This is a genomic window from Deltaproteobacteria bacterium, assembly GCA_026388545.1.
Taxonomy (GTDB): Bacteria; Desulfobacterota; Syntrophia; order Syntrophales; family UBA2185; genus JAPLJS01.
Genome location: JAPLJS010000105.1, coordinates 1 through 57,671, shown reverse-complemented (window position 1 = coordinate 57,671; position 57,671 = coordinate 1). Strand labels below are relative to the sequence as shown.

Sequence of the window (57,671 nt, the reverse complement as noted above, 5' to 3'; positions counted from 1 at the left end):
ATATTTGAAATATCCGAAAATAAAATTAGACCTGCGTTCAGCCCTTTCAAAGACATCATCAAGGAAAGCGTCAAAACCATTGAAAAGTTATACGAGAGGAAAGAACTTGTCACGGGTGTCCCCACAGGTTATGAAAAAATCGACGATATAACCTCCGGATTGCAGAAATCCGATTTGATCATCATAGCAGGCCGTCCAAGCATGGGGAAAACCGCTTTTGCCCTGAATATTGCTCAATATGCAGCGCTCGAAGCGAATACACCCGTTGCAATTTTTTCTCTGGAAATGTCGAAAGAACAACTTGCCCTTCGCATGCTTTCCGCAGAGGCGAGGGTTGATTCTCAAAGAATTAGAAGGGGGTTCCTTGGAGAGGCGGATTGGCCGAGATTGATTGCCGCAGCCGGAAGGCTTTCCGAGGCACAGATATTTATTGACGATTCATCGGCAATCTCCGCTTTAGAAATGAAAGCAAAGGCACGGCGGCTGAAATCCGAGGTTGACCTTGGTTTGATCATCCTTGATTACCTGCAACTCATGAGAAGCGGCAGTTACAGGGAAACATCGAGAGAGCAGGAGATATCGGAAATCAGCCGGTCACTGAAGGCCCTCGCAAAGGAATTGAGGGTCCCGGTTATCGCACTTTCCCAGTTGAACCGGAAGTTGGAAGACAGGACCAACAAGCGTCCGCAAATGGCGGATCTGAGGGATTCAGGAGCCATCGAACAGGATGCAGACTTAATCGCCTTCATTTACAGGGATGAGGTCTACGACAAGTCGGAGGAAAATCCTGAGAAAGGTATGGCTGAGATCATTATCGGCAAGCAAAGAAACGGGCCGACGGGTATGGTTAAACTGGCGTTTCAGGACAAGTTCGCACGCTTTGAAAACCTCGCCAGAGGGATTGATATGGGTTCGTAGGTGCATTGGATAACATTAGTCGTGGGGTTCAAGATCGTCCTCTCGGATTTCTCCATGTATCCCCCATAGCCGTTAGCCTCCTCGATGTCTTCGAATTATAAGGATGAATACTGATAGTGAAGAAGGATTCTGTCCGATCGAATATGGACTATTAAAATTCATGCCTCCAGCAACGCCGGCTCTTTTCCTAAATACGGAATCGCCAGTCTCAGTTTTTTGAGGGCCTGCTTTTCTATCTGTCTGGCACGTTCCCGTGTAATGTTGTATTTGTTACCGATTTCCTGAAGGGTTATCGGAGCGTCCGTCATTATGCGATGCTTGACGATATAGCTCTCCCTTTCGTTAAGGTTGGTAAGCGCGCCGGCGATATTTCGCTTCACCAGATCCATCTCTTCTTTCTTGATCAGGGCCATTTCCTGATTCTCGCCTGCATAGGTCAGATGATCGAGATGAGCCGTCTCGCCTTCATCATTGATGTATGCGTCAAGTGAAAGATCACGGTGACTCATCCGGAGATCCATTTCTTCAATCTCGTGTTCCTTAACCCCCAGAGATTCTGCGATTTCCGCGAATTCAGGGTTCTTCTGGGAAAGGGTCTCAAGTCTCTTCTTGGCCTGACTCAGCTTGAAAAAGAGTTTCCTCTGCGCCTGCGTGGTCCCGATTTTTACAAGACTCCAGGATTTGATAATGAAATTCTGGATATATGCCCTGATCCACCATACTGCATAGGATATAAGCCTGTAGCCCTTATAGGGATCAAACTTTTTCACGGCATGCATGAGACCGATATTCCCCTCCTGAATCAGATCGGCCAGTTTCATCCCGTAATTTCTATATTCATGGGCAATCTTGACGACAAACCTTAAATTCGAAACGACCAGTTTCTCGGCTGCCGCTACATCGTTATACTTTTTAAACTTGACCGCTAATTTGAATTCTTCATCCGCGCTCAACAAGGGAAAGCGATTGATCTGTGCTATGTATATGTCAAGGGTACTGGTTACCGATGGCAGTTCCAATGAACACTCCTCCATGTTCGATAATTTATAATCTTTGTATACTATTATGATGTCAATCATCTAGTCAATATTTTTCACGTAAGTTATTAACGAACAGTCACATGCCTTGACATCCACCTAATCTATTGTTACTTTATGCAAAAATCTTATGATTGATGAAACCGGTACAGTTAAGAATTCCTGCAAGAGGGGTTGAACAAACAGCAGCAAGGAGATAAACTTCATGAAAGAAGCCAACAGGGTCATTCTCGAGCATGCCTGTCGCATTGCCACAGAAATCAAGGCAAAGGCCCTCATGCTCTATGCTGAGGCGGCTGCGGAACTGCCCATTGCGGAAAATGAAAAACCATGTTTTGATCTCATTCTGGTTACGAAAGGCGACGAAGAAATACCAGAAAAATTTAAACAGTTGGGAACAATCATTAACGTCCCCCGTGTAAACCTGTCGCGGGTTGGCCAAATAAAAATAGCCATCACCAAGGGTATTGCCACAGGCCTTTTCAAAAAAGATGACACGCTGGTCTGCCTGAGTGGTCTTCCTAGGCTTGGATATGTGGACAGCATCTTTATGATCGATGTCGGCAGGGAATTTGAAGTTTTAACATCTCAGAATATCACTGATCTCATCCAGGGGGTCTACCCGGAAGTATTCAGCGCGGCCCTCAATATAGCACTTGAACTGGCTGCCCAGGGAAGAGAAGGGAGAAAAGTTGGAACTATTTTTATTCTTGGGGACCACGAAAAGGTTCTCCAACTTTCCAGACAAATGGTCATCAACCCTTTCATGGGATACTCTGAAGAAGAGCGAAACATCCTTAATCCGGAATTATTAGAGACAATTAAAGAATTTTCAGCCATTGACGGTGCATTTATCGTAAAGGACAATGGGGCGATCATGACCGCGGGAAGGCACCTCAACGCGGCAATTGAAAGCAAGGATTTTCCCCAGGGATTGGGGAGCAGGCATATCGCCGCTGCAGGAATCACGAGCATCACCCATGCAATAGCCATTGTTATATCTGAATCCACGGGAAACGTCAGCGTCTTTAAAAGTGGAAACCTTTTCGTGAGTATCTTGAAGCCAATACCATAAAAGTGGGGGCGCTATGCGATTCGACAAATTTACATTAAAGGTTCAAGAGGCCATACAGGAAGCCCAGACCTTGGCAAATAAATACGGGCATCAGGCCGTCGACGTGGAGCATCTTCTTCTTTCATTCCTGAGTCAGCCGGAAGGCATTACGGGAGAAATACTGAAAAAACTGGGAGTGGAGCCCCGAGGTATTGAAGATGAACTCAAAAAGGCTCTGAAGGGATTGCCGAGGGTTGAAGGTTCAGGTGCCGGCCAGGCCTACATGACGCCCAGATTAAACAAAGTGCTGGATAACGCCCTCGTTGAAGCTGCCCGCCTGAATGATGAATATGTAAGCGCCGAGCATATGCTGGTCGTAATTGCCGATGAAAAGGAGGGAGCAGCCGGGAAGATACTTCGGGGCAAGGGCATCACAAAGGACAACATTTTCAAGGTTCTTGTGGAAATCAGAGGATGCCAGAGGATTACCGACCCGAATCCGGAGGAGAAGTATCAGGCACTGAAACGTTATGCCCGAGACTTCAATGAACTTGCCAGAAAGGGATCTTTTGACCCCGTCATTGGACGAGATGATGAGATCAGGAGGATTATGCAGGTACTCTCCCGGAGAACAAAAAACAATCCCGTGCTCATAGGAGAACCGGGAGTGGGTAAAACGGCCATTGTGGAGGGCCTTGCGCAGCGCATTGTGAATGGCGACGTACCGGAGACCTTGAAAAATAAACGTGTTATTGGCCTTGATATCGGCGCTCTGGTGGCAGGCGCAAAATACCGGGGAGAATTCGAAGACAGGCTTAAGGCAGTACTCAAAGAAATCACAAGCGCTCAGGGAGAGATTGTCCTTTTCATTGACGAAATTCACACGGTTGTCGGCGCCGGAGCCGCTGAGGGCGCCGTCGATGCATCTAATATGCTGAAACCCGCCCTTGCCAGAGGGGAGTTGCGATGCATAGGTGCAACCACTTTAAATGAATACCGGAAGCATATTGAAAAAGATCCCGCGTTGGAACGCAGGTTCCAGCCGATCATTGTAAGGGAACCCTCTGTTGAGGATACGATTGCTATCCTCCGGGGATTGAAAGAACGGTATGAGGTACACCACGGGGTGAGGATCAAAGATTCTGCGATTATCGCTGCGGCAACGCTTTCCAATCGCTATATAAGCGACAGGTTTTTACCGGATAAGGCAGTTGATCTTATTGATGAGGCTGCCTCACACCTGCGGATTGAACTGGACAGTATGCCGGCTGAGATTGACACAATAGAAAGAAAAGTAACACAACTTGAAATTGAGCGGCAGTCCCTGAAGAACGACTTGGAAAAAACGACTCGGGAAAGGCATGACAAAATTGATAAAGAACTGAGGGACCTCAGGGAATCCATGGAAAAAATGAAGACGCACTGGGCGAAGGAAAAAGAAATAATCCGGAAAATTCAGGGAGTCAAAAGTAAGATTGAGGAATATAAAACAGAAGAGCTAAGCGCCCAGAGGGAAGGAAACCTCGCGAGGGCAGCCGAGATTCGCTACGGAAAGCTCGTCGAACTGAACAAGGAGATGGATCAGGAAAACACCATGCTCTCCGAAATTCAGAAGGACAATAAGATGTTAAAAGAAGAGGTGGATGCAGAAGACGTGGCGGAGGTTGTCGCAAACTGGACAGGAATTCCGCTGTCACGTATGCTGGAGGGCGATATTCAGAAACTTATCCATATGGAGGAGAGACTTAAAAGAAGGGTTATCGGCCAGGATGAGGGTATTGCTGCCGTATCCAGCGCCCTAAGAAGAGCACGTTCAGGACTCCAGGATCCGAACAGGCCGATCGGTTCTTTTATCTTCCTGGGGCCGACCGGCGTCGGGAAGACAGAACTGGCGAGAGCTTTAGCCGAATTCATGTTTGACAATGAACAGGCTATGATCAGGATTGATATGTCCGAATATATGGAAAAACACTCCGTTGCAAGGCTGATCGGTGCACCTCCCGGATATGTGGGATACGACGAAGGCGGATACCTCACCGAGTCCGTCCGGAGGAGGCCATACACAGTAGTGCTCTTCGACGAGATTGAAAAGGCTCATACGGATGTGTTCAATATTCTCCTGCAAATACTTGATGATGGCAGATTGACCGATGGCCACGGCAGGACCGTTGATTTTAAAAACACCATTGTGATAATGACGTCCAACATTGGCGGGCAATGGATACAAGATCTGTCCATAAATGATGAAGAAAAAAGGACCAGGACGATGGAGACGCTCAGAGCCACCTTCAGACCGGAATTCCTGAATCGAATAGATGATATTATAACCTTCAGATCCTTGACCATAAGTGATATCGACAATATTATTGACATTCAGATCGATCTTATACGGAGAAGACTTAAAGAACGCAAATTAACACTTGAATTGACAGAAAATGCAAAAAATTATATAGCTAAAGCCGGATACAGCCCGGTTTACGGTGCACGGCCCCTCAAAAGGGCTCTCCAGAAACTGATCCTGGACAATCTGGCGATGAAGATTCTGGAGGGAACGTTTGCTGAAGGAGACCACATTATCGTTGATTCGAACGACAGCAGTGAGATGATTTTTGAGAAAAGGTAAAAAGTAAAAAAGGAGGTTTTAAATGAACACCATTAAGACAGGTTTATTACTTGGCGCCCTGACGGGCCTTTTAATGTTAATTGGAGGTTACTTTGGCGGCAAAGGCGGGATTGTTATAGCGTTTATATTTGCCATGGTGATTAACTTTGGAGCGTACTGGTTTTCGGACAAGTTGATTTTGAAAATGTATAGTGCACGGGAGGTCTCAGTAAATGAAGCCCCTCAACTGTACGCCATGGTAAAAGACCTTGCTTTGAGAGCGGGCCTTCCCATGCCGAAAGTCTACATTGTTCCCGGCGATTCCCCCAATGCCTTTGCCACAGGACGTGATGAAAACCACGCCGTTGTCGCAGTAACTGAGGGAATCATGCGGATGCTGAATAAAGATGAGTTAGAAGGAGTTCTCGCCCATGAATTGACACACATCAAAAATAAAGACATGCTTATCGGCTCTATCGCGGCAACGCTTGCCGGCGCCATCGTTATGCTGGCAAACATGGCCCAATGGGCGGCTATCTTTGGTGGAGCAAGCCGCAGTGACGATGAGGAAGGTGGCGGTATTTTCGGCCTCATTTTTATGGCAATTCTGGCGCCCATTGCCGCAACAATTATCCAGATGGCAATTTCCAGATCCCGGGAATACTTGGCAGATGCCGGGGGGGCAAAGGTATCCGGAAAGCCTTATGGTCTTGCAGGCGCCCTTGAAAAACTGGGACGGGCATCACAGGCAATCCCCATGAATGCAAATCCGTCGACGGCTCATATGTTTATTGTAAATCCCCTGACAGGGAAATCTCTCATGAATCTCTTCAGTACCCATCCTCCCATTGAGGAACGCATCGCACGATTGAGAAGCATGAAGCCATTACTATAAAGACCACTCTTTCATCCTCTTGCAGGAGTGATGAGGGGATGAATAACAAGCGGCTGGACGGGAAAGATTATACTGCGGAACGGGAAGCTTCTAGAATTGAGATAGTAACTTGTATGAATGTTCAACCAAGGTGATACATATGGAAGAAGAAAAAAAAGAAAAGGGATTTGTAATTAAAGATAAACGTATTTTTGATGAATCCGGGGAAGCCCGCACGGAAGAGTCAAAAAAAGAAGAAACAATTGCAGATGTAAAAACAGAGGAAAAACCCCCGGAAAAAGAGAGTCAGGAAAGAGCCCAAGAGGAATATTTACCTGACGTTACTTTTTCCAGTTTCGTTTTTTCACTAAGCACAACCGTCATGTATCATTTCGGCGATTTTCCGGACCCGGTAACAAAAAAGGCCCAAAGGAATCTTGCTGCAGCAAAACAAACTATTGACATATTGAACATGATAAAAAATAAGACGGTGGGTAATCTCGATAATAATGAAAAAGAGATGCTGGAGGGAATACTGTATGAACTGATGATGCGGTATGTTAAAGAAATGGCCAAGGGATGATCAAGAAAGTATCACCTGCGAAGGTTAATCTCTACCTTCGCGTCCTGAGAAAGCGGGAAGACGGATATCATGATATCGTAACACTCATGCAGGGGATAAGTCTTTATGATGAAATGATATTTTCCCCCGTTGGCCATGGCATCACGGTGAGCTGCCCGGGAAGCACACTGCCGGAAAATGAAAACAACATCGTTTACAGAGCAGCAGATGCTCTTCTTTCCCGATTGTCATACTCTCCCGGTATCCATATTACTATCAAAAAAAGGATTCCTGTAGCGGCAGGACTTGGAGGGGGGAGTTCTAATGCCGCCACCGCTCTCTTAACCATAAACGACATGTTGGGATTTCATTATACAACTGAGGATCTCATGAAAATAGGAACAAAACTCGGAGCAGATGTTCCTTTTTTTATTTTCAGGAAGACGGCATGGGCATTCGGCACCGGTGATCGACTTCAGGCTGCTGAGAACATTCCTCCATTATGGTTTGTCCTGATTAATCCCGGCTTTGAAATATCTACAAAAATGGTTTATGATAATCTCAATTTAAGATTGACAAAACAAGCGGTAAAGTATACATGTCCCAAGATTTATTCGGTTGATGACCTAATAAATGGACTCCGTAATGATCTGGAAAAGGTCACGCTGGTTCTTCATCCTATTCTGCAGCATTTAAAGAATCTTTTATTACAGAACGGCGCTCTTGGTGCGATAATGTCCGGCAGCGGGCCAACTGTTGCAGGATTATTCGCGAAGGAAAAAGAAGCAGTAAAAGCGGCAGAGGCTTTAGAAAAAATCGGAGAGAAGGAATGGTCTGTATACAGGGCATGTTCCCTATGATAAATAGTTTACCATGCCTATCTTCTCTGTTACCCTTACGCTCTTTTAATCCATATTAATAAATAATGGGGCGTCGTCAAGCGGTAAGACACAAGACTTTGGTTCTTGCATACGGAGGTTCGAATCCTCCCGCCCCAGCCAAATATATTGCTTTATATAAGGAATTCATATGCTTGATAGAATGAGAGTATTTTCCGGTAACGCGAACAGACCTCTTGCGCGTAATATCTGTGAAAAACTGGGGGTACCTGTTGGGAAGGCAAGTGTAACTACATTCAGTGACGGTGAGACGAGAGTGGAAATTAATGAGAATGTGCGAGGAATGGACGTCTTCATTATTCAATCAACATGTCCGCCGGTAAATAACACCTGTATGGAACTGCTGATAATGATCGATGCCATGAAGAGGGCGTCGGCAGACCGGATAACGGCTGTAATTCCTTATTATGGCTATGCACGGCAGGATAGAAAGGTAGCACCGAGGGCGCCGATTTCGGCAAAGCTAGTCGCGGACCTTATCACATCGGCAGGTGCCAACCGTGTCCTCGCGATCGATCTTCATGCCGGCCAGATCCAGGGATTCTTCAATATTCCCGTCGATAACCTTTTCGCCACCCCGGTTCTTATAGAATACATCAAGAAATATTATCAGGGCAATATTGTCATTGTTTCTCCCGATACAGGCGGTGTCGAAAGGGCACGGGCTTTCGGCAAGAGATTAGGGGTTAACATTGCCATTACCGATAAAAGAAGAGAAGGTCCGAATGAGTCAACTATCATGAATATTATAGGGGACGTAAAAGGAGCAAAGGTCATCTTACTTGACGATATGATTGATACTGCAGGAACGATAACGCAGGCAGCCGAAGCCCTCGAGGAAGCAGGGGCCGTAGAGGTTTCCGTCTGTTGTACCCACCCCGTACTTTCAGGACCTGCCATAGAGAGGATTGAGAACTCAAGGCTTAAGGAGATTATTGTAACAGACACTATCCCCTTGCACGAGAAAGCGGCAGCTTGCACCCGCATCAAAGTTCTGTCTGTCGCGGGACTTATAAGTGAAGCCGTTCGACGCATTTATTACAATGATTCTGTACATTCGCTATTTATATAGGAGGACTAGATGGAAATAAGTGAATTGAAAGCCCGTCTCCGTAAGGATACCGGTAAAGGGGTTGCCCGAAGATTGAGGAAAGACGGTATGGTACCGGCAATATTTTATGGACCGAAAACCGAGTCGGTTCTATTGGCGGTAAACTCTTCTGACTTGAAAAAGCTATTGAAGGGCAAAGAAGAAAATGTATTTATAAACCTGATTGTTGAAAATGGTAAAATAATTCAAAAATTTACCCTTATTAAGGAATTGCAGATAGAGCCTGTCAGCAGGAAATTCCTTCATGTTGATTTTTATGAAATCGACATGGAACAAACCATGACCCTCGACATACCCATTCATTTTACGGGTGAGGCCATGGGTGTCGAAACCGGAGGCGATCTGCATTATGTTAAAAGAGATATAAAGGTATCATGCCTCTTTGCCGTACTGCCCGAATTTATTGAGGTTGATGTGAGCGGTCTTCAAATCGGTGATTCAATAAAGGTGCAAGACATAAAATTACCTGACGGGATTACTGTCCTTGATACTGAAGATACAATTTTAGCATCAGTTTCGGCGCCAAAAACGGCCGTTAAAGCAGAACAGGGAGAGGAGCAGGAACCAGCAGCAGAGCCGCAGGAGCAAAGCTGATAAGGCGTTCACCTTTCAATGTTCGACGTTGGGAAGCTCTAACTTTGAACTTTGAACCTTCTTAGAGGTTACTGTTTGAAGCTTATAATCGGGCTTGGAAATCCAGGCATAAAGTACCAATTCAGCAGACACAATATAGGATTCTTGGCCCTTGATACAATCGCTTCCAGCCACAATATTGCCGTGAGTTTGAAAGGTTTTGATGCCTGTTTTGGAAAAGGTAAGATCGGTGACATTCCGGTCTTGCTTGCAAAGCCGCAGACCTTCATGAACATCAGCGGCTTCGCAGCAAAAAAGTTCGTAGACTACTTTAAAATTGACCATGCAGATATAATCGTCATTCATGATGACATTGATCTGCCGTTTGAAACGATCCGACTAAAGTCAGGCGGTGGTCATGCCGGTCACAAAGGGTTACTATCCATTATCGATTACCTCGGTGATTTGGAATTTATCAGGGTCAGACTTGGCATAGGTAAACCACTTAGGAAGACAATGGTTGAGGGGTATGTCCTTCAGCCCTTCAATGATGATGAGATGAAACTGCTGCCCCAAATTACTACAAGGGCAAGTGATGCAGTGACGATGACCATTTTGTCAGGGATTCAGGCAGCCATGAATCAGTACAATGACAGATCCACTAATTTACGAAACGGAGGAGATGATACGCTTTCTTGTTAATTTTCATTGACAGGATAAGCCGATAAGTGGAGATTATTTATCATATTTGAAAAATCGAACCTTGATTGAGGGTTCAGAGAACATTCTCTGGAGGAAAAAGGAAATTGGTCGGGCCGCCATTAGATTTAAAATCAGTTGGCGGCTTTTTTATTGATAATTTTTTAGCTTTAACACCCTTGCCTTGTTTTGAATATCAAGTAAGTAAAGACAAAGGTTTTGAATATCATGATTTATTGCATGGAGGCTCTATGAAAGCAAAAGATTTAATGGTGCCCGTTCAAGATTACCTCAGGCCTGATAACAATCTCAAGGAAGCTGTCAATCTTCTTAGGACTGCCATCCGGGGGGAGGAAAAATCAGGCGTTATGGGGTTGCCTGTCCTAGACGACAGTGGAAAACTCATAGGGATACTTTCGATGACGGACATTCTGAAGGCGGTCTACCCTTCGTACATGTCAATGATGAACCTGGGTGACTTCACTTGGGACGGGATGTTGGAGTCCCTTGCGTGCCAGGCGGGAGATAAAACGGTAGGGGATTTCATGACCAGAAAGGTAATAACAGTCCGGGAAGATGATCCTCTCATGGAGTGCGTGGACCACATGCTGAAGGGGCATGTCCGGAGAATGCCCGTTCTGGATAAAGGGGGAAAAGTGGTCGGTATGATGTACCTTCGGGACATTTTTTATGCTGTCACGCAATCAATGCTTGACGATAGTTGTAAGAGGTAAGAATGCTCCAGGAAGTTGCAGCAGTTTCACATCAGATTGTAATGGGACCGGCATTCTGGATTGCGACAGCGATTTTCCTTCTCTCCTATGCCCTTATTGTATCGGAGAAGATCCATAAAACTATCATTGCCATCTTCGGTGCGGCTCTGATGATCGTCCTTGGGATTGTAACCCAGGAGGATGCCTTTCATTCCATAGAACTGGGAGTTGAGTGGAATGTGATCTTCCTCCTGGTGAGCATGATGATCATTATCAACATCATGAAACCGACGGGTGTGTTCGAGTACATCGCCATCAGGAGCGCCAAGGCGGCGCAGGGAAAGCCCTTTATGATCATGGCGATATTTTCTATTGTGACAGCTGTTCTCTCGGCGCTTCTGGACAATATCACGACGGTGCTTCTCATTGCTCCCGTAACACTGCTTATCTGCCAAGCCCTTGAGCTTGACGTCGTACCCTTCCTCATCACAGAGGTTCTCGCATCAAACATCGGTGGGACGGCAACCCTCATCGGAGACCCGCCAAACATCATGATCGCCTCGAAGGCCCAGCTGGATTTTATGGCATTCATTTACCATCTGACGCCGGTCATTATCATTACCATGATCATATATATCATTACCCTGAAGCTGATATTCGGGAAAAGGCTGACAGTAAGAGAAGACTTGCGGCAGCGTGTCATGACCATGGACGAGAGGGTGGCAATCAAAGACCCCATACTCCTGAAGAAGTCTCTTGCCGTTCTTGCTGTAACGATGACGGGTTTCGTCCTCCATGGCATGCTCCATCTGCAGCCTGCTACCATTGCGCTGTTCGGCGCGGGACTTCTTCTCCTGGTTTCGGGAATCAAGGAACCATACCACGTCCTGGCGGAAGCGGAATGGGCGACCCTCTTCTTCTTTATAGGTCTCTTTATTATCATTGGTGCTGTCGTAAAAGTGGGTCTCATCAAGTGGATGTCGATCAAGGTGTTGGAGCTTACCCATGGGAATCTTTTGGGCACGAGCATGATTGTCTTGTGGTTTTCTGCCTTTGCATCGGCGTTTATCGATAATATCCCTTATGTCGCCACGATGAACCCGCTCATCATCGACATGGCGAAGCAGATGTGGCCAAATCTCTCCGGTGTTGAGCTTTTGCACCATCCGGACCTGATGCCCATGTGGTGGTCATTGGCTCTTGGGGCGTGTCTCGGCGGAAACGGGACGGCCATCGGTGCTTCTGCCAATGTCATCGTCGTCGGCATGGCGGAGAAGATGGGGCATCCCATATCGTTTAGAAAGTTCATGCTCTACGGAATGCCGTTTATGATCCAAACAGTTATTATCAGCATGATTTATGTTTGGCTGAGGTATTACGTATTATAGTGCCCTATCCCGCATAGCTTTTTTTCACACTATAGTTCCTCTGCAATTCCCATAAATACGGAACCAGAAGAAAAGGTATGGGTTCCTACATCTGCGGTACTTTCAGGTTATTTGCGGGACAGGACACTAATTCACCTCACTTCAACGTAACACTGGGATAGTGAGTACAGGACATGTGGCATGTCGTACAACTTTCTCTGCAACACAGCCGAAAATGTAGTGGTGCCCTCCACTTTCACCATGTGATGATATTACAATAAGATCTACTTTTCCCTCCTTAGTGAATCGAACGATTTCATCTCCAGCGTTTCCGGATACAACAATTACCTGCGTTTGTATTTCCTTTGGCACATTTTCCTCAACTACTTTGAGAAGTTTTTCTTTGGTATTTGACTCGAGATTCTCCTGGTACAGCGGAACATTAAACGACCTTGATGATGGTGTAAATGCTGTTACTGCGGGGACTACTGGAACTACATGAATTATATACAACTCAGCGGAAAACTGTTTTGCATACTCACATGCTACTTTGAGCGCTTCATACGATGGTTTACTAAAATCTGTCGGGTAAAGAATTTTTTTTAAAGGTAACATGTCTCTCCTCCTTTCCCTGGTTAGAATTCTCCCGTCTGCCGTAAAACTCTTCCGGGATATTCTGTTTTATCACTTCGTTACTTTTTCCCCGCCCATATATGGGCCGCTGCAACCTTTAACTGACTGGATACTCATAACTTTTGCTTAAATCTCTACAAAAAGATTTAGCATTTCCTCTTTATATTTATAATAGACATGATCCATTCGTTTGTCAACTAATTTCTGTACAAATATTTTGTATACATATTAAAAAGAAATGCAAATAAAATCGTCACAGAAAATGAATATTTATTAACTTTCCAGGTCCTTTTTCATCCTGTCAAAATCGTCCTTGCTGATTTCGCCTTTCGCATAGCGCTTCTTTAAGAGATCCAGAGCACTTTCACTCTGCGTTGGCATCTGGCCTTTTGTTTTCGTGGCCTGAATAATGAAATAGATCAACAATCCAGCGATGATTAAAAATATTATCCACATAAACATACCTCCACCGTATCCATAATGCATCATCGGTCCCCATCCCCAGGGTCCCTGCCCACCGTAGTAACCATCTCCTCCACATGACACTAACAAGCCAATGATTATCATGGAAAATATTACAAGTTTCTTTCCCATCTTTTCACCCTCCTACTTTACTGAATCGAAGACTTTCTTCAACTTCTCCTCAACTACCTCTGATATTTCTCGAAGTTCCGCATTATCAATCATCTGCATGGCAACCATCGGCCTTATAATGGAAAGCACTGTTTTGCTATTTTTTTCATACACAATCACATTGCAGGGAAGCATGAGTCCGATGTTTTCCTCGACAAGGATCGCTTTGTATGCATTCGGAGGATTGCAGGCACCCAGAATGATATATTTTCGCATATCAAGGCCCAGCTTTTCCTTCATTTTTTCCTTGACATCGATTTCTGTCAGTATCCCGAATCCTTCTTTTTTCAACGCATCTCTCACCTGCTCAATGACTGTCTCATAAGGAATATCCAACTCCTTGGTGAAGCCGTAATTGATCATACATATCCTCCTTCCGTAAATGTTTCCCTTCTCTTTTACCCGGAGGCAACGATTCGGCTCTGCCTCCAGGATAACATTGCCACCGTGAAACAAGGTTGAAAGACAACCCAGATATCTGCCCTCTTCCTAATAAGCCGATTTTATATAGCCCGTTGCCTTGTCAATGTGAACCCTGTCAACAAGGGCGTTCTTCTTCGTCAATATCTCTGCCTCAAAGGCGCTTCCCACGTCTTTTATCTTGCCCAGCTTCAGGTTGGGATTTCTTGAAGACTTCAAATAGTCTTTCATCATGACCTCGGCTTCCTTTGCATCAATGGATTTGCCAGTTGACTGGGATTGCCGTCCATAGCCACGACCCATGCCATAGCCGTAACCGCCCATCATGCCAGGTCCCATGCCGTAACCGTATCCGCCCATCATGCCCGATCCCCTGCTGTATCCATAGCCATGACCCATTCTCAAAGCGTGCTCAAACATTACCAGATGCCAGCGGCTTTGAATGAGGATGGCATTCAACACCTGAGCCGTATCGCGATCCTCAGCCTTTTTTACGAGCCATTCATAACGGGGCAACAAGTCGGTCTCCATCTTGACACTGAGTTCGTAAGCTTCAGTCAATGTCTTATTCTCCACGACCGGGGCTGCCTTGCCATCGGCAGGCAGACCATAAGCTTTAAATAGTTGCCCGATCCATTCAATGTGATTCTCCTCCTGAGGGATGACCATCATGTAAGGCATATAGGCGTTGAATTTTTCCTGATCCGCCTGATACTGTGTGAGCGATTGTTTCTCCAGCGTCAGAATATCTCTGAGTTTCTGAACCCATTCCGTGTTCTTGGGTGCCGGCAGCTGTGAAGGGATATCCACAGAATCCCATCCGCCCATCATTCCCGGCCCCATACCATAGCCGCCTCTGAAACTGCCGGGTTGGCTCTGTACTATACTCGGGTTAACAGTTAGCAGCATAACCAATACCAAGAGAATAACTAAAATGGTCTTTTTCATAAGTTCCTCCTATTATGTTAGCTTATGATGTTTGTTAAGTGTTTACTTTAAATGCATGCACGCTGTTAGTGCCTTATAAAAAAAGCATAACAAACTATAAACGTCGAAATAACATGAAAATCCAGTTTTCTCGAATCCAATCCATAATGTTTTCCTCTCTTTCCTATGTCGAAGCATTTAAATAAGCAGGAATCCGTTTTTTTCGACTATAATTGAAGCTCTCCGCAGCAAGCTACGGGGAATGCGCTCGCTTCCGGATTCAAATTAGTGTTTTCGCTGATAATCATAAAGAGCGAGAATTTTAACCTGTTATTCCAAATTTATTATAATTACTTATACTCTTATGAACAAAAGGCAATAAGTATTAAATGAGAGAATAATGGCAGGCATAAGCTACCAGTTATTATTCCAACCTTTCCTTGGTCCTTATTTTTATCATGTAATCTATCGGGCTCACGACAATAATCCCATCTCCAGCCATACCGCAACGGGCGCATTTCAGAATTACATCCTTAACCTCGTCAACTTTGTCATCGGGTACAATAATTTGTATCATCATATGAACAGCATACGGCTTAGATAATGTCACCTGTTCCCCGATCCCTTTGACCTCGGATATTGTCATATCGCGAACATTAATTTTTTCTAATTCTTTTACAGTCCCACCAAGACATGTTTCTCTAATGATACCAATAACCATCTTCATAACGTTCCCCCCTCTCCGGAACAGAATTTGTCAAATTCATTCGTTCCTATTCCCCTGTTACCCGATTTTTTGGACGACCCCTCTTGCACATCCTTGCAGGCCATTATTGACGTTGTTACGAGGTGAGATGATGTGCTTTAGGGATAATGGCCTTATTCATTCTCAATCATGTATCTTATCCTCAGGACGCTTATTCCTCTTAGGCAGGTTTACCTCTGTTGAGAGGATCAATTGAGGCGGCAACTCCTGAGCTCCCAGGATATGGACGAGTTCTTCCAGGGCTGTGGATATTTCATGTAGTTTCTTAATGGGTAATACCTCCAGACCGGTAACGAGCAAACCCTGCGCAACTTGCGGTGCTTTCGTTAAAATTTTTTTACCGTCATCCGTCAACTGAACTTTTACAACCCTCCTGTCATCTTTCGAACGCACCCGCTTAACAAGTCCCCGCAATTCAAGACGGTCAAGTATGCCGACTACGGTAGCAGGATGAAGGTACATTCGGCTCGCAAGATCAGATACCCTCACGGGGGCCAAGTCTCCGATAACCTTGATTGCCCACAGTTGAGGCCCTGTAATACCGGTTGCGTGTTCTGCTTTCTTCGACTGTTCGTTAACCGCTTTGAAAACCCTACGAATGTTATCAATGATCCCAGAGACTAACGTAGCCTTGTTTGCCATATTCACTCCTTTTTATGAATATTTACTATTGCACTTAACATATTTATTGTTTATATACAAATCATTTGTGTAATAATCAATTGACAAATATAGTACATAGCATATAATAAACAAGCGAATATTGATGCTCATAAAATAATGTAGGTTATTTTAGCGGTGGTTGTAATACGTATTTGCCTTCTATGAAAAGACGTCTCATCGAAGAATCTATTCTGTTTATCAGTATCCTCAAGTGGGTAGTAATTGCCACGGGAATAGGAATTATCGTGGGATTATCGACATCCCTGTTCCTGAAGTTACTCGACTGGAGTTTAGCATGTAGCACCAGTTATCCATATTATTTCCTGTTGCTGCCAGTCGGATTGTTAGTGAGTGCTCTGGTAATTCAATACTTGGAACCTGATGCAAAGGGATACGGGATAGAAAAGGTTGTTGAAGCTGTTCATAAACGAGGGGGTAAAATATACGCAGCCATCGTTCCTGTTAAACTTGTGACAACAATCATAACAATCGCCACAGGTGGCTCAGCGGGTCAAGTCGGGCCCTGCGGTCAAATAGGGGCATCTCTGTCATCCTTCGTTGCCGATCTGTTTAAATTAGACGATAATGACAGAAAAAAACTTGTCATATGCGGGCTCAGTGCAGGATTCGCATCCGTTCTGGGCGCACCATTTGCAGGAGCCATTTTTGGCGTTGAGGTTCTCTATGTGGGGAGCATTTTATATGAAGTCCTTCTTCCCTCTATCATAGCAGGTGTTACAAGCTATCATATTTCTTCATTGATCGGCATCCATTACCTGTATTATCCCGTCAGTTTTGTTCCGGTTATTACGCAAGCGTTTATCTTTAAGATAGTGCTGGCGGGAATTTTCTTTGGGATTTGTTCGATCATTTTAATCGAGGTATTAAAATCAGGAAGAAAAGTTGCTGAAATGTCCAGTAAATCATTGCTGTTAAGAGCCCTTATTGGTGGAATGATTCTCATTGGCTTAACCTTCATTTTTTCGAAACAATTTCTCGGCACCGGCCTTGAATCAATACAGTCTTCCCTCAAAGGGGAAAAAATCGTCCTGTATGCTTTTCTCTTAAAAGCCATCTTTACCAGCATCACCCTGAACTTCGGAGGAAGCGGTGGTCTCATAATGCCCATATTATTTATCGGGGCAACATCGGGAAGCCTATTCGGAGAAGTTTTTGGATTGGATAGAGCAACCTTCTCTGCGGTTGGTTTCGTGAGTCTCTTAGCGGGAGCGGCGAATACGCCTATTGCGGCCAGTATTTTGGCCATAGAATTTTTTGGGAGTGCCATCGCCCCCTATGCTGCAATCGCCTGTATCGTTAGTTTTCTCATGACAGGACACAGGAGCGTTTTCCCATCTCAGATACTGGCGTTAAAGAAATCTTCTTCTGTTGAGGTTGAAATTGGAACGGAATTGGAAAATGTTAAGACAACGTTTAAACATCGGGATAAAAGTTTAATAGGTTTAGGCTTGAAGGCGGCAGAAAAGATAATAAATTTTTATAGGAAAAGAGACAACACCGGTAAACCATAGAATTACCGAAAGAACTTGACATTACTTTTACTGTCTATATTATAATATCCACAGGAAGAATCAGCCAATAACAACCGGTTCTTAACAAAGGAGGATGTTATGGGTTTCAGGTGCGGTATTATCGGCCTTCCGAATGTAGGAAAATCCACCATCTTCAATGCCCTGACGGCCGCAGGAGCTGAAGTCGCCAATTATCCCTTCTGCACCATCGATCCTAACATCGGGATTGTCCCCGTTCCCGACGAAAGACTCGAAAAAATCGCTCAAATCATCAACCCCCCCAAATTAACACATACCGCAATGGAATTCTTGGATATTGCCGGTCTTGTGAAAGGTGCAAGCCAGGGAGAAGGCCTTGGGAACAAGTTTCTCGGGCACATCAGGGAAGTCGATGCCATTGTCCATATTGTACGATGTTTTGATCATCCCTCTGTTGCCCATATTTATGGTGATACTGATCCTGCACGCGATATAGAGATAATAAATACTGAATTGATCATTGCCGATTTGGAAACACTGGAAAAGAGGATTGCAAAAGGTGAAAGACTTGCAAAAACGGGAGATAAAACAGCTCGCAAAGAGTTTGAATTTTATAGTCATATACATGATGTAATGGGGAGAGGTACCCCTGCCCGGAACATCCGTTTTAACGAAAAAGATCTCGATATTTTTAGAGATATTCACCTTTTGACTGCTAAAAAGGTTTTGTATGTTGCTAATGTCAGTGAGGCAGTCCTCAAGGGTAATTATGACTATATCCGGCAAGTAGAATCTATTGCTACGCAAGAAGATTCAAAGGCTATTGTTATTTGTGGAGACCTGGAAGCGGAAATAACAGAGCTTTCGAAAGAGGAACAAAGAGAATTTCTTATTGATCTCGGACTTCAGGAATCAGGTCTTCAAAAACTCATCAGAGAAGGCTCTGATCTTTTAGGATTGATAACCTTTTACACTACCGCCGGTCCCGAACTCCGTGCTTGGACGATTCCACAGGGGACAAAAGCTTCAGCAGCTGCGGGGAAGATACACAGTGATATGGAAAAGGGATTCATTAAGGCAGAGATCATTCATTGTAATGATTTTATACGAATAGGCAGCTTATCTTCTGCAAAAGAAGGTGGTATTATCCGATATGAAGGGAAGGATTATATAATTTCTGATGGAGATATTGCCTATTTTAGATTTCATGTTTGATGACACCTTATTTCTTTACCAAAAGGTAATACCATCAGACAAAAAAAAGTGGATGGTTAAAAAAGGAGGGAAACACTTAACCATCCACCATATTGTATATTTTAATGATTTATGAATGCCGCCCCCTTGCCAGGTAACCTGTAAAGGGGGTCGGTGGATGGCAAAGGAGGGAAGGGAAACCATCCACCGATTTAAATAAGAAAGCTTTTATAATGACAGCTTAGCTAATCTTCATGTGAAAAAAAATCTGGAAGAAAAAATGTTTTACTTTGATCTGTAGCCCCATCTCCTCTTCTCTGTTTTCCTGGTTGATATCTGTTTGTCTTTTTTTCAGTATATCTGAAATTTTCGGTTATAAAAAAATCATACTCAATGCCATATTCACTACTATCAGATTCCGAACCGGAAAACTTATCTTCCTGATTTTTTTTTATCTCTTTGCGCTCTTTCTCCTCCCTTTTCATTTACTATATATTTAATTGAGTATTACTTTCGTGAGACCTCTGAGATCTACCTTTCATGATTGCTCTATCGGCTATTATTCCTAAAGGTTTCTTACGTTCTCGAGAGGTCTCTTTATTAAGTTGATTTATATTACCGCAAAATTGATGCCACATAAATAAATGCTTACACCTTTATTTATAAATAAAAGCGCATTTCTTTAACATTCTATAGAATACAACCAGTTACAAATATTATTTATGCTTCATTAAATGTGAAAAACACGAAGTCTTTAAAACTGTGATGTTTTTGCCAATCATTTTATAATTGATTAGTGCGATAATCGCACATTGTTTTTAACACATAATCTGCGAACTCTATCATACACGAAGGTTCATACAGAGTTTCTTGTTATGTGCGTTATTCGCACTCATTGTGCATTATTCGCACATTGATTTACCAATAATTAATTAACATGCTTCCCGATTTTCTTTTGTTCCCGGATAAATTTATATCGCGAAATGCTGAGATGCTTTGCCGCTATTGTTTTGTTTCCACCACTTATTTCCAGAGCATTTTCAAGGATTTTTTCTTTAATATCGTTCATGATATTTTGTGTTATTGATGAATAATTTATTTCACCGGAAGACAGAGGGGGGAGAAATTTTTCAATTTCAACCTTGAGATATTTCTGATTAGTGGCCACCTTTATTTCAGCAGGAAGCTCATCAGGTAAAATGGTAGTACCATATTTTTGTAAAATCAATACCCTTTCAATAATATTTTTCAACTCCCGTACATTTCCAGGCCAGGCATAGGTTTTCAAAACATGTTCTGCTTCTTTACTGAAGCCCTTGACTTTCTTCCCAAATTTCTTATTGAACTCTTCTATATAATGTCGCATCAAAAGGGGAATGTCTTCAGGTCTTTCCCGAAGCGGAGGGATAACAACAGGAACAACGCTTATCCTATAAAAAAAATCTTCGCGAAAAGAACCCTCGCTTACCATTTTAACGAGGTCTTTATTCGTTGAAAAAATGTACCTGACATCAACAGGTATATTTTCTGTTCCCCCTAATCTCCTTACATAACCATTTTCCAGTACTCTTAGGAATTTTACCTGTAGCTGGGTGCTCATATCCCCTACTTCATCTAAGAGTAACGTCCCACCATTGGCATATTCCAGGAGGCCGATTTTTCTTTTTCTTGCATCGGTAAATGCCCCTGCCTCATAACCAAACAGTTCACTTTCCAAAAGCGTTCCTGGAATGGCAGCACAATTAACATCAACGAACGGTTTTGAATATCTGTTGCTCTGTCGATGAATAGCACGTGCAATCAATTCCTTACCGGTGCCACTCTCACCCTGTATTAATATAGTTGTATTATGTGAGGCTACTTCCTCGATAACATGGAAAACACCTATCATCTTCTTTGATTTCCCGATAATGTTATGAAAACCTAAAAGGATGTCTTCTCTTTCCTTAAGTTTTTCAACTTCTGTTTTAAGGGATTCCGCTTCGAGGGAAAGCATGGAGTGCATTATTGCGTTGTCATATGAGGTCACCGCATTTTTAACGAGGATATCCAAAATATTAATTTGATCCTGGGAGTAGCCGCCTGACTGCTTAGCAAGATATAATGCTCCTTTAAACTTATCCTTTATATGAAGGGGAAAGGCTATTTCTGAACAATAACCATCGTAAACGGGATAGGTGCCGGAAGAACTATCGTCTGATTCACGACAAACGATAATAGTATCAGTATTCATCGCCTGTTCAATAATACTTTTCCCGATCTTGTCATCATAAACCTTTTTATCCTCGATAAACACATTTCCACCATCAGTGATGAGGCATCGATCCTTTTCAATGTCCAGGAAATATATGAGTACTTTATCGGCAGCTGCAATTTTAAGTGCACTCTTATTAAGAATGTCAAGTATACGATTATCAAGAACACGACTTACATTTATCTCAGACACGGCCTCCTGAAGGATCATCAATTGTCGAATTTTTTCCGCGTTTGTTTCAAACAGCCTTGTGCTATGAATAACAATACTTATCTGACTTGCAAATGTTAAGAAGAGGTTGATCTCCTCGAGGAAAAAGTTTGTTTCTTCTTTGCACCAGGCAGCAATAGTGCCGATAACCTCATCACCTATTTTCAGGGGTGCACAAATAATAGAGCCTCTGTTATAGATTTTTGTCAGCATACGATCGGTTTCGGTAATCCTTGGATCGGTTGCCGCATCTTCAATGGCTATCAGTTGACCTGATTTGGCCACCTTTGTTGATAGACAATCATGCTCGTTAATATTCAGGGCAACGGAAAAGGCAATCTTCGACTCTTCAGGATTGTAATTCTTTACGACCTTGGTTTCCAGATATTGCTTCGTTTCATCAAAAAGACGAATGATCCCCATGTCGAAGCCTATGGTATCGACAACCTCGTCTAATATTTTAGCCAGGATTTCACCTACATTGGATGGGGCGGTGAGAAAAGCACTTATGCGGAAAATACTTTTCAGCAGCTTGTCCTTATCGAGCAAAGGAGCAACTAATGCTCTGAAATGGAAATCATTTTCATCATTATTTACTGTCATAAATCAGTTCCCGCTTAAAATGACAATGTACTCGACATAATCTTTTGAGACTGCCACTATTATGCCTCATGCAATATTACACTGAGAGCTGTGGTAAGCTTAATCGTGTCTTCATCAGCTTTCCTCAATCTCGCACTTACGATTCGTGCCAGATTCAACAATATCCTGTAACCAAGTTCGTAATCTTCCTCAGCAAGCTTTAAGAAATCATCCTTTTTAATTTCGTATAAAACACAATTTGTGATTGCCTTAATTGTAGCAGTTCTTTTGAGTTCCTCCAAAAGGGCAATCTCGCCAAAAACAGCATGATGTTTGCCGTCCAGTCTCGTAAACACCTTATCTTTCTCATTGTATTCATCATCTATACCGCTAATGACAAGGCTCTTTGCAACCTCAACAGTTCCTTCCAGGATAATATACATCGTATCTCCGACATCGCCCTCTTTCAAAATGATATCGTTCTCTGAAAAGGTATGTTTACTAACAATATTTAAGACTTTCCGGATCTTATCCGTGGTCAGGTTTTTGAAAAGCGCAATTTCCTGCAATACAGATATTTCCTGATCCATTAATTATCTCCCAAGGTAATATCTCTAAACTTCTTTATAAATAACAAAATTTTAATAGTTGAAAACTTTACGCGTCTGACGTATTTTTTCGATCACTGCTTATAGGGTACATCCTCGGCCGCTTACTTGTGGCTGAATTTAGCCGGCATCACTTTCGAAAGTATAACGGCGAATTCCCCCTCGTTAATAATATATCCATCATCAGGATTTAAGATAAATTGTATTTCTTCTCTTTTATAAAGCAGGTCTTTTTTTGCTTCTTTTATTTTTTCCTTGATAAAGGTGTCAATTATGGATGTGTCATCCGAAAGAAGATCCTCTAATTTCATTGCCTTTTTTTCCATTAAGAGGCCTAACAGGATAGCATGCTGCTTTTCCCGGTAAAATGTTGATAATTCTTTAAACGTCCTTCCAATAAAACTTCGAGGAATTTCGACTCTCCACAATTTATTGGTATCCGTTAACGATAAAATACTTGAGAATATTTTCGGCAGACCGGGAGAATTTATTGCACTGGCTAAGAGAGATCCTACATGTTCGCCCCTGACTATGATCTCATCAACGTTAGCCCGCTTCAAGTGTTGCCTGTTTTCACCATCTAAAAGCTCGGCAATGGTTTTAACTTTGGGAGCTATAGACTTGATTGTCAGGGCTGCAAGAGTTGTCCTTTCGTCAATTCTATCAAGGGGATGGCTTCCGGATGTGTCTGCCATAATTAATGCAAATTTAGCCTTAGCAATATTTGCTCTTAAAAGAACATCTTCATGGACATAATTACCCCTGAGAAATTTCAGGTTGTATTTATTATACTTAAGTTTAAAAGAATCGATATCGTCGACAGTAAGTTCATTTATCAGGATGATGGGAGTATCATCAATAGTACCATATGTGGTCAGCACCTGGAGGACCTCTTCGGTATGCTGATTCCAGCCGCATATAACAATGTGATCTTTTTCTTTGACTGTTTCCAAGCCCCTCCCCTCCTTTAGCTTCTTTTCGACAAAAATAGAGGCGATGGTTGCCGTAAACAAAGACATCAAACCGACACCTGCAAAGATAAGTATCAATCCGACTATTCTTCCGCCGGTCGTTATGGGATATTTATCGCCATAACCAACCGTACCCATAGTTACTATAGCCCACCAGACGCCGTCCCATAGAGAACGAATATTAGAATCAACCCTTGCACGTTCAAAATAATACACACACAGAGAGCTGAAAAATATGACGCTCAGGATTACGATCGCAATCTGAACGAACCGCTCTCTATAGAGCCCTTTCATGAACCTCAAACCAATTGACATATGCTACCCAGACAAATACGCTATAAGAGAGTGTTTTATTTGCCTTTTCCTAAATATTGAAGTTCTTCTCCCGTTTAGTTGCAAGAAAGCCATCGAGAATTCAACTGAAAGCTTTCAGATGACAGCAGTCAGCTAATCCTGAAGATGCCCGCAACTTTCTCGGAAATGATCCACTATTGATTATGCTTCAGCCTGAGCACATTAACTTTTATCGTACGCGTAGAATTGCATGGAGAAGATTGCTCTCCCCTGAGTTGCAGAACGCAGGTCGGTTGAATATCCAAACATTGCCTTTAAAGGAACCTTTGCCTTGATTTCACTTATTGCTCCCTTTGTTGAGATGGCGTGAATTTCCCCGCGCCTTGCATTTATGTCTCCAATAACTTCACCCATATATTCTCCTGGTGCAATAATATCTACCATCATGATCGGCTCAAGCAATACAGGATCCGCTTGTAAACACCCGTTTTTTACTGCAGAAGATGCCGCTATTTTATACCCAAGTGTCGTGGATTCCCCTTCTCTATAAGATCCTCCTACTATTGATATCCTGACATCCACAATTGGATATCCACTAACTATTCCACTGAGGGTTGCTTCTTGTACACCCTCTTCAATAGCAGTAAAGAATTCTTCAGGTATTACGGTCCCTTCGATCTGCCTGACAAGCTCAATGCCTTCCCCTCTTCCCTTGGGTTCAAGTAATAACCGAACATGACCATAATGCTTTTTTTCACCCAGTTCCTTCTCAAAAATTCCTTCAATCTCTATTTTCTTTTGAATAGTTTCACGATAGACAACCCTGGGTTTACCCACATTAACACGTGCGTTAAATTCCCTTTTTAACCTGTCGATAAGGATTTCAAGATGAAGTTCCCCCATGCCTGAAATAATAGTCTGAGCAGTCTCCTCTTCGTACCTTACCTTAATCGTGGGATCTTCTTCCATCAGCTTGTTCAGCGCTACGGCCAGTTTTTCCTGATCTGCCGGTGTTTTGGCCTCGATAGCCTGACTTATGACAGGTTGACAAAATTCTATAGGTTCAAGAAGAATCGGATGAGACTGATCGCAAATAGTATTTCCGGTGGTTGTATCTTTGAGACCCATAATAGCAACGATACCCCCCGCACCACACTGATCAATCCTTTCCCGCTTATTAGCATGCATTTTCAAGAGTCTTGCAATTTTTTCTTTTTTCCCAATGCTGGCATTATATACATCACATCCAACCTTTAGCTGTCCCGAATAAACCCTCAGATAGGTTAATTTTCTTCCCTCATCCTGCATAATTTTGAATGCGAGGGCAGAAAGAGGTTCTTCGTCCCTGCAGTATCGTACCTCTTCTTGTTTGGTCAGAGGATTGACACCCTCAACCGGCGGGATATCTTCCGGTGACGGAAGAAAATTAACAATACCATCGAGTACAGGTTGAATTCCCTTGTTTCTCAGGGCAGTACCGCACATAATCGGCACCGCCTTTAAGGAAATAGTCGCCTGCCTTATGGCCCGTATGATCTCTCTCTCCGAAATTTCAGTTCCATCCAGATACTTCTCCGCAATATAATCATCCATTTCAGCGAGTGATTCTATCAGTTTCTCCCGATACTCTTTGACCTGTGGAAATATATCGGACGGAATATCCGATATTGTAAAAGACGACCCGAGTGTATTGTTATCCCAGATAATCGATTTCTGTTTGATCAGGTCTATGACCCCTTTAAAATGCTCTTCCTGGCCAAAAGGTATCTGTATGGGTAACGGTATTGAATTGAACCTTTCACCCATCGTCTTTATAGTGCCAAAATAATCGGCTCCAATTCTGTCCATCTTATTGATAAAAGCAATCTTGGGAACACCATATTTATCTGCCTGGTGCCAGACGGTTTCTGATTGTGGTTCAACGCCACCGACTGCACAAAACACAACTACCGCACCATCCAGAACTCTGAGGCACCGCTCGACCTCCATGGTAAAATCTACATGACCGGGTGTATCAATAATCTGGATTTCATTATTATCCCAGGTGCAGGCTGTAACGGCTGAAGTGATTGTTATCCCTCTTTCCTGTTCTTGAGGCATCCAGTCCATAACAGCTTCACCATCATGAACCTCACCCATCTTATATAATCTCCCCGTATAGAAGAGGATTCTCTCTGTCACGGTAGTTTTACCGGCATCTATATGGGCTACGATCCCAATATTTCTTGTTCTTGAAAGTTTTGTTTTTGAAGCCATAGACTTATTCCCGAGAGGAGTTTGCCCTTTCCCCGGCATTATCCTTCTTTTGAACCCGGCGCCAACAAATCCTTATTCATATTAAATGGTTGCCTTGTATCAATATGTCCTTTAATAGATTCCACATCCTTCCCGTCAACCAGGAATTTCACTCTTTTAATATCACTGATATTTCGTGTCAACGTGTTGGTCAGTGAATATATTGTTGCCATTTCGCTGGCACTGCCACCCGGATGGAACTTGATGAGATTTTTATCGAAACTGACATATGCTGTTTGCTTATCATCTATTTTAATACTTTCCAGGACTACCTTTTCAGGAAACGTATTTACCAACTTCGTTTTTGATCCCTCCAGCAAAGCCTTTACAAGTTCCCTCGCCTTGCCTTCGGTGCTTTCTTCCTTAGGAATAAACCTCTTCTCCGGAACTAAAAATCGTTCATTTGCATCGGAAAAATAGAGGACTACCTCATATTTTTCCTTTTTAGCAACGTTATTTTTAGTTGGCGGAAACACATATTCAAAAAGGATTACAAAGAAAAGAATGAGACATACAACAATGGTAGTAATAATCACAAAAAGAAGAGATTTTTTCATTCGTTTCTTTTTTTTCTTGCCCTTTATCTCTTCCGTTCTTCTCTTTCTCTTTGTAACCATCGTCAGTTCTCTCCTTAGCTGCTAAAAAGCGGCGATAATATAGGGTATTTTCGCAGTACTGTCAAGTAAGATGAATTCGTAAAAATCTAAATTAAAGAGAAGCTTGGAGATTCGTAAAATACTCCCGAGGCAAGGCGTGTGAATTGACGTAGCTCTTGCATTTTTCTGAGAGGAATCTATTCTATCAAATTGCGCCCTTGCTCTGTATGAGCGGTGGGTTCATATGATAATGAAGATGGATATATTTGTAAAATGATTAATGTATTACTTTCACATTACGTTCTAAGGTATACTTGACGAATCAGTTTCGTTTCTATTTCGTATTATTACTGCCTCCATTCACCCACCAGTCACTCTTATCCTTGAACCACCACTGTGATGAATCTGTCTTAATAATACTTTCAGCCAGCTTTTTTGCAGTTTCGGTACAGAGTCGCCTGCTCGCAAATTCAATCCAGTCATTGGTGTATTTATTTCCCAAATCTCCACATTCCTTCAGTTGGAGAATAAGAGCAAGCTGGTCTGCATCATGGGCAATAAGGGCTTCTCGTGTCTTCTTTTCATTAAATTCATCAATGGCAGATTTGATTTCATCACCGAAGAACAGTGTTTCAGTCAGCTCCTTGATGGCTTTCTCTTCATGCACGGTAACATATTTTTTATACATATAGTTCATATCACCGGTTCTTGCTTCGGGAAGATCATGAACAAGGCATATCTTGAGTAACTTTAATTCGTCAATACCAGTTTCAAGCTTACTTAAGGTATATCCAATAAATATCGTCCTGAGAATATGTTCAGCTACCGATTCACAACCAGAACCTAAAAACCGAAAACCTGTCCTGGGGGTTTTTTTCAACATACCAACTTCAAATAAAAAATTCGCTATATCTTCCATTTTATTCCTTTTTTATTGTTTTCATCCTGTTGTCCATCATATCTGAGATTCTTTTTATTTGCAACTGGAGTGATGCAATACCTTCCGGTTTCATAGACAGCACTTTATCAAGCTGCGATTTCCAGTACTCCAATAGCGATATTTCATTTTCTTTCAATTTTTTATCAAACCTTGCCTGAAACTCTTTAATGAAAACTTGATTTTTTTCCACATCAGCCATAATCTATCCCCAATTAAAATCCGTTAAACAAAAAGTTTTTTATTATATCATGTATCGTTGTTCTTGCAACCACTGATATTAATAATTCCGGGATACGAACAGTAGTGAATACCGAGATCATCACACGTATCAGCCCAATGATATTGAGATTTTACTTTGCACAATAATTCAATTATGCTAATAATACACACAATAATCAAACCATATATTGAAACTACTTTCTATATCATTAAAATCATGCAGTATATTGATGAGGTATAATTATGGACAATATCCGTATACCAGTTTTTTGTCTTATTCTTTCTTTGTTCTTTCTTACTACCACCTTTGAAGTCGCCCTTGCAAAGGAAGATACGGCCCATCTATCATTTCAAAAAGCAGCTACTTCAAAAACTAAAACACGTACATACGTAGTTAAAAAAGGCGAGTGGCTTTTTGATATCCTGCGAACCCAAGTCGGAATAACATCACGCCGATTTACAATAATAAAAATACTGAACCCGCATATAAAAGATATAGATAAAGTAGAACCCGGCGATGTGGTGATTCTCCCCGATATCGAACCACCCGGAAGCGCCAAAAGGGAAGACAATTTACCGATAACGGCTTATACAATAAAAAAAGGCGATACCATAACCCGGATTGCCATTCGTCAATTACAAACGAAAAAATTGTCGGAGGTTGTAAAAACAGTACACGAAATCAAGCAGCTGAACCCAGGCATCAAAAACTACAACAAGATATATCCCGGTCAGAATCTGGAACTACCTCGAAGAAGTATTGTTATCACCAAACAGGAAGTTAAAGTTCCAGAAGCTGAGTCACCAGCCAAAGTTAAAGATGAATCCAAAGAAAAACCGGTCATGCTACCGGAGACCCGTCTGGCTATTATAAGACACGTAATCAGTCGAATGAACGGATCCATTATAACAACGGGTAAATATTATATCCCCATTCCCCAGGTAGGGCAGGTGACCATCGATTGTTCTGCAATACCGGTCGTTGAACTTGATGACGGAAGTACGACTTTATTGGATTTTTCTGATCGGATACCTGATACCCTTAAAAATATGATCCAAGCAAGCTGGAAAAACTATAACCCAATTAAGGTCGACAATAATGACAATACTGCCACCATTCTTCAAAAGATTATCAATACCTCTAATATATATGTAATGAAAAAACGGACAGCATCATACATTATAGGGAATACTCCACCCCTCCAGCTTTCGGTTGACTGGATGATCATAAAAAAAGCGTCCGGAAGCATTCCTTATTTACAAGGACTGTCATTCGTTGCCGACAACTCCCAACTCCTGCCCAAACCACTGACTTCTTATGCAGAAAAAAATGGTATGATCATTACAGAAATTATGGATGGATACGGTATAATGAGCGCAACGGATGAAAAGTATACAATCCCCCAAGTGTCCGTTATAAACTCTCGCACCAAAATGGAACTGATCAATGCACTTATCATTGAACTAGGTTTTTCAACAATGAAAGATACCGAAGTCGGGATCTTTGACACTGCCAGGGACGGTTTTAACCTTTCTATTAGGGCTGATGTCCTTGTAAAAAAGGAAGACAGACAAATATTGTTCCTCTCAAAAAAGATCCCCCAGCAATTCATAGACAGCTTGAAAAACAGAGGTACAGAAACCATATCGTTCGATGAAGGAGAAACTCAAAAAGCTGTCATCGAAAAAGTCCTGCAAGCTATGAATGTTCCTTACATATTCAATAGTTTCTCATTTTCAATTCCTGAAAAGACCAATACCCCAAAAGGCATCATCAACTTTCCAGCCTTCAAAATAACTCGTGACAAAGGACATTTTTATCTGATCGATTTTGATATAGATCGCGATATCTATGGACTGCTTCATGAGAAATGGGAGGTAACCATAGTTAAATATTGAAAGTAAAAGGAATAGGCCTATTATCCGGAGGGCTGGACAGCATCCTTGCAGTAAAGCTCATTATGTTACAGGGTATCGATGTTTTGGGGGTCACGTTTCAAACCCCCTTTTTTAGTGCCAAAAAGGCCAGGATTGCAGCGAAGAAAATTGAAATACCCCTTCTCACTGTAGACATTACGGAAGAACATCTTAAGATGTTAAAAGCCCCCAAATATGGATACGGAAAGAATATGAATCCGTGCATAGATTGCCATACGCTCATGTTGAATAATGCCGGCCGGATCATGGATTATTCAGGGGCAGATTTTATTTTTACAGGAGAAGTACTTGGCCAGCGTTCCATGTCCCAGACGAAACAGTCTCTTCATGTAGTCGCTAAAAATTCAGGATACCAGGAGTATATTCTGAGACCTTTGAGTGCACAGCTTCTGCCCGAAACAAAGCCGGAAATCGAAGGTAAAGTGGAACGTCAAAAACTCCTTGCAATCCGTGGTAAAGGAAGAAAACAGCAGATTGAGATGGCGAGGCGCTATGGTATTAACGATTACCCTGCCCCCGCCGGCGGATGCCTGCTCACCGATCCCATGTTTTCCAAAAGACTCCGTGATCTGTTTACGTATAACAAGGATTTCAGGATACGGGATATAGAACTTCTTAAATACGGCAGGCAATTTCGAATCAATGAGTTTTCCAAGGTCGTTGTCGGACGTAACAGTTTTGAAAATGAGGCACTCCAGAAATTATCCGAAGGGGAAGACGTTGTAATCCATATGACGCAATATCCCGGTCCTACCGCGCTTGTTCCCTATGGAGGCGACGATACAACACTCCTTTATGCGGCATCTCTGTGTGCCCTTTACAGTGACGCCCCAAAAGATGAGGAGGTTGTTGCCCTGTGCAGGACAGGAAATGCCTCAAAGCCCATCATGATAAAAGCAGCGCAAAGAGAAGATTGTGAGCGTTTAATGATTTGATTACAGATCGGACAGATGCTGCGGCCTCAGTAAATCATGGATTGTCTCTATACTTTCCCTTGACAAATAGAACGTTCGTTCTATTATATAACGGTCTGATTTTCTCAAAGGAGAGAAATCGTGGCCGCTCCCGCCGCTGTCTACCGTCCACGGAACCCGCAATCTTCCGATTATTACCGGTGCGTGGAGGATCATTTTGAAACCTTTCTCCAGGTTTATGAGGAACGATTTGAACGGCAATATGGATTTTTCCGTTCCTATCTCCAGAAGGTCATTTACCGGTATCTCGATTGCGGCGATCTGCACAATGGCTTCTCCCGTGTGAAATGCAAAGACTGCGGCCATGAATATCTTCTGGCCTTCTCCTGCAAGCGCAGGCATTTCTGCCCATCATGTCATCAGAAGCGAGTAGTCGAATTTGGCGAGTGGCTATGTTGCGAAGTGCTCAAAAAGGTTCCCCACCGTCATTTCGTCTTCAGCATTCCGAAGATCCTGCGCCGGTATTTTCTATACGATAGAAAACTCCTTGCCGATCTCAGCCGATGCGCCTGGGATGCCCTGACGGTCTTTCTACAGGAGGCCGTCCCGGAGAAGAAACCTGTTCCCGGCGCCGTCATCGCTATTCAGACCTTCGGTGATTTTCTCGGATTCAATCCCCACTGCCACATTCTCGTCACCGATGGCTGCTTTTACGGCGGCAAAGGCATGTTCCGGGTCGCCCCGCCGTTTGATCTGAAAAAGCTGGAGACCATATTCCGGCACAAGGTCTTCAGGATGCTCTTGAACAAAGGCAAGATCACGGAGGAGATGATTCGCATGATCTCTGCATGGAAACATTCCGGGTTCCATGTCTTTTGCGGCAACCGTATATCTCCGAATGATGCAACGGCTATGGAAAACCTGGCACGCTACATCATCCGTGCCTCATTCTCTCAGGAGCGCATGCAGTACCTGGATCAAGAGGCGAAGGTCGTCTATACGTCTAAGGCCTGCCCCGGACACCGATTCGGGGACAGCAAGTCAAACAAGGTTTTCGACGCTCTCGAATGGCTCGCCGCCATGTGCTCCCATATACCAAACAAGGGGGAGCAAATGGTGCGTTATTACGGATACTACAGCAACGTATCCCGGGGAAAACGGCAGGAGAGCACAGAGGATGACGACATACCATACATCATTGAATCGGAAGAGGATGTAAAAGCGCACCGGCGAAAATGGGCAAAGTTAATTCAGAAAATATACGAAGTTGATCCCCTTATCTGTCCGAAATGCCAGGGAACCATGCGCATCATTAGCAGCATAGAAGACGGTGAAATCATCAAAGCCATCCTGAAACATCTTGGTATCTGGCTGGTCAAGTCAAAACCCTCTCCCAAGGCGCACGGCCCGCCATCCGTTGAATCCGTCATGGATGATCACTCTCAAATTCCCATCAATGACGATCATTACTATATAGACCCCGAATATCCGTGGGACGCATATATCCCAGCATAACGAATCACAAACAAGAGGCGCAGGAGACGGGTGGGTCCGAAAAAGGCTCAACTATGCCTTTTGAGTTCCGGCAAATCACAAATATCTGCATCGCATGCGACAATCGACGGCGCCCGGTCCCCTTTTACAATATCACTGTTCTTAACCATTACACACCGGCACAACATCTTGTGGATAAAAAATAATTGACATACAAATGGAATTTTCCTATATTTACCTTGTCAGAAAGCAATGTCTTATCAAATTTTTTCATTGTTACCGGAGACAAATGTTTACCATACATAAGAGGTATTAAAATGAAGAAATCAAAACTAATTATCGTGACTACATTATTAATTATTTCATTGTTTATGAGTGTTTCAGTGGTTAATTCAGCTGATTATTTTCCTCTCTCAGTAGGTAATACATGGATATATTACCCTTCCTTTGGAGCGAATGGTAACAGAGTTGATACTGTTATTGGAGAGGAAGCCATAAATGGTATTCATACATACATATGGAACCGACAAGAAGCACCTAATGACAATTATAATGAAAAAAGATGGATTGCTACGGATAATTCTGGGGTAAAAGTCTATAAATATTGGGACAACGAAGGAGCCGATCCGGCTGTAATAATAAATCCACCATGGGTTACGTTTAAGTCAAACCCAAATGTTGGAGATACATTCATCGGAGAATTTGAGCCATACAGCGGTATTCGTTATACAGTAACATCCTACATTGAGTCAGTAAGCGAGACTGTTACGGTCCCGGCCGGCAGCTTTACAAACTGTGTAAGAATTAAGGTGCTCAATGAAATGACAGAAAATTCTAATAAAACGGCAGTGGGTTGGTACAGAGAATGGTATGCTCCAAATATCGGGCGTGTCATTTATGGCAAATATAGTGCCAACTGGGGAAGCGCCACTACAACCCAACAGTTAATTGGGTTCTCAGTTACTCGTGGATTACCCGGAGATGTTAATAGTGACGGGAAACTAGGATTGGGTGATGCCATCTATATTCTTCAGACACTCTCTGGAATAAGACAATAAAGCGGTGGTTGGTATCTCCATCAAGTTCAATCCGTAATCCTCAGCTTTGATGAATGCCCACTGCCAAACAGTTGTAGGTGGCGCCGATAACCGGTGCATTTCATTTTTTCTTCGATCGCTCCTGAACAGTGCGGGTTGAAAGGTGTTACCACAGGCCAGTTTGTATCCGTTCGTCTTGCTTCACCCATCCACATGCCGCCATTGCCCTACGTTTGGTAAAGAAGTTCGCCGCTTTCCCGCCATCCCACAACCTTCACCCCTTTTTGCAGATAGGTTTCATTCCCTCCGTAGATCAATGAGGGCCTCATCGCTGAATTACCGGCAAGAGCGCACCATTTCTCCAATCCGGCAAATGAATCCCGCGTCAGGGTCTTGCCTGACTTGATCTCGATCGGCATCAGCATGTTTCCTTGCTCGACAATAAGATCCACCTCATTGCCGTTGCTGTCCCGCCAGAAAGAGAATGCAGGTTGCTCTCCTCGGGTGAGTTGCGATTTGATCAGTTCTGAGATGATAAACGTCTCGAAAATATTGCCCCGCAACGGATGAATCACCATCTGTTCCGGCGTCCTGATCCCCAATAGCCACGAGACGAGCCCAGCGTCGTAGAAATATAGCTTCGGCATCTTTACCAACCGCTTGTTGAAACTGACGTGGTGAGGCCGCAGTCGAAAAACGAGATAACTCGCTTCGAGCACGGATATCCAGGACTTGGCCGTGTTGTGGGTAATGCCGCATTCTGTGGCAAGCGAGGATAGGTTGAGCAACTGCCCGGTCCTCCCTGCACAGAGCCGCACGAATCGCTGAAACGTTTCCAGATCCTGAATCTTGATGATTACAGATCGGCTAGATGCTGTGGCCTCAGTAAATCATGGATTGTTTTCACAGGATTAAACGTTTCGATGGGCACTTCGACAAAAATAGTGTTCCAGAAGGCCATTGAACCATTCCACAGCCCCGGAAGTTCAAGTGCCCTAATATCTTGGCCTTTCTCAGATTTCTGTGAGATAAAATAAGAGTTTTTATCAACGAACGCACGGAGATCAAATTTCTGAGACTGATAGTCCCTGACCCCGCAGACCAGATCGACCGGATTAAAATGGGTTGCTGATGACCATAGGGCCTTCTGTTCTTTCGACCTTGAATCAATTTGTGATTCTTCTATGATCTGGAGCGATTGTGTCCCATCTTCCTCGTTTATCCAGAAGGGACCGCCTCCCGGCTCTCCTTCATTTTTTACCATACCGCATACCCGAATGGGTCGGTTAAGTTTTTTAAAAATTAAAGCGTATTTTTCTGGAAGGGGTAAATCGTTAAACCGTGGCGGAAAAACAATATGAAGCTTCTGCTCACAAAACAATATCAGCTCCGCCATCCTATCTTTGTCCGGTTCTTTTTTACCCAGCATACGCAGGTACCTGAATATCTCATTCTGAAGGGAGATGAGATAGCCCCCCAGAACCTTTTTATAAAATATTGTGACCGGCTTTAATCTGTCAGGAACTACATTGTCGATATTCTTTAGAAATATGATGTCTCCGTCAATGCTGTTCAGATCCTCAAGGAGCGCACCATGACCACCCGGTCTAAAAACAAGCCCCCCCTGTTGATCACGAAAAGGTCTGTTCTCTAAATCCACAGCGATGGTATTGGTAGAGGATTTCTGGGTTGAGAGTGTAATGTCATACTGTACATTATAATACTTTTCAAAATATTTTTTAATCCTGGACAGATAGTCGTTCACCTGTTTTTGGTGCTCTTCCGAAACGCTAAAATGAACGCGACAGATTCGGTTGGAACCTTTCGTATGGAGTGACGCTTCAACCAGATGTTCCTCAAGGGCAGTACGGTTACGATCCGGGTAGACATGGAACTTCAAAAGCGCCTTGGGGAGATTACCATAATTCAGACCTCTTGATGTGATGATATACGCCAAGATATCGATAAATCTTTTGTTTTTGATCATATTTTCAATATTCTCACCAGCACGCGATATCGCCTCACCTAAATCATTGTAAAAAGCGAATGTTTTCAGCTCACTGACAAATCTTTTACCTTCTTCCGAATCAAAAACTCCATTCTCAAGACATCTGAACCACTCTTTGAACATTCGGCTTGCCGCTCCCGAAGCGGGTACGAACTTCAACATCCTGCCCTTCCTCGCCTCTTCTTCATACAATGCCGTTATTATCTTTATATCTTCTTTCGGAATGGTTACAATACCATCATATGTAATACACGGCCGGTTGAGTTTGACCGGACGAGTCCCTCTTTTAAAGAGATTAATCTGTGCCAACGCCTGATTAACACTGAGCCCCTCTGTTTTGATTTGTTCAATATCTGCTTCTGTAAATACAACGTCAGACAATTTATTATGCCCTCCTCATGCCCAAGTTTACACGAACCGGAATGAATAAAGCTGCTTCGCTACACATTAAAAAAGGTGCTCGCTCCTCTCTCAAAATTCTGCGGTCAAGCACCTCCTTTTATTGTAAAATAATTTTCAAGCCTAAATAATCATGATTATTATTTCTTTTTATTATTTTTTGTCAGGCTTTTGCGAAGCCGGTTCTTCTCTCTCAATAACCGGGATATGTCTTTTTGTCTCCTTGTAATTTTTTCTTTTGACATTCGTCCATCTATTCTTTTATGTAAAACTGCAACTTAAGGCCGCCAGTTTCCACGATATCACCATCTTTCAGATCATATCTATGATCAACTTGCTGGCCGTTCACCTTCAGCGATTTACCACCTGCAGGTGTGATAAAATATCCCTCTTTCCTCCTGTTTATAAGGGCAGTTACTTTGGGGGCAAAAAAGCCTTTCAGATGAATCCCGGCACTATCCTCCTTGCCAATGGTTGTGACTCTCTCTTTGAGAAGATAATCCCTCTTATCCGTGGATCCTTCAATGACAATGAAGCCACCGAGGATGTCAGGCTTCTCTTTATCTACAGAGGCAAGTATCTTCTTCTGATCTTCCGGGGCAATCACCATGGTCTCATCCATTGAACGGCCCCGCACGGCAAAGCCTTTTGTGTCCGTTTCCCTGACTTTATCCGATATAACCTCAAGAGTATGAACACCGATAAGGATGACATCGCCGTTATATAATTCACTTTTGAAAACCTTCTGGCCGTTGACATAGGTACCGTTGAGGCTGTTTGCATCTTCAATAAATATGGCATCACCCTCTTTAGTAATTTTCGCATGTTGTCCCGATATAGCCTGATTATCGATAGCAATATCGTTTTCCGCTTTTCTCCCAATAGTTATAACGTCCTGATCAAGCTGTATCTCTTTTACCACGGCTTCTTTGAATTTGAGTAATACCTTCGCCATACATTACCTCCTGAACCATTCCTTGAAATTTAATAAAAAAGAAAACCAGCTTTTTTTCCTGATATATCCTGTAATCACTGTTATGTTATCTTTGCCGCCGTTTTTATTGGCCATGTCGATCAGCCTTTCACATGCTGCGGTTGGATCGTTCGATGAAAGCATAACAGAGAGGATATCGTCATCAGAAACCATTGAACTGAGACCGTCTGTACATAGTATCAAAATATCACCGTCCGTGAGAGTCAACTCAGCAAAATCCACCTCAACTTCCAGTGTTGCGCCAAGGGCCCTCGTAAGGAGATTTTTCATCTCGGATTTCTGGGCCTCTTCTTTCGTCAACAGCTCACGCTTGACCTGTTCATAGACCACCGAATGGTCATCGGTCATTTGTTCGATATTGCCTGCCCTGACAAGATAAACCCTGCTATCACCGACATGAACAATGCTCAGTAGGTTCCCGTTGAGCAAGACCGCTGCTACCGTCGTGCCCATGCCCTGCCATCCGGGATTACTCTGTGCCGCCTCATAGATAACCCTGTTGGCAAGACGTACCGCTGAGCCTATACGATTTGTCTCTTCAGAAAATTCTTCCCGATATTTGCCGATCTGTGGATATTGCCCTTCTTTTACCTCGATAATATAGTCCCTGATTACATCGATGGCCATCTTGCTCGCTACTTCTCCGGAAGCATGCCCTCCCATACCATCGGCAACAACAAGAAGGCCCACCTTGTCATTAAGATAAAAATTATCCTCGTTGTTCGATCTGACAATCCCTTTATCTGTTCTGCCTTGAACAAGAATTTCCAATATAATCTCCTAAAGGTGAATGCACTCAGCAAGTTCACGAACGAGTTCTTTTCCCTGTTGATATCGTAACTCCCTATCTTTAACAAGTAACTTCTCAATAATGTTAATACAGGGTTGTGGGATATTCGGCGCCAGATCCTTTATCGGGGCCGGTGAAGATGCGGTAATATTAAACATGAGGGTAGCAATGCTGTCACCCTGAAACGGCCTTTCGCCCGTAAGAAGTTCGTAGAATACGACTCCGAGGGAAAAGAGGTCTGAACGACCATCCACCTTCTGCCCTGCGATCTGTTCCGGTGACATATAGCTTGGTGTACCAAGAACCACACCGGTCTGGGTCTTGGAAGAGGTCATCACCCTGGCAATTCCGAAATCTGTAACTTTGACTTCTCCGTTTTTCAAAATCATGATGTTTGCCGGTTTGATATCCCTGTGGACGACTCCATTGCTATGGGCATAATCAAGGGCATTCGCAACTGATGAGATTATCTTCATTACATCATGGATGGGCAACAAATTTTCCTTCTGGCAATATTTCGCGAGGTCCGCTCCGTCAAGAAGTTCCATCGCCATGTAGGCAAGATCGTAGTCCTCACCGACATCATAAATAGTAACGATGTTAGGATGAGAGAGTTTACCGGCAGCCTCTGCCTCCCGGAAGAATCTCTTTTTCACCTCCGCAATCTGCTCTTCATCGACCTCTTCATATCTCAAGGTCTTAATCGCTACTTCCCTGTTGATCTTGGGGTCTTTGCCCAGGTAAACCGTTCCCATGGCGCCCCGTCCGAGTTCCCTGGAAATTTCATAGCGGCCGAGAGTAGGTTTCGTTTGAGAACTATCAACGAGCACCGTGGCGTCCTTTTTCGCGCCGCCAAGTCCGAATATCATTGTCTCCCCTGCTGCCTTCAGCTTCTTCGCCCGTTCTTCAATGTCCTTGAAACTTCCTGCTTGCGAGATATGCTCGTAGACAGCCACGGCCTTGTTAAACATTCTCTTTCTCTCAAAATCAAGACCTAAGTTGTAGAGCGACTCCTTAATCGCCTCATCCTCAATAGGACATTTCCGGAATTTTTCGAAGGCCATGTCGAGCATGCCTTGCCCCTGGAAAGAAAGTCCCAACATTTTATTGGTTTCGACACTGTCTGCCTCGATGCGTTCCTTTGCCTTTTCTGTAAAAAAATAACCCTTAGAGACGATAATTATATATCCGAACAGGAGAAGAAGGGAGGGATGAATAACCTTAATCCAGTATCCGTAACTCATCAATAGATACACTCCCGCACCGATCCAGACCAGAAGAATGATTAGCGAAGCAATGGCACCGATTCTGGCCTTGAGTCTCGGTATTGCCAGAGCAAGAAAAACGCCGAAGAAGACGATAACTCCGATTTCAAGGGGAAATGCCCAACCAGGCCGCACTATATGATCATTCGTGAGTATATTATCAACTACGTTCGCTATAATTCCCCAGGATGGAACATTAGGGCCTATTGGCGTAGCCTGCATTGCACCAAGGCCGATTGCGCTCTGGGCAATGATGACAATTTTATTTTTGAATGCCTCAGGAGGTACCTTATTACTGACCACATCATAGAAAGAGAAATACGGGAAGCTCTTACTGAAACTGATAAGCATCTTACCCTTATCAGAAATAGGAACACTGTTGTTTCCAAATGTCAAATCACCGGCCACACTCACATCTTTTATATCATAGTTTAAATACTTTAAGGTCAATTGCAGTCCGAGGGATGGATAGGCTCGCCCTTCATAATATACCAACAGAGGTTCACTTCTCACTGTTCCGTCCACATCGGCAACAACATTGATATGGCCAAGAGCAAATGATTTTGCCGCGAAATCAGGGATAGGAGGTACAATCTCTCTCCCTGAAATACTACCCTCACGAGCGGAAACTTCAATAGAATTCTGCTTCAGATATTCTGGTACATCAGATCCACTATTGCTGACTGAACTGCCGAGGATAAACACGAGAGGCAACACTACTTTCTTACTTTCCCCGATGGATGCTGAGAGAATAGCATCATTATCGAGTTTTTTTTCGGATTCCTTCAGAGAGGTATGGATTTCACCAACTTGCCTGTTCTTAAGCAGACCAGGATTACTCTCTATATTCTTGATAATATCACGCACTTCAAGCAAGCCCTGGTTGAAATCACTTTCTGAATAAATTATATTTACCCCGATCACTTTAGCTTCGTAACTGTTCAGAAGACCGATCATATGGGCAATATAACCACGCGGCCAGGGCCATCTCCCCATATTAGCAATACTCTCATCATCTATCGCTACAATTACTATAGGGGAATTAGAGACTCTTTCCTTAAGGGTGGAACCTGCATCATAAATCTTGTATTCGAGATATTGTGTTGGGGTCCATCCAAAATAGAAAGCTCCGACCGTTAAAATGGTTAGCATTATCCCGATGATGATATCTGAAATACCAGATTTAACTAATTTTTTCATAAATTCCTTTTTTAAATTACATACGTGAATAATGGAACGCATGTTTCAGCGGTTATTCGCTGCTATACCCGGAAATAAATACCCCAACCTAATGTTTTACTCTATCAGCTATTTTGGTCAAATTCTACAAAATATTTCAGAATAATAAGAATTTCCACATAATTTCAGGATAGCTCATCGGTGATGAAGACCGGGATATTTCTCACTTTTTTATATGCTTTCCTCCATGGGAAGGATGAAGCCCTTCACACCGGCCCTTGGATGCTCCTTCTTTAACTGTCTCACCAACTCCGTTATTAAAGGAACTTCTTCGTTCTGGACGGCAACGAAAAGGACATTATTTGCCCCCGGCCAGCAGTGGGTACCCAGTTTTGGTTCCGTTTCTGTCCCTTCACCATGTACTTCTTCCATTTTTGTATAGTGCGAGACGCCGGCTTTTTTAAACACTTCAATGACGTATTTGTCTGCTGCATCGCAATAAACAATTAAAAACATCTTCACTGATCTTGCCCTCCATTTTCTTATGGCATCATTCATTATTCCGTTTTTTCGATTCGCTTTTCTTCCTTTCGCCGAAAGATCCTGATCTTTCTTCTCCCCTTGATTATTTCCTGCAAATCATCAAAGAGATCATAGGCCGCCGGCACAACAACAAGCGTTAGAAACAGGGAGGTAAGAAGACCGCCGATAACGGCAATACCCATGGGCGAACGGGTTTCGGCCCCCTCCCCTAAACCCATGGCAACGGGCAGCATTCCAAAGACCATGGCAAAGGTCGTCATCAAAATCGGCCTCAATCTCACCGGTCCGGCCTGGAGAATTGCCTCTCTCCTCGGCATTCCCCTTTCCCTCAGCGTATTGGTATAATCCACAAGAAGGATGGCATTCTTCTTTACCAATCCCATAAGCAGGATAAGACCGATGAAGCTGAAGATGCTGAGAGTCTTTCCCATCAGCAACAGGGCCCCGAAGGCGCCGATAAAGGACAGGGGCATGGATAGAAGGACAATGAAGGGATGGAGGAAGCTCTCAAACTGAGAGGCGAGAATCATATAGGCCATAATAATGCCGAGGATCAAGGCAAATATTAGGTACTGGAAGGATTCTCCCATTGTTTCCGCCATTCCTTTGTACTTGGGTATGTAATCCAAGGGGAGCACCTTGGCCGCGATGGCATTGAGTTCACTCATCGCCTGCCCCAGGGGCTTTCCCTCGAGGCTCGCAAAGACGGTGATGGCCCGCTGCCTGTCCACACGGTTGATGACGCTGGGGCCGCCTCCTTCCTGGATCCGGATTACATTGGCGAGTTCAACGAGCCTTCCGTCTTTCGCCCGGACGTAAATTCTTCCCAGATCATCAGGATTGGAGCGATCCGCGGCATTAAGCCTTACCCGCACATCATAGCGCCTTCCCCTCTGCTCATCCTTATACTTGGTCACATCCACTTCACCGCTGATCAGGAGATTCACCGCCTCGGCAACGGAGGCCACACTCACGCCCAGATCGGCAGCCTTATCGCGGTCAATGAAGACCTTGAGCTCCGGCTTACCCGCCTCAAGGGAAGTATCAACATCCACAATGCCGGGGAGCTTGGAGAATTCATCCACGATCTGCCTCGTATAGGACTGGAGTGCGGAAAGATCGATACCCCGGATGCTATATTGAATGGGCACGTTTCTTACGCCGCCGCCGACAAGAGAGATGTCCTCGGCTGTTCCTTTGAGACCCGGTATCTCAAGAAACTTCCGTCTCAATTCCTTCTTGACCTGTTCCTGGCTCTTCTTTCTTTCCGACTTCTTCTTTAAATTGACAATCAGGATTCCCTTGTTGATCTGAACGGTGCGGCCGTATCCCTGGATATAGAAGGCCGTCACCACTTCCGGGGTTTGTCTTACGACATCCTCTGCCTTCATAAACATCTCATCAGCCTTGTCCACTGAGTAGTCTGCGGGGGCCTCGAGGCGCACAATAAACCGGCTCTGATCCTCTGGGGGTACGAACTCCTTCCCTATAAACTTCGTAATGAAGATGCTGAAGAAAAAGATCACACCGGCAAGGATGAGAACTATGCCCCGGTGGCGGAGCGACGCATCAAGGAGACTCCGGTACACCGTCTCTGTTTTTTTATACCCTCTCTCCCACCAATCCCCGATCCTGATGAGAGGGGCAAACCGCGAAGGGTTTTTAGGATGATCCTCTGAATGCTTCTCGTGTGCCTTGAGGAAAAGCGATGCCATCATGGGGGTCAACGTAAAAGAGACGATAAGAGAGACAAGAACGGCAAAGACTACAGTGAGAGCAAACTGCAGGAAGAACCGTCCGATAATTCCCTTCATGAAAGCCACGGGGAGAAAAATCGCGACTATGGCAAAAGTGGTGGCCATGACGGCGAGCCCGATCTCGGAGGTGGCAAAGGAGGCCGCCTCTCCGGGGGCCATCCCTTCCTCGATATGGCGGTGGATATTTTCGATGACGATGATGGCGTCGTCGATGAGAATCCCGATGGAGAGCGAAAGGGCCAGCATGGTCATGTTGTTGAAGGTAAAATTGAACGCCCGCAGCAGTGCGAAAGTAGCAATCACCGAGACAGGAAGCGCCATGGCGCTGATGAGCGTAATTCTCCAGTTTCGCAGGAATATAAAGACTGCCAAAACGGCAAGGAACCCGCCGAAGATCAAGTGGTGCTGAACTTCATTGATGGATCTATTGATAAAGGTGGACTGGTCAAAGGCAATGCCAATCTCCATACCGGGGGGAAGGGTTTTCTTGATAATTTCAAGTTCCTTTTTGACGCGGTTCACCACCTCTACCGTATTGGTTCCCGACTGTTTCTGCACGCCCAGGCCAACCGATGGAATACCGTTGAACCTCGAAACGGTGCGTTTTTCCTGCATCCCGTCTTCGGCCTTTCCGATATCCCGGAGCCTTACCGGTGCGCCTTTGTAATAGGCCACAATCAAATCATTAAAGTCGTGAACCTTGGAAAACTCCCCTTTAATTTTAACTTCATACTCTTTTGAGGTGCTCTCGATCCGCCCTCCGGGGAGTTCGAGGTTTTCACGCTGCAGGGCCTGCATGATATCGCCGGGGGCGACCCCATAAGCCCTCATCCGGTCTGCATCGATCCAGATCCTCACCTGCCTGAGGCGTAATCCGTAAAGCCTTATGGCGCCGACTTCATTAATCCGCTGAAGTTTCTCTTTTAAAACCTCGTCGGCATAGGTTGAAAGATCCCGGATTGGTTTGTTCCCCATAAGATTGAGCCAGATTACGGGATTGGCATCAGGATCGACCTTCTCGATAATTGGCTCATCAATATCCGTCGGAAGTTTGGAGCGGATCGTTGAAATCTTTTCCCTTACGTCCTGTACGGCAAGATCGATGTCCCTCTCCAGGACAAACTCCACCGTAACGACAGAGGCTCCCTCCACACTCATCGAGGTGATCGTCTTAACACCGTTTATGGTATTGACCGATTCCTCAATCTTGTCCGTTACATCGATATCCATGATCTCGGGACTTGCGCCTTTGAGGGTCGTGGTGATATTGATAATGGGGAAATCGACCTTGGGAAAGAGATCCACACCAATATCCGGGTAGCTGACAACCCCTAAAACGACCAGCGCCACAATAAACATGGTCGCGAAAACGGGGCGTTTTATAGAGGTATTAGCGAGCCACATTCATTTTCACCCCTTCTGCAAGATTATTCTGACCGGCCACAACGACCATTTCTCCTTTTTGTATTCCTTCTACAATTTCCAGATATTCTCCGTACTTAGTACCGATTTTTACCGGTCTTTCCTTTGCCCGTTCACCCTCAGCTATAAAGACCTTAACCCGTGAATCTTCATAAAGAACCGCCGTGATCGGTACAACAACAATATCTCTTGCCTGTCCGGTATAGAGGGTCACCTTGGCGAATAGTCCCGGTTTTAACCGGTTATCGTGATTGGGAACGAGTGCTTCGACCTGAAGTGTTCTGGTCTTTTCTTCCAGGCTTGGGTAGATGGTACCGAGTCTTCCTTTGAACTCCGTATCCGGATACGTATCGACCTTGAAAAGAACATCCTGGCCTATCTTTAGCTTTCCCATATCCTTCTCAGGTACGGTAAAACTCAATTTTAACGGATCCGTCTGCACGATCCATAAGAGTTGCGACCCATTTCTGACGTAATCCCCTTTCGTTAGCCTTTTTTCCCTGACAATACCCTCCAATGGAGAATATATTTTTGTTTTTGAGAGTTTTTCTTTCGCAAGCGAAAGGCTTGCCTTAGCCCTGTCTAACTCCCCATCCGCGAGGGCGAGGCGGGCCGATATATCATCGAACTGCTGCTTTGTCACAAGCTCCTCTTTATAAAGGGACGCCTTCCGCTCATACTCCAGTTTCGCATTGGCAAGGGACGCCTTTGCCTGCCTCAGCGCTGCATCAGCCCTGTTAACCTCAAGACGATAATCAGTCTCATTGATTTCTACTAGGACCATTCCCTTCGAGACCGACGATCCCTCATTAACCCTGAGATTTTTAACAATGCCATCCACTTCGGAGCTCACAATGACCTCTTCATTTGGTTTCAATGAACCTATCGTCTCCACAAAAGGTCGGAAAGATTTCATTTCCGCTGCCAAAACCTTCACATTCATAACCTTCTCTTCCGTGACTTTCGCTTCATTTTTTGTGCACCCTAAATTCATAACAACAAAAATCAGAAACAAAAGTGAAATAATTGCTATGGCTTTAAATTTGTCAGCATAACCCTTATTCCATCGTTTCGAGAGCGAATGTCGCCTTAGCATGAATGTTTCCTCCTTGAATTTTGAATCACGAGCTGAAGCTCTATCTCTTTCCTCTTTGGTTTCTCCATACCTGAGCCATAATTCAAATAATAGAACAATTGTTCAAATAATGAATTGCCGCTCACAATTATATCAATGCGTGCTTTAGTCAAGAAAAAAAAGACATATTTTTCTTCGATAATAACTTCCTTTCATATATCCCTTTTTGATCACAATTCATGCGCAATTCAGACGGACCTCTCCCGCACGCCTCAAATGCTCAAAGCGTTATGACTGCTTGTGCCCTTCAGGGTAGATGTCTTCATCCCAGGAATATTCAGGGTCGCGGTATGAACATTACGAAGCGAAACGTTGGATAGCCGAGCTGAAACCAAAAAACAACATTACGGAAGTTAACGAAAGAGGTCGTTTGTTTAGTTTGCCTACTTATCAACGCTCTTGATTTCACAGACGGGTACTCTGTTATTTATTGAAGTCGTTAATTTGGGGGAAAGCGTTTGGGTAGCAGATTTCAACCCGTACTGCTTAATAAAAAAACATGCGCCGGTTATTGTGTGCACCTACAACTACACAGTGGTGGGCAGTTATCAGGACTGAGGATTACGAATCGAAATAGAGTAACACGCGGGTCAGCCGGAGCCGGATTTATAGGCGATTAGCTGCACCCACTCCTTAGGTACCTTTTGGCCTGACATGGATCTCAAACGAAGATGGTTCTGTCTGAGAACCATGCTCAATACTCACCCCATATGGCTCTTTCCTGATCTCAGAATCGTAGGGCTCACTGAAATAGTCAGGTACCGTTTCCTGCAATGTTAAAAGTACCTCATGGGCAATTTGCCGGAGACAGGGCATCTCGGGGTAAAGCATAGGGTACCTTTTCCCACCCTTGATGGCCGTGAACCCAACAATGTTTTTTCTTGAAAGTTCTGCATAGACCTCTTCGAGGTCAGGGTCAACGTGTGCTCCGCCATCTGTGTCAGCTACATTCAGTATAAGGTTTCGCCGGGAGAAGAATCTCTTCTCTGTGCTGGCTACAGCAACGATAACAGGGTGTGACCACCACTTATTGAAATCGTTTCTCTTTAGTTCTCCGGCTGGCACTCCTTTCGGAACAAGCCAAGGAATGCGCCCAGACGGTTCATCAAATTGGATAGAAACCAGCCCGACATGGCTCACCAAGTTTTCAGGGTCATAGGGGACGGCAGTATCCACCCATGAGATATCACGCAAGTGAAGCTGCCCGAGTAGCGATCTTGATTTCATTGTTTCGTGTAATAAAATTCTCAATGTGCCTGCCAGGCGTTTCGCCTCAGCGTGACGCCCATCATCGTACAATCTGCACGACGTGATAAGAAAACCAATCTGTTCTTTAAGCTGGTTCTCAATTTCAGTCTTTGATTGCTTCACTCTTGCCATTGGTTTTCCTGTACCTAACGTCGAATTCACCCGCCGCGGAAACAGCCGGGTGGAATGAGCGGTCAGCTAAGTTTTTGGATCAAATTCTAATATCTTTTGCATTTGGCTGTTTTTACCAATGTTCTTTTATCATTTTTAAAATTTCCTGAGCATCTTCATTTCCAAGCCTTGCCGCAACCTTATAGTCAATAATCGCCCGTTGAAGATCTTTTAAATCATTATAAGTGTTAGCGCGACTAAAATAAAAAAAGGCCTCTTGTGGATTGAGTTCAATAGCCTTATCGAAATCCTTTATCGCCTGTTGATAGGATCTCATTTCGCGATAAGTTCTCCCCCGGAAAGCGTAAGCAAGATAATATTTCGAGTCAATTTCGATAGCCTTATTAAAATCCTCTATGGCTTGTATGTTTTTCCCCAATTTATGATAGCTACTTCCACGTTGGAGGTAAACATATTTGCTCTTATTGCCGAGTTCAATCGCAGAACTATAATCAGTTATCGATTGCTGATAATTACCAAGCTCGACATAGATATAGCCGCGCCCATTGTACAATTCTGTATCGAAGGGAGAAAGTGCAATGGCGGCATCAAAATCCTTTATAGCTTTTTGATAATTCTTTAATTCACGGTAGGCATCCCCGCGCTTGCTATAAGCTTTTACCATTTTAGGATCCAGCGCGATAACACGATCATAATCTTTAATGGCTTCTCTGTACTTCTTGAGTTCTCGAAAAGCAGTGCCACGCTCAAGATACGCGTCAATATAAGTGGGGGCAATCTTGATTGCTTTACTGAAAGCATCTATGGCTCGTTCATAATTTTCTGATTCGAAAAAAGCTTTACCAATGACGAACCATTCTTTTTCTTTTGAAATTACTGGTACCACCATTACTTTATCTACTTGAGCAAACCTTTTTTGAAACTGGGGATACTTCTTTTGAAGAATTTGAAATTTATTTGGAATATCGTGACAGTCTTCGTAGAATATATCCTTGAGGACGCGTTGATTGCTCTTGTCGTTTTTTTTGCATTCGTTTAAAATGGACCGGATTGATCCCCTCCAATCTTTTGGATCCAGTACGGCCACTTTTTCAAAATCTTTTAATGCATTTTGATAACTATCTCTTTTTAGATAATAAATACCGCGTAAAATATAAATTTCAGACTTTTGTGGATTTATGTCTATGGCTTGGTTCAAGTCACTTAGGGAATTTCTATAATCACCCATGCTTCTATAAATAATTGATCGCATGACATAAAGAGCTGACCTAATTTCCACATCTCCGGAATCTTTTTTTGTACCATCGGTGCATTCAATCAGGGCTCTATTATAATTTTTCATCTGATAGTAACATAAACACCGAAATACATAACCTTCTAATAACAACCTGTCGGAATTCTGAGGCATAATACGTATGGCTAATGCAACATCCTCATTAATAGCTTGAATGGCGTCACCGTATCGACTACGTTTAAGTAATCGCTCGGCTCTTGATACAGGAGCCGCATCGGGATCCACTTTAATAGCCTCTATTAAATCCTGCTCAGCATGTTCTTTATCACCAATATTTTCATAAATTTCCCTCCTTGCTAAGTAGAGTTCTGACTTGTCACCATCCTTCTTATTTGTTTCTGGGGCTACGGTTATTACGGTTTTTTGAGCGGCAGCGGACATAGCGGGTTCAGCAGGCCGCAGCTGCTTATAATTATTTATGGCCATGGTATAGTCTTGAAGAGCCTGATGATATTTTTTTAGCTCAACAAATAACTGCCCGCGAGATCTATAATTATGCCATGTTGGATTTAATTCTATAATTTTATCATAATCTCTAATAGCCAATTCATAGTCGAACTCTATTACCTTAGTAATATATTCAATTGCCTGTTCTAAACCAGATATTCCAAATTCTTCTGATTCGCATGATGTTGTATTTAAATAAATATAATCACGATCATTAGGAGCTAATGTAATTGCACGATAATAGTCCTTCATCATTTGGTCGCATTTGCCGAGTTTTGCATAAGTCCCCGCTCGCTGTTGGTAAGCTCTAACCAATTCAGGATTCAACTCAATAGCCTTATTAAAATCATGGAGGGATTTCTGATATTGTTCATTATAATAATAGGCAACACCCCTTTCAACATATGCTTCCGTGTAATGTGGGTTCAATGAAATGGCCTTACTGAAAGCAAAAATTTGACGCTCGTAGGTTGCTTTCATGTTTGCGCGGTATTGATCATCGAATTTAATTGATGAGACGTCCTGAAATAGACTTACATCTGAAAGCATGCCAAGGTTAAACCATTCAATAGCATTCACTGAGTTGATCATCTTTTCATATTCGTTTTGTTTCTTGCGAAATGCTTTTGTTTTTTTATTCTTCGAAGTTCTTAATTCCTCGCGCAGATTTTCAACTTGCTTAAACAAATCATCTGATTTCCTTTTCGCTTGCTCCAATTCTTTTATTTTCTGTCGATCCTTGCGTAGATTATCTATAGCCTTGGCAACATCATCCGGGTTGGCGGTAATTTTGGCTAATAGGTAATAAGCTTTCCCATCCCATTTTTCATCGACGACTTGTACTCTAACGATGCCAGCCGTTAAGACAATGATCTGATCTTTCGTCAGTTGAAAGTTGTTGACCTCAGTTAAACTTTCCAGATAAGTGCCGATCTCTTCCAACAGGAGTCTCTTTACCTGTTCCAAAGCAAGCGTTCTGCACGATGCCTTGCTGTCAAATTCACTGGCTTGATAGGTGTATTCCCGAACAAAAGTTTTTGTTTCGGCGAGTGTAGGTGAAACAGATGCAAAAAAGAAAAGTGAGGCAATAATATAAAATTTTATTAGTTTCATCATCATCTCCATCGAAGCACAAAACCCCGCTCTCTTTTAATAGAAACGGGGTTTCGGTAATCAGACCATGTTATCTTCAAGTAAGGTTAAAGGCTTCAGAATTTCACTTTCTCTTATTTATACATGTGTTTTTCAAGTATCACCATTAACGAAAAGCTAAGTGTTTTTCCACTTTGCAGGATCAATCTTGAAATCTTCATTTTCGAGGCGACGCAATTCCTGGAAGCTCTCACTCCTGCTCTTAATTTCGGTCCATGCGCGATGAAAAGCAGGAAGGCGTAGGTTTGCTTTAATGCCGGCCAACCAAAACCACCAGACCTCTTCACTGATGCGGCCGCGTTGTCTAAGAGACACCTGCTCGTTTGTTAGGTCGATGTATCTGAACAACTTGCCGAACGACTCCTGATACTCTGTTTCTGAAAGATCCTCGCCCAACATCGCCTTGGTTGGAATGGCACCTGCAAGATCTCGATACTCTTTGGCCAAGCCGTCTTCAAATTGAACTTGAGCAATTTTTTTCGACAGGCGGAACTGCTGAAAAGCAAATATCACACCTCCCGCAGCTACTGTTGCAGCTATGGCAGTAACCCATTCAGGAATGCATGACATAAGAAATCTCCAAAGCCACTATAAAAGGTTGATTGAATTAATTGGTAGAACTTACCTTTTTATGGCGGAATTATAGGGGGAGATTTTCTTATATGTCAAGGTAATTCTTTGGAAAAACATAGAAGACATCGCTGCTCGACACCCACATATACGTCTGTAAGCATTACGCATTGAATTCTTGTATCCATGCGAGAGAGGCAGGCCTATTGACTTCAGGAAGGAGCCTGTACGTTCCAGGGAAAAAAAATAGGCTTTCTTGCATATACGCGCTTTCAAACTGGATTCAATAAGCTGACCCGATCAGTTACCTCTCGCTTTGTATTTGTTATCAGTAATGCTGATCTTGATAAAATATGAATAAAGCCGGTGCGTTGTACAGTAGAGTAGAGAGCTGGCGTAGTAGCTGAGTGCTCTATTTCCAGCTCCCCCTCATCAAACCGGACGTTCGGTTTTCCCGAATACGGCTTTCCAATCATCTTCTTCCAGAGGCTTTCGCTTTCGCTTGGCCTTCCGGCATAGCTTCCACCGGAGTTCCCGAAACCTTTGGAGTTGATAGCGTTACCGCAATCTCCTTTCCTTCTCTCCTTCAGAAGCATGATGAAGGTATTGCCCCTTCCCTCTCTCAAGGTTATGTTGTCCTTGAGATACAAGCGGTACTATGGGCACATCCGACTCCCTTTAAGACCCGATGGAACTTCGTTTCCTTATATCCATCAGTTGCATATCTGCATCTCAAAGGGTCTCCCGTGCTACCCCGCATGGCTTCCCCTGCGTGTCACCCCTGCCACCCCGGAAGTCCACTTGTTGCATACGCTCGTTATTGTTCACAACAGGTGTATCAGCCTTCCCCTAACGTCCAGAGGGTCGACGACTCCCTTGATTATCACGAGGCTACATATGGGTTCGCTTTCGCTGCAACCCGCAGGTTTGCTTGGCTCACTTAAATGAGCCGTTGTCAGGGAACTTAATGCTTTGGGTTACCCCTCACACCTCCCTCTTGCTACATGGGTGAACGAGCTGAATTCCCATGATTGGACTTTAACCAACAAGTCATACGTTCTACACGGCATACGGACATCCTTAAAATTATAAAATTGTCAGCCAAGCCGGATACTCGCAAAGTCGCAAGTTGGAGAGGCAAAGCCACAAAGTAACTGGTGATAGAAAGGTTAGGGGGGTATAGGGGGACTATGCTTTCCCTATATCTTTTCCTATTATTTTCCAGAAGATTTCTTCCATTTCGAAAGTCAGGCGTGGTGTTCCCCCTTCCTCCATCGCTTTGATCCGCATGTCATACGCGCTTTCAAGTTGAGGCAGGAGCATTTTAATCTCCGGAGAGTTTTCCATTCTTGCGCTGATGAAATTGCGCTGCTCCAGAGCCTTTTCGAAGTCTTCTTTATCGAAGGGGATGTTATAAAGTACGTTCAATATTTCCATCAGCCTGACCTTTCCCAGATAATCCTCCTCCAACACAATGTACTGGGGCAGAGAGACGATGAACACGATTGCTTCAATCCCTGATTCCGCTGCCTCTTTCGTGATCAGATTCGCAATGGTTGAAGGGCCGTGATAAGTAATGGGCAGGGCGCCGGCTTTCCTGACATCCTGGCGCGCTTTTTCTCCCATTCCATATCCGCTGACGAGTAAAGGTCTGGTGTGAGGTACCATATCATACATACTTCCCAGAAGAATATATTTCCTCGCTTTGAAAGTTTTGAGAAGCTTCAAAACAGAACTAATATAGAGCTCTGAATGGGCATGAGGTTCAAGGAGGCGAAGCAAGAGAAGATCATTCTGTCCTTCTCTTCTCGCATAGTGAATTGTTGTATTGGGAATGGACAGGTCACGAATACCCTCTTCGAGATGGATAATAGGCCGGTATCTCGTGAAGTCGTAGAAGTGGCCCGGTTTGGATAGCTTCCCCAATTCCGTGACCCCGTATCGCGCCTCCAGTTCGTTCAGGACCAGACTTCCAACATTGTTGACATCTATCCATGGCCGAAGGGTAGCAAGGACGTAAGGCTCATTGCACTCTGGAACAGGGTCACGTAATTGAAAACCACCTATTCTCACGAACGATCCCTCCCGCCTGATAACGTACTTCTGTTGTCGATCATCCTCAACACATTACCATAAGATGAATTGTTTATCATTTGAAGATCTCTCAATTGGGGTACAATAGTCGACGTCGATAAAATTATATGTCGTTCTTTTTACTGATAGGAATTTGCTTTTCAGCATGCGATATGAATAACACAAGAAAAGCATACTATCAATACGAAAGTGCCTATTTTATGGTTAAAAACCCGAGGCTGAACGGATGCCTTTAAGGCAAGGTGTCAAGCAATAGTGATTCGTCACTTAAAGAATTATTGAATACCATTTATAATGTTGCATATCAAAAGGATATAATAAAAACAGCATTATAGTAAGCAATGAACAAATTTCACCTGCACATTTTTTTCAAAGTGAGTTACCGGTAAGGATTAGAATTTTTCACCTATGAGGCTTCGCAATTGCAATATAATCATTGACAAAAATTCCTGTTTTGCATATCATGGGTTATGAAGGAGGTAGGTAATATGGCGTGTGGAGTAAAAAGTTGTGGAGCAACAAAGGCAGCACCGAAGAAGGATACAAAAAAGGCAACGACAAAGAAGGCAACGAAAACCAAGAAATAGGTATAGAGGGCTGCCCCTCCATATTTTTTTCTGACTTTCAAATGGAAAATCCTGAAAAATGCTATGGAGAGCACCTGTACAAGCAAAGAAAAGAAGAATAGCAAGATAGAGTCTATTCCGCATAATGGTTATTGACCCCCTCTGTGTTCCATCTGGGTGGTTGCTACATGGATATGCCGGGTTTCATTGTCCTCTACTTTTGACGATATTGGTGGTTTACATATCTTGCATGGCTGATACCCCGCCTTTAAAGCCTGTTCGGAACTGCCGAATTTGATGAGGTTCTTCGGGCTTATCTTCTGTGCGTATTGACAGGATGGATAATGGTATTTGTTGGAGTTCTTAGAAGCCCAGAATTCGGCACCAAAGGCAAAAGTTGCAAAGAATAGAAGGATAATACCAATTGCCAATAGCTTTTTCATAATACACCTCCTTCATTTCATTGTACGCTGCAAAAAATGTGAGTCAATAGAATAAACGGAAGCTTAAACGCTAAAGAAAAAAACAAGCAGGTATAGCCAAAAAACATTTAGGGGGAATGCCTTTTTGGAGGAAAAACATGACGGAGAGAACGGTGAGGATGGGAACATATGAAACCGTTGTTCAGGGACATTTTACTTCCCTGAAAAGGGGACAAAACAAAAACTTGTTGACAATTACACCTTCATATCGGTTTCGCCAGGAAGGACAATCCCCTACCACCCCGCTATCTCTGTAATATATATATATATACATTAAGAGCGAACAAAAACAACATTAACCCGCCTAAAATCTTCTTGTCTCTTCTTGACACCTTCACTTTGCTACCTCTTAGCCTTTTTGAGATTGTGCCATGGTCGTCTTGACGGATAGTTCGCTTTATTTCCTTCTCGAATTTTAAAAGCGTTATATACAGGGGCAAATTCAAGATTGGTGTAGTAACCTAACGGAAGTGGGTCGAAGCCGGGCCGTGATGTGGACTTTTGAAGCCAAACAAGACCACAATAACTGCATCTCCATATTTGATTGTCGGTGTCTCTCTTTCGAGCCAAAATTACTTGAGGTATCTCTATCTGTTCTAATGAGACTTCGTGCAAACGATCGGCATGACCCCCGGAACAACCAAGGGCTGGGCAATGTGGCTGAAATTTCTTAGCTAGTGACATTTCTGCTCCTTGCTCACTTGTCTTATTCTACTGCAATTTCGATTCATTTTCAAACTTAATTTGCAGGTAAGATGATCTATTGCCGGTTGAAGTGTTGGATATTCGACAAGTTTGACAGGAACTCAATTACAGCTTGCTATGTTGCAGTTAATAGTTGAGCCAAAGGAGAAATACAGATATCCTCCTCACTACAGCTGTTTATTCCAACAAAAATTCAAGGAAGCAACAAACAATATTCGAAGCCATCTTTTTCAAAATCTGCGGTAGAGGAATTGTCACAGGATGTGGGGCTTATGCTTATATCGGCTGTGATAGATTCTGAGTGCGAGCGGATTGCCGGCAGGAAGAACGTAAGGAATCCTCTGAGGACAGCAAACTGGTGGGGAAGCCAGCTCAGTCCAGTGTATTACGATGGGCAGAAGGTATTGATAGACCGGCCTCGTTTAAGAGGCGTAGACAATAAAGAGATACCGCTAAACACACACAAGGAAGGCATTTCAAAACCCCAAGAAGATGAAACAGGCAGTATGGAGAGGCTTAACCCATCTGCTGCGGCAAGCCTGAAGGAAGGTCTTGAGGAGACCTTACTGTGCACCGTTTGGGCGTCACAGGGCTTTTAAGGAAGACCCTCTCGACTACAAACCCTGTAGAATCCTGCTTCTCTGTGACCCGCACCATCACTGGACGAGTGAAAAGATGGAACGGCGGGGATATGGTTCAGAGGTGGGCTGTGGCAGCGCTCTTACGGGCAGAGAAGAAGTTCAAGCGTGTGAAGGGTTATAGGGAAATTCCAAAACTCATCGCTGCCTTAGGGCAAAAAAATCTTGACTGGAAGGAGGTGGCTGCTTAATAATATGGGCAAGAGAGTCCTTCCTACTTCAACTAAAGGAAGGGACAACATCTCTGTGGATGACCGCAGGGATTACAATACTCTCCGGACTTCACTACATTTATAGGGGGTTAAAGCTGACGCATGCAGGCTAAAAACAGCATAAAAATAGATAATATTCATCCAGGCGGTCTGGCCGAAAAATCGGGTCTTCTCCCTGGCGATATTCTCCTCTCCATAAACTCCCATAAACTGCGTGACCCTATTGATTTCATATTCTACAGTACTGACGATAACCTCGTAATAGAGGTAAAACGGGATGGAAAAAATTTTAACATCCGTATAGTCAGAAAGGACAATAAGGAATTTGGGGTAGATTTTATACCTTTCAAGGTCATGACATGTAAAAATAACTGCATATTCTGTTTTGTCAAACAACTTCCAAAAGTGTTGAGGAAAACACTCTACATAAAAGATGAAGACTACAGGATGTCATTCCTTTACGGGAATTACATCACGCTCGCAAATCTGAGCAAGGAAGACAGAAGACGCATTATTGAGCAGAGGTTAAGTCCACTATATATTTCCGTTCACTCAACAAATAGACCGCTAAGGAACAAGCTTCTTGGAAATGCAAAGGCCGCTGACATCATGAAGGAGCTTCAATTCCTTGCCGACAACAAGATAAGATTTAATATACAGATTGTGCTTTGCCCGGGCTACAATAGCGGGAAGGAGTTGCAGCGGACTCTCGGTGATCTTTACAGGTTTTATCCCCATGTCCTGTCCATCGCGGTTGTACCCGTTGGTCTGACCATGTTCAGAAAACATAATAACATTCGACCTGTTGAGAAAGCAGATGCAGAACATACAATAAAAATCGTGGAATCATTTCAGAAGAGGTTCAGAAAGAAACATGGCAACCCAATTATATACTGTGCGGATGAGCTATATTTAAAAGCAGAACACCAATTTCCACCCTTAAAGGAATACGGAGATCTACACCAGATAGAAAATGGTGTCGGAATGGTACCACTTTTTATGAATCAGGTAAAAAAAACCCAACTTCCTAAGACACTACAGCGAAAAAAGAAATTTCTTACCTTCACCGGTTTATCGTTCTATCCTTTTCTTAAAAAGTTTTTAGAAAGACTCTCTGAGAAAGAAAACCTTAATATTGATGTAGTATCTGTTGAGAACAAGTTTTTTGGAACATCTATTACAGTTGCAGGATTGCTAACAGGGAGGGATGTAATAAAAGCAGTATTGGATAGAATAGAGAGTCATGAAACTATACTTATACCCGATGTGGTTCTCAATGAAGAAAATAGATTTCTGGACGACATTACTCTAAATGATGCGGAAGAGGCACTTGGTATCCCTGTAAGAAAGATTAAATCAACGCCGGAGGGACTCATTAAAGGAATAGCCGAGGGAAAATAGACATTCTAACCCGACAGAGCACGACAGAGCAAAAATATGTTAGGAACTTTTTAAAAGTGGACTCCCTTACGATTTAAAAGTGGACTCCAGGGAACCCGTTTAGTGGGTAAACGACAGACTGCACCATCTGAGCCTCCCACCATATTCGAATCTCTAGAGCATCTCTCTGTATATCAGGAATAAGATGAACTTCAACCTCTTTTCTCAGTGGCACATCTGGCACTGCTATTTCATGATTAAACAGAGAAATTTTCCGATAGCCATTGACCACCCTTCTCTCCCGTAAGCAGAAGACATCCTTGATTGAAGTATAGGGCTTGGGCAAGACAAAGGGTCTAAATAAGCTGTTTCCTTCTCTCCTCGCCTTCTCAAAGCGGATAGCTGGAATCTCCCCAGTGGCAGAATGAACTTGATGATTATTGTAACGATCCACCTCTTCTTTCAAGACAGCCCGAACCTCTTCAATGGCGGTCAGCTTCTGTATGGCACAGGTCCTGACGATTCTATCCTGTAACCAGCGATAGGGTCTTCGACCTTCAATCCACTTTTGAAGAATTAACAGTCCACTTTTCAGGCAAAAACAGTCCACTTTTAAAAAATTTTTAACACTTTTACACAGAGAATTTGACAAAGCTCCCGGGAAACGTTATTTTTTAATATGCTGTCAAAGGATTATAGTAAGTTTGGTGAGGGTCGTTCTTTATTGACTAACAAGAAGGAGGTATTTAAATATGGCAAAAATTGGTGAAGTTACGTTAGAAATGACTGGTGATGTTAAGAAGACAGAGAACATGAAGGTTAGTCTGCGAGTTAGTTATTCGGACAAAACAAAGGAAGTTGTGTTCAAGCCCTCCGAAGATCTGAAAAAGGGCGATAAAGTAAAAATCACTGTTGAGAAGATATAATTCGGGGGAGGATCTTTCCTAAATCCTTTGGGTCGCCCCACAGCTTCTCAAGTATAACTTATAACCTTTAAACTTGACACCCCATACCATTAAAATTTTGGGCTGGTTCTTCTATCTCCTGATGAGAGGGCCAGCCTTTTTTCTTTATTCGGTTTTCTTAATAAAAAAACCGTTAGTATCGTTCAAAACTTGTGGCATCATGATATCTTAACCGATTCTATATGGATGTTGAAGTAGTTTTTTATCCCAAGTTTGTTTCTCCAGTATTGCTCCCATTTCTCTCTGGAGTATTGTCTGATCATGATCATTTTAGAGATATTTGTTGCTCCCATATCGGACCATCCCCAGGCTATTTTCTTTAGACGGCGTCCTAATTCTCTAAAGAGACGTTCCAGGATGGATGTTGTCTTTGGAGCAATTACCCCTGTTTTCAGCCAGAGTTCAATATTGGTAAAAATACGGTCTGACAGTTTCTCAAGGTAAGACGCCCCGTGCCGATACCCCTTACTGTAAAATGTCTGTACCAGTTCCTTGATCTCTGCCTTGCTTTTTTCATAGCTGGTTTTTACCTGTTCCTTGTCTTCTTCTTTCAGGATCTCAAAATCACCCTCAGGTAGTTCTATGCCTATCAACTGTTTGATTTTATCTGTTTCCGGTTGACTCTCTTTCTTCTTTATTCCATCTTCTTAAGAGGGCATGATACAGTCCTCGTGGACCATGCCATGTTAAAGTGGACCCTTTCGTCAAGACAATTTTTTGCCATTTTTAAGTTACAGCCCTGTATACAATAATGTACATTATTAACAACATAATCGCCGCCGTCAA

The 57,671-nt window shown here is 43.4% G+C and carries 53 protein-coding genes, 1 tRNA gene and 1 pseudogene (1 of these 55 running past the window's edge); 23 read left to right on the top strand and 32 right to left on the bottom strand.

The window, feature by feature from the left end:
* On the top strand, positions 1 to 918 hold the 3' portion of the coding sequence (gene dnaB, locus NTW12_12440; protein ID MCX5847142.1) for a replicative DNA helicase. Its footprint begins 444 nt before the window's first position; only the last 918 of its 1,362 coding nucleotides appear in the window; its start codon lies beyond the left edge, outside the window; the stop codon is at positions 916 to 918.
* 158 nt (positions 919 to 1,076) lie between these two features.
* Here dnaB and rpoH read toward each other — a convergent pair whose 3' ends face one another.
* A complete protein-coding gene (gene rpoH, locus NTW12_12435) occupies positions 1,077 to 1,937 on the bottom strand; it encodes an RNA polymerase sigma factor RpoH (protein MCX5847141.1) in 861 nt (286 codons plus the stop codon).
* Between the two features lie 223 nt (positions 1,938 to 2,160).
* Here rpoH and NTW12_12430 point away from each other — a divergent pair, with 223 nt between their 5' ends.
* The 11 genes from NTW12_12430 (at position 2,161) to NTW12_12380 (ending at position 12,430) form a co-directional block, all read left to right on the top strand.
* Positions 2,161 to 3,030, top strand: a complete 870-nt coding sequence (locus NTW12_12430; protein ID MCX5847140.1) for a diadenylate cyclase — start codon at positions 2,161 to 2,163, stop codon at positions 3,028 to 3,030.
* Between the two features lie 13 nt (positions 3,031 to 3,043).
* On the top strand, positions 3,044 to 5,632 hold the full coding sequence (clpB, locus tag NTW12_12425) for an ATP-dependent chaperone ClpB (GenBank protein MCX5847139.1): 2,589 nt from the start codon (positions 3,044 to 3,046) through the stop codon (positions 5,630 to 5,632).
* Positions 5,633 to 5,654: 22 nt separating this feature from the next.
* On the top strand, positions 5,655 to 6,506 hold the full coding sequence (gene htpX / locus NTW12_12420) for a zinc metalloprotease HtpX (protein MCX5847138.1): 852 nt from the start codon (positions 5,655 to 5,657) through the stop codon (positions 6,504 to 6,506).
* A gap of 139 nt (positions 6,507 to 6,645) precedes the next feature.
* Positions 6,646 to 7,068, top strand: coding sequence for a DUF1844 domain-containing protein (locus tag NTW12_12415; protein MCX5847137.1), 423 nt, complete (start codon positions 6,646 to 6,648; stop codon positions 7,066 to 7,068).
* On the top strand, positions 7,065 to 7,907 hold the full coding sequence (ispE, locus tag NTW12_12410) for a 4-(cytidine 5'-diphospho)-2-C-methyl-D-erythritol kinase (GenBank protein ID MCX5847136.1): 843 nt from the start codon (positions 7,065 to 7,067) through the stop codon (positions 7,905 to 7,907). The genes NTW12_12415 and ispE overlap by 4 nt, the downstream gene beginning before the upstream one ends.
* Positions 7,908 to 7,973: 66 nt before the next feature.
* Positions 7,974 to 8,048 (top strand) — tRNA-Gln (locus NTW12_12405).
* 28 nt (positions 8,049 to 8,076) lie between these two features.
* Positions 8,077 to 9,018, top strand: a complete 942-nt coding sequence (locus tag NTW12_12400; GenBank protein MCX5847135.1) for a ribose-phosphate pyrophosphokinase — start codon at positions 8,077 to 8,079, stop codon at positions 9,016 to 9,018.
* A 9-nt stretch (positions 9,019 to 9,027) separates the two neighbouring features.
* Entirely contained in the window at positions 9,028 to 9,651 is a 624-nt protein-coding gene (locus NTW12_12395; GenBank protein MCX5847134.1) for a 50S ribosomal protein L25/general stress protein Ctc, read from the top strand.
* Between the two features lie 75 nt (positions 9,652 to 9,726).
* The gene (gene pth, locus NTW12_12390) at positions 9,727 to 10,332 is read left to right on the top strand and encodes an aminoacyl-tRNA hydrolase (GenBank protein ID MCX5847133.1); all 606 of its coding nucleotides are present in this window, start codon (positions 9,727 to 9,729) and stop codon (positions 10,330 to 10,332) included.
* A 248-nt stretch (positions 10,333 to 10,580) separates the two neighbouring features.
* On the top strand, positions 10,581 to 11,063 hold the full coding sequence (locus NTW12_12385) for a CBS domain-containing protein (protein MCX5847132.1): 483 nt from the start codon (positions 10,581 to 10,583) through the stop codon (positions 11,061 to 11,063).
* A gap of 2 nt (positions 11,064 to 11,065) precedes the next feature.
* Positions 11,066 to 12,430: an ArsB/NhaD family transporter gene (locus tag NTW12_12380; GenBank protein ID MCX5847131.1), complete on the top strand. Its 1,365-nt coding sequence runs from the start codon at positions 11,066 to 11,068 to the stop codon at positions 12,428 to 12,430.
* Between the two features lie 141 nt (positions 12,431 to 12,571).
* Here the strand turns inward: NTW12_12380 and NTW12_12375 are convergent, their stop codons facing one another.
* The 6 genes from NTW12_12375 to NTW12_12350 form a co-directional block, all read right to left on the bottom strand.
* On the bottom strand, positions 12,572 to 13,024 hold the full coding sequence (locus NTW12_12375; GenBank protein MCX5847130.1) for a universal stress protein: 453 nt from the start codon (positions 13,022 to 13,024) through the stop codon (positions 12,572 to 12,574).
* A 291-nt stretch (positions 13,025 to 13,315) separates the two neighbouring features.
* Positions 13,316 to 13,636 (bottom strand): SHOCT domain-containing protein, encoded by a 321-nt coding sequence (locus NTW12_12370; protein MCX5847129.1) that lies wholly within the window; start codon positions 13,634 to 13,636, stop codon positions 13,316 to 13,318.
* Between the two features lie 12 nt (positions 13,637 to 13,648).
* A complete protein-coding gene (locus tag NTW12_12365) occupies positions 13,649 to 14,035 on the bottom strand; it encodes a DUF302 domain-containing protein (GenBank protein ID MCX5847128.1) in 387 nt (128 codons plus the stop codon).
* A 129-nt stretch (positions 14,036 to 14,164) separates the two neighbouring features.
* Positions 14,165 to 15,043, bottom strand: a complete 879-nt coding sequence (locus NTW12_12360; GenBank protein MCX5847127.1) for a ferritin-like domain-containing protein — start codon at positions 15,041 to 15,043, stop codon at positions 14,165 to 14,167.
* A gap of 403 nt (positions 15,044 to 15,446) precedes the next feature.
* A complete protein-coding gene (locus NTW12_12355) occupies positions 15,447 to 15,749 on the bottom strand; it encodes a P-II family nitrogen regulator (protein MCX5847126.1) in 303 nt (100 codons plus the stop codon).
* 162 nt (positions 15,750 to 15,911) lie between these two features.
* The gene (locus tag NTW12_12350; GenBank protein MCX5847125.1) at positions 15,912 to 16,430 is read right to left on the bottom strand and encodes a MarR family transcriptional regulator; all 519 of its coding nucleotides are present in this window, start codon (positions 16,428 to 16,430) and stop codon (positions 15,912 to 15,914) included.
* Between the two features lie 182 nt (positions 16,431 to 16,612).
* On the opposite strand from NTW12_12350, the gene NTW12_12345 reads away from it, so the two are divergent.
* Entirely contained in the window at positions 16,613 to 17,983 is a 1,371-nt protein-coding gene (locus tag NTW12_12345; GenBank protein MCX5847124.1) for a chloride channel protein, read from the top strand.
* A gap of 99 nt (positions 17,984 to 18,082) precedes the next feature.
* On the top strand, positions 18,083 to 19,177 hold the full coding sequence (gene ychF / locus NTW12_12340; GenBank protein MCX5847123.1) for a redox-regulated ATPase YchF: 1,095 nt from the start codon (positions 18,083 to 18,085) through the stop codon (positions 19,175 to 19,177).
* 224 nt (positions 19,178 to 19,401) lie between these two features.
* On the opposite strand, the gene NTW12_12335 is transcribed toward ychF, so the two are convergent.
* The 8 genes from NTW12_12335 to NTW12_12300 all read right to left on the bottom strand — a co-directional run bounded on the left by NTW12_12335 (position 19,402) and on the right by NTW12_12300 (position 28,105).
* Positions 19,402 to 19,641, bottom strand: coding sequence for a hypothetical protein (locus NTW12_12335; GenBank protein ID MCX5847122.1), 240 nt, complete (start codon positions 19,639 to 19,641; stop codon positions 19,402 to 19,404).
* A 443-nt stretch (positions 19,642 to 20,084) separates the two neighbouring features.
* Positions 20,085 to 22,223 carry a sigma 54-interacting transcriptional regulator gene (locus NTW12_12330; protein MCX5847121.1) on the bottom strand — a complete coding sequence of 713 codons (2,139 nt, stop codon included), beginning with the start codon at positions 22,221 to 22,223 and terminating at the stop codon, positions 20,085 to 20,087.
* Between the two features lie 59 nt (positions 22,224 to 22,282).
* Positions 22,283 to 22,792, bottom strand: a complete 510-nt coding sequence (locus tag NTW12_12325; GenBank protein MCX5847120.1) for a cyclic nucleotide-binding domain-containing protein — start codon at positions 22,790 to 22,792, stop codon at positions 22,283 to 22,285.
* 122 nt (positions 22,793 to 22,914) lie between these two features.
* Positions 22,915 to 24,096, bottom strand: a complete 1,182-nt coding sequence (locus tag NTW12_12320; GenBank protein MCX5847119.1) for an ion channel — start codon at positions 24,094 to 24,096, stop codon at positions 22,915 to 22,917.
* A 201-nt stretch (positions 24,097 to 24,297) separates the two neighbouring features.
* A complete protein-coding gene (gene fusA, locus NTW12_12315) occupies positions 24,298 to 26,331 on the bottom strand; it encodes an elongation factor G (GenBank protein ID MCX5847118.1) in 2,034 nt (677 codons plus the stop codon).
* 38 nt (positions 26,332 to 26,369) lie between these two features.
* Entirely contained in the window at positions 26,370 to 26,987 is a 618-nt protein-coding gene (locus NTW12_12310) for a GerMN domain-containing protein (protein ID MCX5847117.1), read from the bottom strand.
* 313 nt (positions 26,988 to 27,300) lie between these two features.
* Entirely contained in the window at positions 27,301 to 27,885 is a 585-nt protein-coding gene (locus NTW12_12305) for an HD domain-containing protein (GenBank protein MCX5847116.1), read from the bottom strand.
* A gap of 1 nt (position 27,886) precedes the next feature.
* On the bottom strand, positions 27,887 to 28,105 hold the full coding sequence (locus NTW12_12300; GenBank protein MCX5847115.1) for a hypothetical protein: 219 nt from the start codon (positions 28,103 to 28,105) through the stop codon (positions 27,887 to 27,889).
* Between the two features lie 263 nt (positions 28,106 to 28,368).
* On the opposite strand from NTW12_12300, the gene NTW12_12295 reads away from it, so the two are divergent.
* Together NTW12_12295 and NTW12_12290 are read left to right on the top strand one after the other, a co-directional pair.
* On the top strand, positions 28,369 to 30,024 hold the full coding sequence (locus tag NTW12_12295) for a LysM domain-containing protein (protein ID MCX5847114.1): 1,656 nt from the start codon (positions 28,369 to 28,371) through the stop codon (positions 30,022 to 30,024).
* On the top strand, positions 30,021 to 30,998 hold the full coding sequence (locus NTW12_12290) for a tRNA 4-thiouridine(8) synthase ThiI (protein ID MCX5847113.1): 978 nt from the start codon (positions 30,021 to 30,023) through the stop codon (positions 30,996 to 30,998). The genes NTW12_12295 and NTW12_12290 overlap by 4 nt, the downstream gene beginning before the upstream one ends.
* On the opposite strand, the gene NTW12_12285 is transcribed toward NTW12_12290, so the two are convergent.
* Positions 30,999 to 31,379 carry a hypothetical protein gene (locus tag NTW12_12285; protein MCX5847112.1) on the bottom strand — a complete coding sequence of 127 codons (381 nt, stop codon included), beginning with the start codon at positions 31,377 to 31,379 and terminating at the stop codon, positions 30,999 to 31,001.
* Here NTW12_12285 and NTW12_12280 point away from each other — a divergent pair.
* Both NTW12_12280 and NTW12_12275 read left to right on the top strand, forming a co-directional pair.
* The gene (locus NTW12_12280) at positions 31,272 to 32,492 is read left to right on the top strand and encodes a transposase (GenBank protein MCX5847111.1); all 1,221 of its coding nucleotides are present in this window, start codon (positions 31,272 to 31,274) and stop codon (positions 32,490 to 32,492) included. The two genes, NTW12_12285 and NTW12_12280, sit on opposite strands and share 108 nt — an antisense overlap.
* 296 nt (positions 32,493 to 32,788) lie before the next feature.
* Complete coding sequence (locus NTW12_12275) at positions 32,789 to 33,529, top strand: hypothetical protein (protein ID MCX5847110.1); 741 nt, start codon at positions 32,789 to 32,791, stop codon at positions 33,527 to 33,529.
* Between the two features lie 206 nt (positions 33,530 to 33,735).
* Here NTW12_12275 and NTW12_12270 read toward each other — a convergent pair.
* From NTW12_12270 to NTW12_12210, 13 genes and pseudogenes are all read right to left on the bottom strand, one after another.
* Positions 33,736 to 34,365, bottom strand: a pseudogene (locus NTW12_12270) (DUF4143 domain-containing protein).
* Positions 34,365 to 35,897 carry a DUF4301 family protein gene (locus tag NTW12_12265; protein ID MCX5847109.1) on the bottom strand — a complete coding sequence of 511 codons (1,533 nt, stop codon included), beginning with the start codon at positions 35,895 to 35,897 and terminating at the stop codon, positions 34,365 to 34,367. The pseudogene NTW12_12270 and the gene NTW12_12265 overlap by 1 nt, the downstream one beginning before the upstream one ends.
* Positions 35,898 to 36,168: 271 nt before the next feature.
* Entirely contained in the window at positions 36,169 to 36,870 is a 702-nt protein-coding gene (locus NTW12_12260; GenBank protein MCX5847108.1) for an FHA domain-containing protein, read from the bottom strand.
* 3 nt (positions 36,871 to 36,873) lie between these two features.
* On the bottom strand, positions 36,874 to 37,680 hold the full coding sequence (locus tag NTW12_12255) for a Stp1/IreP family PP2C-type Ser/Thr phosphatase (GenBank protein ID MCX5847107.1): 807 nt from the start codon (positions 37,678 to 37,680) through the stop codon (positions 36,874 to 36,876).
* A gap of 9 nt (positions 37,681 to 37,689) precedes the next feature.
* Positions 37,690 to 40,164 (bottom strand): serine/threonine-protein kinase, encoded by a 2,475-nt coding sequence (locus tag NTW12_12250; GenBank protein ID MCX5847106.1) that lies wholly within the window; start codon positions 40,162 to 40,164, stop codon positions 37,690 to 37,692.
* Between the two features lie 210 nt (positions 40,165 to 40,374).
* Positions 40,375 to 40,665, bottom strand: coding sequence for a hypothetical protein (locus tag NTW12_12245; protein ID MCX5847105.1), 291 nt, complete (start codon positions 40,663 to 40,665; stop codon positions 40,375 to 40,377).
* Between the two features lie 35 nt (positions 40,666 to 40,700).
* A complete protein-coding gene (locus NTW12_12240) occupies positions 40,701 to 43,847 on the bottom strand; it encodes an efflux RND transporter permease subunit (protein MCX5847104.1) in 3,147 nt (1,048 codons plus the stop codon).
* A complete protein-coding gene (locus NTW12_12235) occupies positions 43,834 to 44,961 on the bottom strand; it encodes an efflux RND transporter periplasmic adaptor subunit (GenBank protein ID MCX5847103.1) in 1,128 nt (375 codons plus the stop codon). Before NTW12_12235 ends, NTW12_12240 begins: the two co-directional genes overlap by 14 nt.
* A gap of 672 nt (positions 44,962 to 45,633) precedes the next feature.
* The gene (locus NTW12_12230; GenBank protein ID MCX5847102.1) at positions 45,634 to 46,380 is read right to left on the bottom strand and encodes a hypothetical protein; all 747 of its coding nucleotides are present in this window, start codon (positions 46,378 to 46,380) and stop codon (positions 45,634 to 45,636) included.
* 112 nt (positions 46,381 to 46,492) lie between these two features.
* Positions 46,493 to 49,246 (bottom strand): tetratricopeptide repeat protein, encoded by a 2,754-nt coding sequence (locus NTW12_12225; GenBank protein ID MCX5847101.1) that lies wholly within the window; start codon positions 49,244 to 49,246, stop codon positions 46,493 to 46,495.
* Between the two features lie 144 nt (positions 49,247 to 49,390).
* Positions 49,391 to 49,843 carry a hypothetical protein gene (locus NTW12_12220; protein ID MCX5847100.1) on the bottom strand — a complete coding sequence of 151 codons (453 nt, stop codon included), beginning with the start codon at positions 49,841 to 49,843 and terminating at the stop codon, positions 49,391 to 49,393.
* A gap of 272 nt (positions 49,844 to 50,115) precedes the next feature.
* Complete coding sequence (locus NTW12_12215) at positions 50,116 to 50,439, bottom strand: hypothetical protein (GenBank protein MCX5847099.1); 324 nt, start codon at positions 50,437 to 50,439, stop codon at positions 50,116 to 50,118.
* Positions 50,440 to 51,031: 592 nt separating this feature from the next.
* Positions 51,032 to 51,916: a PAC2 family protein gene (locus NTW12_12210; protein ID MCX5847098.1), complete on the bottom strand. Its 885-nt coding sequence runs from the start codon at positions 51,914 to 51,916 to the stop codon at positions 51,032 to 51,034.
* Between the two features lie 514 nt (positions 51,917 to 52,430).
* Between NTW12_12210 and NTW12_12205 the strand changes: the two genes are divergently transcribed.
* Positions 52,431 to 52,625: a hypothetical protein gene (locus NTW12_12205; GenBank protein MCX5847097.1), complete on the top strand. Its 195-nt coding sequence runs from the start codon at positions 52,431 to 52,433 to the stop codon at positions 52,623 to 52,625.
* Between the two features lie 27 nt (positions 52,626 to 52,652).
* On the opposite strand, the gene NTW12_12200 is transcribed toward NTW12_12205, so the two are convergent.
* Entirely contained in the window at positions 52,653 to 52,946 is a 294-nt protein-coding gene (locus NTW12_12200; GenBank protein ID MCX5847096.1) for a hypothetical protein, read from the bottom strand.
* Between the two features lie 1,016 nt (positions 52,947 to 53,962).
* Between NTW12_12200 and NTW12_12195 the strand changes: the two genes are divergently transcribed.
* The 3 genes from NTW12_12195 to NTW12_12185 all read left to right on the top strand — a co-directional run bounded on the left by NTW12_12195 (position 53,963) and on the right by NTW12_12185 (position 55,941).
* Positions 53,963 to 54,289 carry a hypothetical protein gene (locus tag NTW12_12195; protein ID MCX5847095.1) on the top strand — a complete coding sequence of 109 codons (327 nt, stop codon included), beginning with the start codon at positions 53,963 to 53,965 and terminating at the stop codon, positions 54,287 to 54,289.
* A 92-nt stretch (positions 54,290 to 54,381) separates the two neighbouring features.
* Positions 54,382 to 54,519, top strand: coding sequence for a hypothetical protein (locus NTW12_12190; GenBank protein ID MCX5847094.1), 138 nt, complete (start codon positions 54,382 to 54,384; stop codon positions 54,517 to 54,519).
* 123 nt (positions 54,520 to 54,642) lie between these two features.
* Positions 54,643 to 55,941, top strand: coding sequence for a DUF512 domain-containing protein (locus NTW12_12185; GenBank protein MCX5847093.1), 1,299 nt, complete (start codon positions 54,643 to 54,645; stop codon positions 55,939 to 55,941).
* Positions 55,942 to 56,014: 73 nt separating this feature from the next.
* Here the strand turns inward: NTW12_12185 and NTW12_12180 are convergent, their stop codons facing one another.
* Complete coding sequence (locus NTW12_12180; GenBank protein MCX5847092.1) at positions 56,015 to 56,530, bottom strand: hypothetical protein; 516 nt, start codon at positions 56,528 to 56,530, stop codon at positions 56,015 to 56,017.
* A 142-nt stretch (positions 56,531 to 56,672) separates the two neighbouring features.
* On the opposite strand from NTW12_12180, the gene NTW12_12175 reads away from it, so the two are divergent.
* On the top strand, positions 56,673 to 56,846 hold the full coding sequence (locus NTW12_12175; GenBank protein ID MCX5847091.1) for a hypothetical protein: 174 nt from the start codon (positions 56,673 to 56,675) through the stop codon (positions 56,844 to 56,846).
* Positions 56,847 to 57,043: 197 nt separating this feature from the next.
* Here the strand turns inward: NTW12_12175 and NTW12_12170 are convergent, their stop codons facing one another.
* Positions 57,044 to 57,478 (bottom strand): hypothetical protein, encoded by a 435-nt coding sequence (locus NTW12_12170; GenBank protein ID MCX5847090.1) that lies wholly within the window; start codon positions 57,476 to 57,478, stop codon positions 57,044 to 57,046.
* Between the last annotated feature and the right edge of the window lie 193 nt (positions 57,479 to 57,671).

What these genes read in the sequence shown, in the direction of transcription:
- NTW12_12330 (MCX5847121.1), bottom strand. Translation starts at nt 22,223, where the DNA reads ATGACAGTAAATAATGATGAAAATGATTTCCATTTCAGAGCATTAGTT.
- NTW12_12220 (MCX5847100.1), bottom strand. Translation starts at nt 49,843, where the DNA reads ATGTCATGCATTCCTGAATGGGTTACTGCCATAGCTGCAACAGTAGCT.
- NTW12_12185 (MCX5847093.1), top strand. Translation starts at nt 54,643, where the DNA reads ATGCAGGCTAAAAACAGCATAAAAATAGATAATATTCATCCAGGCGGT.
- NTW12_12200 (MCX5847096.1), bottom strand. Translation starts at nt 52,946, where the DNA reads ATGAAAAAGCTATTGGCAATTGGTATTATCCTTCTATTCTTTGCAACT.
- NTW12_12175 (MCX5847091.1), top strand. Translation starts at nt 56,673, where the DNA reads ATGGCAAAAATTGGTGAAGTTACGTTAGAAATGACTGGTGATGTTAAG.
- NTW12_12225 (MCX5847101.1), bottom strand. Translation starts at nt 49,246, where the DNA reads ATGGAGATGATGATGAAACTAATAAAATTTTATATTATTGCCTCACTT.
- NTW12_12295 (MCX5847114.1), top strand. Translation starts at nt 28,369, where the DNA reads ATGGACAATATCCGTATACCAGTTTTTTGTCTTATTCTTTCTTTGTTC.
- NTW12_12305 (MCX5847116.1), bottom strand. Translation starts at nt 27,885, where the DNA reads ATGGAAGATATAGCGAATTTTTTATTTGAAGTTGGTATGTTGAAAAAA.
- NTW12_12400 (MCX5847135.1), top strand. Translation starts at nt 8,077, where the DNA reads ATGCTTGATAGAATGAGAGTATTTTCCGGTAACGCGAACAGACCTCTT.
- NTW12_12190 (MCX5847094.1), top strand. Translation starts at nt 54,382, where the DNA reads ATGGTTCAGAGGTGGGCTGTGGCAGCGCTCTTACGGGCAGAGAAGAAG.
- NTW12_12375 (MCX5847130.1), bottom strand. Translation starts at nt 13,024, where the DNA reads ATGTTACCTTTAAAAAAAATTCTTTACCCGACAGATTTTAGTAAACCA.
- NTW12_12285 (MCX5847112.1), bottom strand. Translation starts at nt 31,379, where the DNA reads ATGCCTGCGCTTGCAGGAGAAGGCCAGAAGATATTCATGGCCGCAGTC.
- NTW12_12355 (MCX5847126.1), bottom strand. Translation starts at nt 15,749, where the DNA reads ATGAAGATGGTTATTGGTATCATTAGAGAAACATGTCTTGGTGGGACT.
- NTW12_12430 (MCX5847140.1), top strand. Translation starts at nt 2,161, where the DNA reads ATGAAAGAAGCCAACAGGGTCATTCTCGAGCATGCCTGTCGCATTGCC.
- NTW12_12195 (MCX5847095.1), top strand. Translation starts at nt 53,963, where the DNA reads ATGCTTATATCGGCTGTGATAGATTCTGAGTGCGAGCGGATTGCCGGC.
- NTW12_12240 (MCX5847104.1), bottom strand. Translation starts at nt 43,847, where the DNA reads ATGTGGCTCGCTAATACCTCTATAAAACGCCCCGTTTTCGCGACCATG.
- NTW12_12260 (MCX5847108.1), bottom strand. Translation starts at nt 36,870, where the DNA reads ATGGCGAAGGTATTACTCAAATTCAAAGAAGCCGTGGTAAAAGAGATA.
- NTW12_12235 (MCX5847103.1), bottom strand. Translation starts at nt 44,961, where the DNA reads ATGCTAAGGCGACATTCGCTCTCGAAACGATGGAATAAGGGTTATGCT.
- NTW12_12300 (MCX5847115.1), bottom strand. Translation starts at nt 28,105, where the DNA reads ATGGCTGATGTGGAAAAAAATCAAGTTTTCATTAAAGAGTTTCAGGCA.
- NTW12_12370 (MCX5847129.1), bottom strand. Translation starts at nt 13,636, where the DNA reads ATGGGAAAGAAACTTGTAATATTTTCCATGATAATCATTGGCTTGTTA.
- NTW12_12380 (MCX5847131.1), top strand. Translation starts at nt 11,066, where the DNA reads ATGCTCCAGGAAGTTGCAGCAGTTTCACATCAGATTGTAATGGGACCG.
- NTW12_12360 (MCX5847127.1), bottom strand. Translation starts at nt 15,043, where the DNA reads ATGAAAAAGACCATTTTAGTTATTCTCTTGGTATTGGTTATGCTGCTA.
- NTW12_12415 (MCX5847137.1), top strand. Translation starts at nt 6,646, where the DNA reads ATGGAAGAAGAAAAAAAAGAAAAGGGATTTGTAATTAAAGATAAACGT.
- NTW12_12310 (MCX5847117.1), bottom strand. Translation starts at nt 26,987, where the DNA reads ATGGTTACAAAGAGAAAGAGAAGAACGGAAGAGATAAAGGGCAAGAAA.
- NTW12_12230 (MCX5847102.1), bottom strand. Translation starts at nt 46,380, where the DNA reads ATGGCAAGAGTGAAGCAATCAAAGACTGAAATTGAGAACCAGCTTAAA.
- NTW12_12215 (MCX5847099.1), bottom strand. Translation starts at nt 50,439, where the DNA reads ATGCTTCTGAAGGAGAGAAGGAAAGGAGATTGCGGTAACGCTATCAAC.
- NTW12_12320 (MCX5847119.1), bottom strand. Translation starts at nt 24,096, where the DNA reads ATGTCAATTGGTTTGAGGTTCATGAAAGGGCTCTATAGAGAGCGGTTC.
- NTW12_12350 (MCX5847125.1), bottom strand. Translation starts at nt 16,430, where the DNA reads ATGGCAAACAAGGCTACGTTAGTCTCTGGGATCATTGATAACATTCGT.
- NTW12_12250 (MCX5847106.1), bottom strand. Translation starts at nt 40,164, where the DNA reads ATGAAAAAATTAGTTAAATCTGGTATTTCAGATATCATCATCGGGATA.
- NTW12_12275 (MCX5847110.1), top strand. Translation starts at nt 32,789, where the DNA reads ATGAAGAAATCAAAACTAATTATCGTGACTACATTATTAATTATTTCA.
- NTW12_12335 (MCX5847122.1), bottom strand. Translation starts at nt 19,641, where the DNA reads ATGAAAAGGGAGGAGAAAGAGCGCAAAGAGATAAAAAAAAATCAGGAA.
- NTW12_12385 (MCX5847132.1), top strand. Translation starts at nt 10,581, where the DNA reads ATGAAAGCAAAAGATTTAATGGTGCCCGTTCAAGATTACCTCAGGCCT.
- clpB (MCX5847139.1), top strand. Translation starts at nt 3,044, where the DNA reads ATGCGATTCGACAAATTTACATTAAAGGTTCAAGAGGCCATACAGGAA.
- htpX (MCX5847138.1), top strand. Translation starts at nt 5,655, where the DNA reads ATGAACACCATTAAGACAGGTTTATTACTTGGCGCCCTGACGGGCCTT.
- NTW12_12345 (MCX5847124.1), top strand. Translation starts at nt 16,613, where the DNA reads ATGAAAAGACGTCTCATCGAAGAATCTATTCTGTTTATCAGTATCCTC.
- fusA (MCX5847118.1), bottom strand. Translation starts at nt 26,331, where the DNA reads ATGGCTTCAAAAACAAAACTTTCAAGAACAAGAAATATTGGGATCGTA.
- NTW12_12325 (MCX5847120.1), bottom strand. Translation starts at nt 22,792, where the DNA reads ATGGATCAGGAAATATCTGTATTGCAGGAAATTGCGCTTTTCAAAAAC.
- NTW12_12395 (MCX5847134.1), top strand. Translation starts at nt 9,028, where the DNA reads ATGGAAATAAGTGAATTGAAAGCCCGTCTCCGTAAGGATACCGGTAAA.
- ychF (MCX5847123.1), top strand. Translation starts at nt 18,083, where the DNA reads ATGGGTTTCAGGTGCGGTATTATCGGCCTTCCGAATGTAGGAAAATCC.
- ispE (MCX5847136.1), top strand. Translation starts at nt 7,065, where the DNA reads ATGATCAAGAAAGTATCACCTGCGAAGGTTAATCTCTACCTTCGCGTC.